Here is a 55,712-nt window from a genome sequence, read left to right on the forward strand (position 1 = left end):
GTACAAGAACGCGCTCAAGCGGCTGATCCGCAATCGCAAGCAGGCGCTGTATCGCGAGATCGGCATCGCGATGGAAGAAAAGGAGGACGTGAATCAGGTCGATTACTACACCATCCTCGATCTCGAATATATGGGAACGCGCGCGCACGGGCGCGAGTTCGTCGATTGGGTATTGAAAAATACTCAGCCATCCGAAATGTTATTCGAGCTGGCGAAGGAAGCGCGCGTGGTGCTGTTGCCGGGGAAGGGCTTCGGCACGCCGCATCCGTCGGGACGTGTGTCGCTGGCCAATCTGAACGAAAGCGACTATATGCAGATCGGCAAATCGATCCGGAAGCTGATGGATCGTTATGTCGAGCGATACAACAAAGAGGCCGGAAAGAAATCGAAGTAGAAGTAAAAACGGGCCGCTTCGAAAAGCGGCCCGTTTCGTTTCAAGCGAATCTCAAGCTTTAAGCGCGATGCTTAGAACTTATGACGGATGCCCACGCGGAATGCGAGCTGGTTGTCTTCGCCGTTACCCGACACGCCGAAGTAGCTCGTTGCCGAACCGATCTGCGCTTGCAGGTCGCCGTTCGCGCTGTTGTGGCCAGCAGCACGTTGGTACACGCCGAGCACATACACGTCGGTACGCTTGGACAGCGCGTAGTCGGCGCTCAGGTCAACCTGATGCCAGTGACCGTTGCCCGAACCGTTGAAGCCCATGTACGTGTAGCCAGCGCCTGCCGTGATAGCCGGCGTGATCGCGTACTTGCCGCCGATATCGAACGAGTTCAGCTTGGTGCTGCCCAGCGTGATCGGGGAGATCAACGTGTTCGTCCACAGACCGAAGACCGTGGCTGCGCCGAACGTGTAGTTCGCGCCGATACCGAACGTGCGCAGATCCTTCACGTTGGTGATGACGTCGTTGGCCAGATTGGTCGTGAAGGCCGGCGTCGACGAACCCGGATAGTGGATGTCCGTGTACGCTGCGCCGATGCCCAGCGGACCCGCCTTGTAGTTCAGGCCGAAGCTGTAGGCACGCGAGGAGCCAGCCGTCGTCGAACCGGCGAATGCGCCAGCCTGGTTCGAGAAGCCGTACATCGCGCCGAACGTCACGCCGTAGAAGCTCGCGCTGCTGAACTTCACGGAGTTGTTGATACGGCTCGACGTCAGTTGGTCGATATCGTTGATGTGGTAAGCGTAGTTGCCCGCGACGGTCTGGCCGCCGATCGAGTATGCGCCACCGAGGTAATCGGTCGAGAACGAGTATTGACGGCCGAAGGTCACCGAGCCGACGTCGTTCTTCGAAATACCGACATATGCCTGACGGCCGAATTCAGCGCCGCCCTGGCCCAGCGTGCCGTTGCCGCTGTTGAAGCCGTTTTCCAACGTGAAGATGGCCTTCAGACCGCCACCGAGGTCTTCTGCGCCCTTCAGGCCCCAACGGCTGCCTTGCGCAACGCCGTCGTCGTACTTGAACAGGCGATTGCCGCCGCCCGTACCGGCCGGTGCGGACGCGCTGTTGTTTGCGTAGCTGATACCGGCATCGATGATGCCGTACAGGGTCACGCTGCTTTGTGCGTGAGCGGAGGTTGCGGCGAGGGCGGCAAAGGCGGCGAGCGCGGCGGTCGCCAAAAGATTCTTCTTCAAAACAAGCTCCGTGAGTTGGTTCGCGGTGTGTGGTCGTTGTTTTCGTCAGCGTATGTCTGCGATGCGTCGCGCTCTTTTGGCGCGTGGCAGCGACGGGCCGGAATGTAACTTTTGCTTAAGACAGAACCGTGACAGAGCTTTCTACGTGCTTGCGTTGTGTCGCGAGTGCAACAGGGCTAGCGCAACGGCAGCGCTTGTGCATGTGACGTATCCTCGGGTTTTCTTTCACCGCGAGAGATGTTATGGACGAGCAGGGAATACTCGATCTGGAAGCGCGTTTGAAGGACGCGATGCTGGCATCGAATGTGGAAGCGCTAGACACCTTGCTCGCCGACGATCTCTCTTTCGTCGATGCGACGGCCAAGCTCTGGAGCAAGGCCGATGATCTGAACGGGCATCGCTACGGCGTGCAGCGGATCGATCGGCTGGACGTGGAGGAGCAGAGCGTGCGCGTGTACGGCGCGTTCGCCGTCACGGTGACGCGCGTAGCGATATCCGGTACTTTCGCGGGCGCGCCGTTCGCGGGCAGCTTGCGCTACACGCGAACGTGGGGGCGAAGTCGGCGGGGCGTGGAAAGTCGTGGCCGCGCAATGCGGCCTAGTGTCTTTCTAGACCTTTTTACGCCGATAGTAACGACCCCGTGCGAAACGCCTTCGCGCCCGCGATGCGCGCCACCTCCAGTCCCGCCGTGGCGAAGCGGGTGATGTGGCGCGCGTACATCACGCCGGACGTGGTGCACTTGAGCGTGGTCACGGTATCGGTGAGCGGATCGACGACATCGGCGATGGCTTCACCCGCTTCGATGTACGCGCCGACCTGCGCGCGGAACACCAGCACGCCGGACACGGGCGCGACGATCGGCTCCGCGCCCGCGAGCGGCGTGGCCGGATGCGCGAGCGGTGGCAAGTCGGGCACGGGCGCATCGATCACGCCGCGCCGGATCAGATAATTGACGATGCCCTGCGCGTCCTTCTCCGCCAGTTCGTACGACACATCGTGCTGGCTGCGCAATTCCACCGTCACGGAGATGCCGCCGTTCGGGATCGGATAGCGCTCGCCGTGCTTCTGACGCAAATCCGACCAGCAGAAGCTGTGAATCTCGTCGAACGGATTGCCGACGGAGTTCAGCGCGAGCAGCGATGCCTGGGCATCGAGGTAACGCGCCAGCGGCTCCACTTCTTCCCAGATATCCGGATTCGTGTACAGATGCAGCGCGGCGTCCAGATCGCAATGCAGATCGAGCACGACGTCGGCATCGAAAGAAAGCTTTTGCAGCGCGAGGCGCAGCGATTCGAGTTCGGTCGACGGTTTTTGCTCGTCGAGCACTTCTTTCATGGCGGCGCGCACGGCGAGCTTGTTGGCGTCCGCATCCTTCGACAAACGCGCTTCGATGCGCGGCGCGATCAGCGCGGCGAGATCGTGGAAATTGCGGTTGAAGTTGTGGCCGCTGTTGGTTTCGAAACGGCCCATCAGCGTGCCGTGCAGATGCTGGCTCAATCCGATCGGATTCGGCACCGGCACGACGACCACTTCGCCGCGCAGTTTCCCCGCCGCTTCGAGTTCCGCGAGATGGCGACGCAGCCGCCACGCGACCAGCATGCCGGGCAGTTCATCGGCATGTAGCGAGGATTGGATGTAGATTTTCTGGCCGCCGCCGGGACCGTAATGAAAGCTGGTGATAGTGCGCGACGTGCCGAGCGACGGCGAGATAAGTTGATGCGTTCTGGTTTGCATGATTTTCGCGCGCAGGCGAGTGCGCGTGGCTTGCTGCGGGAATCACGCCGCGAACGTCTCCTTTCGCGGCGCGGTGATAAGCATTCGATCTTAGCCGAATTTCGGCGGCGCCAGATTCAGGCCGGGCGTATCGCAAAAGAAAACGGGCTCCGCGCCTTGCCGCGCGGAGCCCGTTTCGAATGAAGCGGTAAGACTTAGCTGCCGTACACGTCGAAATCGAAGTACTTCTTCTCGATCTTCTTGTACGTGCCGTCCTTGATGATGTCGGCAATCGCCTTGTCGATCTTCGTCTTCAGATCGGTGTCTTCCTTGCGCAGACCGATGCCCGCGCCGTTGCCGAGCGTCTTCGGATCGTCGATATCCTTGCCTGCGAAGTCGTAGCCCGCGCCGCGCGGCGTCTTCAGGAAGCCGATTTCGGCCTGCACCGCGTCTTGCAGCGCCGCGTCCAGACGGCCCGAGATCAGATCGGCATAGACCTGATCCTGGTTCTGGTACGGCGTGACCGTCACGCCTTTGCTCGCCCAGTAGGTCTTGGCGTAGGTTTCCTGAATCGTGCCTTGTTCGACGCCGACGTTCTTACCTTTCAGGCTGTCAGCCGTCGGCATGATGCCGCTGCCTTTCTTCGCGACCAGACGCGTCGGCGTATTGAACAGCTTGCTCGAGAAAGCGATCTGCTCGGCGCGTTGCGGCGTCATGGACATCGAGGAGAGCACGCCGTCGAACTTCTTGGCCTTGAGCGCGGGGATCATGCCGTCGAAGTCGTTTTCGACCCACACGCACTTGGCTTTCAGGCGCGAGCAGATTTCATTGCCGAGATCGATATCGAAACCGACCAGCTTGCCGTCCGATCCTTTCGACTCGAACGGAGGATAGCTGGCGTCGACACCGAAGCGGATCGTCGAATAGTCCTTCGCCTGAGCGGCGGTGACGGCGGTGAGCGACGTAGCGGCGAGGAGGGACATCGTGAGTGCCGCGAGCAGTTTCTTCACTGTTTTAACTCCAGAAGGTGGTCAGTTCAGCCCGATCGGTCTCGAATCAGGCGTCCGGTGCGTGGATGCGCGCCGGATGGCATTCCGTGGATCGTGTCCGTTCAGAATCGGCAGAAGGTTACCAAGCCAAAAATGCGCGGCACCTAGTAAAAGCCCCGATAGCAGGGGCTTTTTAGAAGTTTTCCTCGTTTTGGCGCGCTGTCTTGCTCACCGTTTGCCTAGTGTTTACGCAGCGGATGATCCTTCAGCAACCACGACAGCACGAACGCGATCAACGCCACGCACGCCGCGACCAGATAAACCGTGTGCATCGACGATGCAAACGCGTGCAGGTAATCGTCGCGCAGCGCGGCCGGCAAATGCGCCACCGCCTGCGGCCCGAGCGATTGCGGCAGTTCGGTGCCGGGCGGGATCATCGCTTCGAGGCGATTGCGCAGGCTGTTCGAGAAGATCGCGCCGAACGCGGCCACGCCGATCGAACCGCCGATCGAGCGGAACAGCGTCGCGCTGGACGTCGCCACGCCGATCAGCCGGAATTCGACCACGTTCTGCACGGCCAGCACCAAAACCTGCATCACCATGCCGAGACCGAGGCCGAGCAACGCCATGTAGACGTTCATTAGCGCGAGCGGCGTATCGAGCGAGAGCGTGGAGAGCAGCAGCATCGCCACGGTGACGAGTGCCGTGCCCGCAATCGGAAAGAAACGATATTTGCCGATCTTGCTGATCACCCGCCCGCTGATGATGGACGAGAGCAGCACGCCTGCCATCATCGGCGTGATTTGCAGGCCGGCTTGCGAAGGCGTCGAACCTTTCACGACTTGCAGATACAGCGGCAGGAACGTGACCGCGCCGAACAGCGCGCAACCCACGACGAAGCCGATCAGCCCCGCGAGCACGAAAGTGCGCTCCTTGAACAGCGAGAGCGGCATGATCGGTTCCGCGGCAAGCCGTTCTTCATAGATGAAACCGCCGAGACACACGAGACCGAGCAGCAGCGTGCCCCACAGCATGGGCGAGGACCACGGCAGCGTGGTGCCGCCTTCGCTCGTAAACAGGATGATGGAGGTGAGCGCTGCCGCCAGAAATCCCGCGCCCATATAGTCCACGCGATGATTCACGTGCGCGGTGTGCGGCCTGAAGACGAGCTGGATCACGGCCAGCGCGACCACGCCGAGCGGCACGTTGATATAGAAAATCCAGCGCCACGACAGATGCTCGACCATGAAGCCGCCGAGCAGCGGACCAACGACGGTCGCCAGCCCATATACGCCGCCGAACAAGCCCTGGAAGCGACCGCGTTCGGCGGGCGGAATGACATCGGCGATGGCGGCCATCGTGATGACCATGAGTCCGCCGCCGCCCAGCCCTTGCAGCGCGCGCAGGGCGACCAGTTGCGTCATGTTCTGCGCAAGACCGCAGAGCACCGAACCCGCCAGAAAGATCAGAATCGATGCCTGAAGGACGACTTTCCGGCCAAATTGATCGCCAAACTTGCCGTAGAGCGGCACGACGATGGTCGAACTCAGCAGATACGACGTGACGACCCACGACAGATTTTCCAGCCCGCCGAGATCGCCAACGATAGTCGGCAGCGCCGTGGACACGATGGTCTGATCGAGCGCGCCGAGCAGCATGACCAGCATCAGCGCGGTGAAAAGCAGCCAGATGGGCGGCTTCGCGGCGGCATCGAGTGAAGCGGTTTGTTGCAGAGATGTCATGATGAGTGTGCAGACGATTGGACGTCGCCTCGAAAAATGGGACCGCGCAAACCGCATCGAACCTGCGGATTGAAATTAATTAACATAAAAGGTAATATATATGACGTGGATAGGCTCGTCAATTGAAACCATGAACAACGAAGTTTTCGACGCTGCTGGCGCGTCGCCGAAAAAGCCGGGACGCCGCCCCGGACGCCCGAGCGGCGGGCAGGGCGCGGAGGCGCGCGCACATTTGCTGGACGTGGCGCTGGCGTTATTTGCGCGGCAGGGCATCGGTGAGACGACGCTTGGCGCGATTGCGCGCGAGGCCGGCGTGACGCCGGCGATGGTCCACTACTACTTCAAGACGCGCGAGCAGTTGCTGGACATGCTTATCGACGAACGATTCGTGCCGTTGCGCACCGAATTGGCGAGCGTCTTCCAGCATGCCGATGCCGAACCGGTCGCGACGCTGCGCGCGTTCGTGGAAAAGCTCGCGGCGACGGTGGAGCGGCATCCGTGGTTCGCGTCGTTGTGGATACGCGAGGTAATCAGCGAAGACGGGCTGCTGCGTCGCGGTATGGCCGAGCGCTTCGGCGATGAACGCAAGGATCACGCGCTCAAACGCATTCAGGCGTGGCAGCGCGACGGCAAGCTCAATCCGGAGCTGGGGCCGTCGCTGGTGTTTATGTCGCTATTCGGGTTGACCGTGTTGCCACTGGCGACGGCGCGCTGGCGCGATGAACGCGAGCGCTCGGTGACGACGGAGCAGATCGCGAAACATGCGGTGGCGCTGTTGATGCATGGGATTCGGCCGTTTCAGTGAAAGCGCAGGCGAACCGGTGAAGATCCAACCCCATGGTTAAAATTCGTCCCTCGACGCCCACGCCCACCGAGGAGCCTCCATGGCAGCACCCCACCCGGTCACCGCCGCGAGCATTTCCGCCCGCCTCGACCGCCTTCCCGCCACACGCTCGGTCTGGAAGCTGATCGCGCTGCTCAGTCTCGGCTTCTTCTTCGAACTCTACGATTTGCTGTATTCCGGCTACGTCGCGCCGGGGCTCGTCAAAAGCGGCATTCTGACGCCGACGACCACCAGCTTCTTCGGTTTCACCGGCGTCGCCAGTTTTATCGCGGCGCTGTTCGCAGGCTTGTTTATCGGCACGATTGCGTGTGGTTTTCTGGCCGACCGATTCGGTCGCCGCGCGATCTTCACGTATTCGCTGCTCTGGTACACGGCGGCGAATCTCATCATGGCATTTCAGGACAGCGCCGCCGGACTCAACTTCTGGCGCTTCGTTGCGGGCGTCGGGATCGGCGTGGAATTGGTGACGATCGGCACGTATATCTCCGAACTCGCGCCGAAGCATATTCGCGGGCGCGCGTTTGCCTGCGAGCAGGCGATCGGATTCATGTCGGTGCCCGTGGTGGCGTTTCTCGCTTACTTGCTGGTGCCGCAAAAGCCGTTCGGTTTCGATGGCTGGCGCTGGGTCGTGCTGATCGGCGCCAGCAGCGCGCTGTTCGTCTGGTGGATGCGTCGCTCGCTGCCGGAAAGCCCGCGCTGGCTCGCGCAGAAAGGCCAACTCGATGTCGCCGATCGCGTCATGCGCGAGCTCGAAGCGAAAGTGGAGCGCGAATACGGCAAGCCGCTGCCTGCGCCCGTGATTGTCGAAAACGCGAAGCAAAGCGAGTCAAAAGGCCGTTTCGCCGATATGTGGAAGCCGCCGTACGGCCGTCGCGCCACGATGATGATCATCTTCAACGTGTTCCAGACGGTCGGCTTCTACGGCTTCGCGAACTGGGTGCCGACGCTGTTGATCCGGCAAGGCATCACGGTCACATCGAGTCTGATGTATTCGAGCATCATCGCGATTGCCGCGCCGATCGGGCCGATCATCGGGCTTGCGATCGCCGACAAGATCGAGCGCAAAACCGCCATCGTGCTGATGGCGGCGCTGTATATCGTGTGCGGCCTGTTGTTCAGCCAATCGAGCGATGCGGCGTTTCTCATCTTGATGGGCGCGGGGCTGACGCTTTCATCGAACATCATGTCGTACAGTTTTCATGCGTATCAGGCCGAGCTTTTTCCGACCGGCATTCGCGCCCGCGCAGTCGGTTTCGTGTACTCGTGGAGCCGCTTTTCCGCGATTTTCACGTCGTTCATCATCGCGGGCGTGCTGAAGGGATTCGGCACGACGGGCGTGTTCGTGTTTATCGCGGCGGCGATGCTGATCGTGATGGCGGCCATCGGCATCATGGGACCGAAGACGCGGGATATCGCGCTGGAACAGATTTCGCGATAAAGCAGTGACCACGCCGCATGCTGCGGCCAGTCAGCGAATTTGCGTGTCATATGCCAGAATCCGCAGAACGTTCCAAGACGCGGCCAATATTCGAATATGTCCGACACGCTCACCCCTGTCGAAGCAGATCATGCGATGCGCAACTGGACGTACCGCTCGGAAGGTCAGATTCCGATCGGGTCCGCGCTGCACAAGCGTATGTTCTGCGAGATGCTGCTGACGACGCATAACCCGTACAAACCGGCCGTGATTGACTGGCCGAAGCTCGCACCCGCAGCGCTCAAACGCGTGACCTCGCTGCCGATCTGGGATATCGCGGTGCAGACGGAAGGGCGCGCGTCGATCCGCGTGCTGACCTTCGCCGAAACCATCACCGATCCGCAACTGCGCGACGCGCTGCGCATGAACGGCGGCGAAGAGGCGCGGCATAAAGTGGTGCTGTCGAAACTGGTCGAGGCGTATGGCATCGAACTCGCGCCGGAGCCGCCGTATCCCGCACCGGACGATCCGCTTCGCGCGTGGATGCTGACGGGCTATAGCGAGTGCATCGACAGTTTCTTCGCGTTCGGGCTATTCGAAGCGGCGCGGCAGTCGGGTTATTTCCCCGAAGAACTGGTCGAGACCTTCGAGCCGGTGATTCAGGAGGAAGCGCGCCACATTCTGTTTTTTGCCAATTGGGTGGCGTGGTATCGGCGGAGTTTGCCGTGGTATCGCAAGCCGTGGTTTATGGCGAAGACGGCGAGCGTATGGTTTTCGTTGATCCGCGATCGTATTTCGCTGGCGCGCGGCTTCGATAAAGGCGGCGCGGCGCAGGACGCCAATTTTCCCGCCAACGTCGGCGATTCGCTGTCCGATGTATCGGCGCATTCGCTGATTTCGCTCTGTCTCACCGAAAACGATCGTCGCATGGGCGGCTACGACGCGCGATTGCTCCGTCCGACTACTGTGCCGAAACTTGCGCGTCTGGCGCTGCGTTTCATCAAGAAATAGGTTTTCCCTGCGCTTCATAACGGCGCGACGCTTCCTCCACGTCCTGCCGAAACTGCGCGAGTGCGGCTAACTTCACATCCGGCGGCTGCAAGGCCGCCCACAAGACTTCCACCAATTCATTCGCCGTCGTGTCGATCTGAGTCTGACTCAGGCGACGCTTCGCGAGCGTCGCGTCCCAGAGGACGTGTTCCATCGGACCGAAGACCATCGAGCGCAGCAGACGCAGCGGCACGTCGCTGCGGACGTGGCCGAGCGCCTGGCCGCGCGCGAGCACGTCCATCAGCGGGGCGGTGTAGCGGCGTTGCAGTTCCGTCAGCGTCTCCGACAGATCGTGCTGCTTCGATCGCCCTTCCGATAACACCAGCGCGCACAGTCCCGTGCCATTCACCAGCATCAGCCGTAAATGCGTTCTGACAATAAACGCAAACTGTTGCCGCACCGTGCCTTCACGCGGCAGGCCGGTCTCGAACGCATCGATGATTTCGTCGTACCAGTCGGCGATCACACGTGCGCACAACTCGCGCTTGCCGCTGAAATAGCTGAACACGGTGGCTTCGGAAATGCCCGCGCGCTGGGCGATTTCCGCGCTGGTCGCGGCGTCGTAGCCTTTTTCGGCGAACACGTCGCGCCCGGCTTGCAGAATGTCCTTCACGCGTTGCTGTGATTTGACGCCCGCAGGCGTGCGGCGGCTGGAAGTGTGCGTGGACATGGCTCGAATACGCGGCGAATGCGCGGCAAATAAATGTGAGCGTAGCTCAAAAACCTATTGACGGCTAGGCGATTTGAGCGTGAAATGGCCGCAATCACGCTTTCAAGCTGAATTGTGAGCGACACTCAAATTATTGCCTCTGGAGGAGACAGTCCATGAGCACCGTACCGGGCCTCAATTTCGCGCTGGGCGAAGATATCGACATGTTGCGCGACACGCTCGTCAACTTCGCGTCAAAGGAAATCGCGCCGCGCGCCGGTGAAATCGATCGCACCGATCAGTTTCCGATGGACCTGTGGAAGAAGCTCGGCGATCTCGGCGTGCTCGGCATGACCGTCTCAGAAGAATATGGCGGCGCGAATCTCGGCTACACCGCGCATATGGTCGCGATGGAAGAGATTTCGCGTGCATCGGCGTCGGTCGGGTTGTCGTATGGCGCGCATTCGAATCTGTGCGTGAACCAGATTCATCGCAATGGCACGGAGGCGCAGAAGCGCAAATATTTGCCGAAGCTCGTGTCCGGCGAACACGTCGGCGCGCTGGCGATGAGCGAGCCGAACGCGGGATCAGACGTCGTCAGCATGAAACTGCGCGCGGTCGAAAAGGGTGATCACTACGTGCTCAACGGCACCAAAATGTGGATCACCAACGGCCCGGATTGCGACACGCTCGTGGTCTATGCGAAGACGGATATCGAAGCGGGCGCGAAGGGCATTACCGCGTTTATCGTCGAAAAAGGGATGAAGGGATTCAGCGTCGCGCAGAAGCTCGATAAGCTCGGCATGCGCGGCTCGCATACCGGCGAACTCGTGTTCGAGAACGTCGAAGTGCCGAAGGAGAATATCCTCGGCGCGTTGAACGGCGGCACGAAGGTGCTGATGAGCGGTCTCGATTACGAACGCGCTGTGCTCGCGGGCGGGCCGACCGGCATCATGCTCGCGTGCATGGACGCGGTCGTGCCATATATCCACGATCGCAAGCAGTTTGGGCAGTCCATCGGCGAGTTTCAGTTGATCCAGGGCAAGGTCGCGGATCTTTATACGACGCTGCAAGCGTGTCGCGCGTATCTCTTCGCCGTCGGCCGTCAGCTCGATACGCTCGGTTCCGGTCACGTGCGGCAAGTGCGCAAGGACTGCGCGGGCGTGATTCTCTACACCGCCGAAAAAGCCACGTGGATGGCGGGCGAAGCGATTCAGATTCTCGGCGGCAACGGCTATATCAACGAGTATCCGGTCGGCCGCTTGTGGCGCGATGCCAAGCTCTACGAAATCGGCGCGGGCACCAGCGAAATCCGCCGCATGCTGATCGGCCGCGAACTGTTCGCCGAAACGGCCTGAGGACGCGTTTATGCCGATCATCGAATCGAAACTGAATCCGCGCGGCGAGGAATTCCGCACCAATGCGCAGGCGCTCGAAGCGCTCGTCGCCGATCTCAAAGAGAAGGTCGCGAAGATCGCGGAAGGCGGCGGGCAGGCGGCGCGCGATCGTCATGTGTCGCGCAACAAACTGCTGCCGCGCGACCGCATCGCCCAATTGCTCGATCCGGGCACGCCGTTCCTCGAGCTCTCGCAACTCGCCGCCTACGGCATGTATAACGACGATGCGCCGGGCGCGGGCATCATCACGGGCATCGGGCGCATCGCGGGGCAAGAGTGCGTGATCGTCTGCAACGATGCCACCGTCAAGGGCGGCACGTACTATCCGGTGACCGTAAAGAAGCACTTGCGCGCACAGGAAATCGCCGAAGAAAACCGCTTGCCGTGCGTGTATCTGGTCGATTCCGGCGGCGCGAATCTGCCGAATCAGGACGATGTGTTTCCCGATCGCGAGCACTTCGGCCGCATCTTCTACAACCAGGCGAACATGTCGGCGCAGGGCATTTCGCAGATTGCCGTGGTGATGGGTTCGTGCACGGCGGGCGGCGCGTATGTGCCTGCCATGAGCGATGAATCGATCATCGTGAAGAATCAGGGCACGATTTTTCTGGGCGGTCCGCCGCTGGTAAAAGCCGCGACCGGCGAAGAAGTCAGCGCCGAAGATCTCGGCGGTGGCGATGTGCATACACGTCTGTCCGGCGTAGTCGATCATCTCGCACAGAACGATGCGCATGCGCTGGGGATTGCGCGCAGTATCGTCGGCAATCTGAATCGCGTGAAGACGCCGCCGCTGGCGTTGAAAGAACCGTTGCCGCCGCGTTATGAGGCGCAAAGCGTCTACGGCGTGATTCCCGTCGATACACGCAAGCCCTTCGATGTACGCGAAGTGATCGCACGCATTGTCGATGATTCCGCGTTCGATGAATTCAAGGCGCGCTACGGCACCACGCTCGTGTGCGGCTTTGCGCATATCTGGGGACATCCGGTCGGCATCATCGCGAACAACGGCATCTTGTTCAGCGAGTCGGCGTTGAAGGGCGCGCATTTCATCGAACTGTGCTGTCAGCGTAAAATTCCGTTAGTTTTCCTGCAGAACATCACGGGCTTTATGGTCGGTCGCAAGTACGAGAACGAAGGCATCGCGCGTAACGGCGCGAAGATGGTGACGGCGGTCGCGACGGCCAAGGTGCCGAAATTCACGGTCATCATCGGCGGGTCGTTCGGTGCGGGCAATTACGGCATGTGCGGACGCGCGTATTCGCCGCGTTTCCTGTGGATGTGGCCCAACGCGCGCATCTCCGTGATGGGCGGTGAACAGGCTGCGTCCGTGCTGGCAACCGTGCGTCGCGATGGCATCGAAAAGAAGGGCGGCGCGTGGTCGAAGGAAGAGGAAGAAGCCTTCAAAGCGCCGATCCGCGATCAATACGAAGTGCAGGGCCATCCGTACTATGCGAGCGCGCGCCTGTGGGACGACGGAGTGATCGATCCCGCGCAAACGCGCGACGTACTGGGCCTCGGCTTAGCCGCGACGATGAATGCGCCAATTAAAGAAACGCGCTTCGGCGTGTTCAGGATGTGATGCGATGTTCAGCAAAATACTCATAGCGAATCGCGGGGAAATCGCGTGCCGTGTGGCGGCGACGGCGAAGCGTCTGAATATCGGCAGCGTGGCGGTGTATTCGGATGCGGATGCCAAAGCCAAGCACGTCGATGTGTGTGATGAAGCGGTGCACGTGGGCGGTTCCGCTGCATCGGAAAGTTATTTGCGCTACGAGCGCATCGTGGAAGCGGCGAAAAAGACCGGCGCGCAGGCCATTCATCCGGGCTACGGATTTCTTTCGGAAAACGAAGCATTCGCGGACGCGTGCGAAAAAGCGGGGCTCGTGTTTATCGGACCGCCCGTCGAAGCGATTCGCGCGATGGGTTCCAAAGCCGCAGCGAAAGCGTTGATGCAGTCGGCGTCCGTGCCGCTGGTGCCGGGTTATCACGGTGACGATCAGGACGCCGAGTTGTTGCAGCGCGAGGCGGATCAGATCGGTTATCCGGTGCTGCTGAAGGCGAGCGCGGGCGGCGGCGGCAAGGGCATGCGCGTGGTCGAAAAGAGCGAGGATTTTGCGGCGGCGCTGGCATCGTGCAAGCGCGAGGCGGCGTCGAGCTTCGGTAATGATCGCGTGTTGATCGAAAAGTATTTGCTGCGGCCGCGTCACGTGGAAGTGCAGGTTTTCGCGGATCAGCACGGTAACGCCGTCTATCTTTTCGATCGCGATTGTTCCGTGCAGCGTCGCCATCAAAAGGTGCTGGAAGAAGCGCCCGCGCCCGGTTTGCACGATGAAACCCGTCGCGCGATGGGCGAAGCCGCAGTCGCCGCTGCGCGCGCGGTGAATTACGTCGGCGCGGGCACGGTCGAGTTCATCCTGACGCAGGACGGCCAGTTCTACTTCATGGAGATGAACACGCGCCTGCAAGTGGAGCATCCGGTCACCGAAATGATCACGCGGCTCGATCTTGTCGAGTGGCAATTGCGCGTAGCGGCGGGCGAACCCCTGCCCTTGACGCAAGCGCAATTGAAAGTCGATGGCCACGCGATCGAAGCGCGCATCTACGCTGAAAATCCGTCGCGCGGATTCTTGCCATCGACGGGCACGCTCAAGCATTTGCGCATGCCGCACGCGGTGGAATTCACCATCGACGGCGATGTACGCGTGGACAGCGGCGTGCGTCAGGGCGATGCCATCACCCCGTTTTACGATCCGATGATCGCCAAGCTGATCGTGCATGGCCGCGATCGTCAGGACGCGCTGGCACGCATGGCGCGTGCGCTGGCGGAATGCGAAATCGTCGGACTCCATACTAATGTGGAGTTTCTGCAACGCATCGTGAAAAGCGAGCCGTTTTCTACGGGCGATCTGGATACGGGCTTGATCGAACGGCATCGCGATACGCTGTTCGCGCCGTCATCGGTATCGCGGAAAAAGGCGCTTGCTTTGGCGAGTGCCGCGCTGCTCACGCGCGAAGGCGGCGAGGCGCACGGCCATTCACCGTGGGATGCGCTCTCGCACTGGCGCATGGCGGGCGGCTATAGCCAGGACCTGAACTGGCGCGCAATCGATACAGACGAAACGCTGAAAGCCGTATTCACCAAGGATTCCGAAAGACGTCTGCAACTGAATGGCGACAGCGCGCGCTTCGGGTGGTCGCATAGCGGCGAGACATCGTTCACGGTGCAACTGGACGACGCGCTCATCAAAGGCCACGTCTTCACGGATGGCGACACCTTCCACGTCTTCTACGAAGGCGCGGCGTTCGCGTTCGAATGGCAGAACCTGATGGCGCACGCAGGCGACACCGAACACGAAGGCCGCCTTACCGCACCGATGCCCGGCAAGGTCGTCGCCGTGCTGGTGGAAGCAGGCGCAACCGTCGATAAAGGCGCGCCGCTGATGGTGATGGAAGCGATGAAGATGGAGCACACGATCGTGGCTCCATCGGCGGGAAAGATTGGGGAGATTCTGTTCGGCGTAGGCGATCAGGTCGCCGATGGCGCGCAGTTGCTGGTACTCGAAGCCGCTTAATTCTTTTTAGCCTTTTTGGGTGTACCGAGCAGCGTATCCTCGCTCTCGGTACGCACCAGAATTTCCACCCGCCGATTCGATGCACGGCCCTGCGGCGTATCGTTATTCGCGATGGGCCGCAGGTAAGCCACGCCCTTCGTCGTGATGCGCTCAGCGGGCACGCCGCGCGCAATCAGCGCCTTCGCCACCGACTCCGCCCGCGCACGCGACAACTCCATGTTGTACGACAGCGTGCCGTCGTTGTCCGTGTGGCCTTCGATCAGAATCGGCTTCATGCTGCGTTTGAGCACGTCGGCGGCGCGGTCGAGCATGGGCAGGCTGTCGCGGCGCACGTTGGCGTCGTCGGTATCGAATAAAGGCGCGTCGGGCAGGCGCATTTCCACGCCGCCTCTCACCTGAATCATGGTGATGCCGGCCTGCGCGTTCAACTGCTCTTCCTTCGATCGATTCAAACCCGACGAACATCCCGTGACCAGTGTGACGAGTGTCATCGAGGCACTCATCGCCACTACCTTCTCCATTGCTTTCGACGTCATGCTGCATTTCCCTGCTGAAGTGCTGAGCCACGATTATAGGGAGCGCGAAGCGAAGCGATGTAAAGAACATTGCCTGACCGCCGGCACACGACTTGGAATGATTCGTGCACGCTTACAATGCAGGCGGCTATACAACGCGCTTACACGTACAGCTTTCCCTTTTCTTTCGATACTCACTCTATGCCGATTCACTCGCGCAACGAAACATCCACCGATCCGAACGATCGCAAGCACCGGCTGCAACGCGTGGCGTCCGCATCGCTGTATGCGGTGTTGATGCTGGTCGCGCTCTATACCGCGCGCACGTTCATTCCTGCCGTGGTGTGGGCCGTCGTGATCGCGATTGCATTGTGGCCGGCGTTTCGCTGGCTCGAACGGCGTCCGTTCTTTCACACGCGCAATACGCTGCTCGCGTTTCTGCTGACCGCCGCGTTGGCCTTGTTGTTCGTGGTGCCGTTCGCGGTGGGCGCGGCGCAGACCATCAGCGAGGCGCACGACATGATTCGCTGGTTCCACGGCGTGCTCGAAAACGGCGTGCCGGTGCCCTCGTTCATCGATCAGTTGCCGATGGGCTCGCAGCAGATCGCGCATTGGTGGCAGGACAATCTGGCCAAGCCGCTGGAGTCGTCGCCAGCGGTGAAGAATCTGCACAGCGCGACTGTGGTCGCCATGACGCGGCATTTCGGTGGCCGCGTGGTGCATGGCTTCATCATCTTCGGCTTTATGCTGATGACGCTGTTCTTTATGTTTCAGGCCGGTTCGAAGCTCGGCGCGCAATTGCTGGCGGGATCGCAGCGTGCGTTCGGCTCGGACGGCGCGGCGCTGGTGCGGCGCATGGCGGATTCGGTGCGCAGCACGGTGGTCGGGCTGGTGGTGGTCGGATTGGGCGAGGGCGCGTTGCTCGGTATCGCGTATGCGGTGACGGGCGTGCCGCACGCCACGCTGCTCGGCATGCTCACCGCCGTTGCCGCGATGCTGCCGTTCTGCGCGCCGATCGTCTTTCTCGGCTCGGCGCTGTGGCTGGCTGCGCAAGGCTCGATGATCGCGGCAGCGTGCGTGGCCGTGTTCGGCCTGATCGTCGTGTTCGTGTCGGAGCACTTCGTGCGGCCGGTGCTGATCGGCGGCTCGACGCGTCTGCCGTTTCTGCTGGTGCTGTTCGGGATTCTCGGCGGCGCGGAGACGTTCGGGCTGATCGGCTTGTTTATCGGCCCGGCGCTGATGACGGTGCTGGTCGTGCTGTGGACCGACTGGGTGCGGACCAGCCGCAACTGAAAGCGGGTTAGCCGCGTTCCTGCACGCAGACCCACGGCGATGTGACGACCGCCCACAGTTCGGGATCGCGCGCGGCGAGGTCGGTGGCGGTTTCGGCCTGCATGCGTTCGATCAGACCGCCCGACAGCCATTGCGAGACTTGCTGCGTGTCGTCATTGGCGACGGCTTCGGCAACGCTCACGAGGTCGAGATCGCCCTTGACCCAAATCAGCTTGCCCTGAGCGAAAAATCGTTCGAGTTCCGACCAGCCTATCTGGGCGGTCTCGCCGAGCAATTTGGCGTAAAGCGGGCTGGGATTCGAAGCGGCGTCGGTCATGGCGAGATAAAAGGCAAAAAGCGTCCGACACTATAGCGTAGTGCCGGACGCTTTCTTTTTTACATGCAATCAGAGATCGAAGAACACCGTCTCGTTCGGTCCGCGCAGATGCATGTCGAATCGATAGATCGTGCCGTTCGATCCTGTTTCGCGCTTCGCGATCAGCGTATGGCGGCGCTCGGCCGGCACGCTTTGCAGCACGGCGTCCTTCGCGTTCGCGGCGGCTTCATCGTCGAAATAGATGCGGGTGTAGCTGTGCAGCAGCATGCCGCGCATCAGCAGAATCACATCGATGTGCGGCGCGGCGTCGTCGGCGGTGGCGCCGGGTTTGATCGTATCGACGATATAGCGCAGCTTCGGGTCCGTGCCCGTGCCTACGCGCGCAAAACCGCGAAAGCCCGACTCGCGCGCTTCTTGCGCCGTCTGCACGTAGCGGCCATTCGAATCCGCCTGCGCGACTTCGATCAGCGCGTCGCCGATCGGCTTGCCTTCCGCGTCGTACACGTTGCCAACGATGGCGATATGCTCGCCCGGCACTTCGCGATCCGCCGCCGATGCCGTGAACAGGCTCTTCAGATCGAAGTTGTATTGCTCCGGCACGAGGCCGTAGGCGAAGTACGGTCCGACCGTTTGCGACGGGGTTTGTTTGTATTGAGTCATGTCGATCACTCCGTCGGCGTCTGGTCGGGACCGCGCAGCACGATATCGAATTCGTAGCCGAGCGCGTAGTTTTCCTGCGTCGTATCGATCGAGAACTTGGAGACGAGACGCTGGCGCGCCTGTTCGGGAATGCCCTGATAGATCGGATCGAGGTCGAGCAGCGGATCGCCGGGGAAGTACATCTGCGTCACCAGACGCGAGCCGAAGTAATCGCCGAACAGCGAGAAGTGGATGTGATTCGGACGCCACGCGTTGGTGTGATTGCCCCACGGATACGCGCCCGGCTTGATCGTCATGAAGCGATAACGGCCTTCGTCGTCGGTCAGGCAGCGGCCCGCGCCGAGGAAGTTCGGGTCCAGCGGCGCGTCGTGCTGATCGGCCTTGTGGACGTATCGGCCAGCGGCGTTCGCCTGCCACACTTCGACCAGCGTGTTGCGCACCGGGCGGCCGCCTTCGTCGAGCACGCGTCCCGTCACGATGATGCGCTCGCCCAGCGGCTCGCCGTTCTTCGCGGCATTGCGCGTCAGATCGTTGTCGAGTACGCCGAGATCCTCCGCGCCGTAGACCGGCACGCGGCGATTCTTGAGGTTTTCCTTCAGCGGGATCAGCGGCAGGCCAGGACTGCGCAGCACCGACGAACGGTAGCCCGGCGACAGATACGGCGGATGCGATTCCCAATCACGCGGCGTGAGGATGGGCGAAGTCATATCGACTGTCTCCTGATGTTTTATGGGGTTGATTTGGGATGTTTCTGATGGCTACTTTATATAAGGCCCGAAGTTATGGAAAATGATGTTTCGTGCGACTTTGCATAACGAACGCTCATGGATACCGACTTCACCAATACGCGCGTCAAGTTTCGACATCTCCAGTGTTTTCTGGCGGTTACGCAACTCGGCAGCGTGCAGCGCGCCGCCGATAGTCTTTCCATCACGCAGCCCGCCGTTTCCAAAACAATCGGCGAGCTCGAATCCATTCTAGGCGTGCGTTTGTTCGAACGCGGACGGCGCGGCGCGGTGCCGACGCGCGAAGGCCGATTGTTCGCGCCGCATGCGAGCGCGTGCGTGGCGTCGCTGCGCGAGGGCGTCGATATGTTGCTGCGCGAGCGTGGCGAGGTGCCGGGATCGCTGTCGATCGGCGTGTTGCCGACGGTCGCGACCGTGTTGCTGCCGCCTGCGTTGGCCGCGTTCAGGCAGCAATGGCCGGCGGTATCGCTGAGCGTGTGGACGGATTCGAATGCGCAGCTGCTTGAAAAGCTGAAGAGCGGCGATGTCGATCTGGTGGTCGGGCGCTTGTCGGAACCGGAAGCGATGCACGAGCTGTCGTTCGAGCAGATTTATCGCGAGCCGCTGGCGGTTGTCGTGCGGCGCGAGCATCCGCTGACCTTCGAGACGCCGCTGACGCCCGCGTTGCTGGCGCGCTTTCCTGTCGTGGTGCCGCCGTTCGGCACGCTGATCCGGCAATCGGCGGAAAGCGTGCTGACCGCGTTCGGCGCGCATGCGCTGACGGCATTGATCGAAACGCTGTCGGTATCGCTCGGGCGCGCGCTGGCGCTGAAGAACGATGCCGTGTGGTTCGTGCCTGCGGGCGCGGTGGAACACGACATCGCGCTGGACTTGCTCACTGCGTTGCCGATGCCCTTCGCCGGCACCGATGAACCCATCGGTTTGATGCGCCGCAACGACGCCGCGCGCACGCCGGTAGAAGAAACGCTCGTCGATGCCTTCCGCGAAGCGGGCCGAGCGCGCGTCGCGAGCAAATGACCGATGCGTGATCACGGCTCGTAACTTGCTGAGGGAGTATTTACTGCGCACAATTTTCGCGAAAGAAATACTATGACGATAGGCGGCAACACCACCACCGAGATGCAACGATCGCACGCGGCGAAGGTCTGATGCGACATTGCTCACGGTTCCGAATGTCGCCTGATGGTCCACTGAAGTTCCACGGAAGCCTAAAGCCGAGCCCGCTTGCAAGATGAAGACAGTACTGCTCGTCGACGACGACCCCGACACCATCGAAGCCTGGACCCTCTGCATGCGCGACGAGGATTGCACCGTCCTGTGCGCCTTCGACGGCAACGGCGCGCTGTCGATTCTCGGCGAACAGCGCGTGGATATCGTCGTATCCGACTGGATGATGCCGGGGCTTGGCGGCGCGCTGCTCTGTCAGACCATGAAGAACGACTCGGCGCTTTCGCACATTCCTTTCCTGATGATTTCCGGGCATCCGAATCCGCCTGCGTTCGTTAGCTACGACGGGTATCTGCGTAAGCCGGTTGATATGGAAACGCTGATTTCAGCGGTCAATCGGCTGTGCGCGGCGAAGAAGCGGCCGCTTTATTGAGCTTGTCGAGCTTCGGCCATCAGCCAGTCTTTGAGTGCGACGAGGCGCGGCAGCGCCGCTGATTCCTCGCGATACACCACGTAGTAAGCCAGCGCCGACTGCATCGAATAATTGGGAAACAGGCGGATGAGACGACCGGCGGCGATATCAGCGGATGCCATCACGCTGCGCGCCAACGCGATGCCGTTGCCATCGATCGCCGCCTGAAGCACGGCGGCGGAATTGTTGATCTTCATGGGCGTCGGAAAATATCCGCATCAATACGGTCGCGCCCGCCGTAGTGGAAACGCCGGTCTACGGCACCTTCATGAGCGACGAGCAAGTGAAAGCCGCGCTGCCGACCTTCAACGCGTTCCATCCGCTTGGACGCAATGGACAACCCGCCGATATCGCCGAGGCGATCTTGGTCCTCGCCTCGGAACGGGCGTCGTGGATTACGGGAACCGTTCTGCCGGTGGATGGCGGCGTGATGGCCGGACGTCACGCCTGACGCAACACGCTGGCCGATGCCTCAGCGCAACTCGGCCAGCGCCTCGTCCATCTGCGCCTGCGCCATGCGATTCAACTCCTGCGGAATCTCGCAGTCGAGCGGCAGACACGGCGTAACGATCACGCGGATATGGCCGCCGCGATCCGGCCAGCCTTTCGCGGGCCAGACGCGTCCGGCATCGTGGACGACGGGCACGACCGGCACCTTTGCGGCGCACGCCAGCCGCACGCCGCCCGACGCGAGCCGGAGCGGTGCATCGTGGGCGACGCGCGTGCCTTCGGGGAAGATCACCACCACATCGCCTTTCTTGAGACGCGCGGCGCATTCGCGCGTGACCGCCTGATGCGCCTGCCGGATCGATCCGCGATCCAGACTCACCATATCCAGTCCGCGCAACACCCAGCCGAAGAACGGAATCTTCATCAGCTCGTGCTTGAAGACGAAGCTGATCCGGCGCGGAAACAGCGCCATAAACGACAGCGTTTCCCACGTCGATTCGTGTCGCGACAACACAATGCACGGTCCGTCCGGCAAATGCTCCAGACCTTCGATCGAACACGTCACGCCGGTGATGACGCGCATCATGAAGACCATCGCGCGGCACCAGAGCCGGGCGAGGGTGTATCGGCCATTGCGTCCGACGAATGGGAATAGCGGAAGAATCAGGATTGACCAGAGCGTGCCGCTGCCGAGCAGGTAGGTGGCGAATAGCCATTTGACGAGGGTGCGGCGCATGGAAATCGGCGAATGTGACGGTAAAAAGTAATCCGCAAGCATAGCCTATGCAGGCTTGGTCACGCTTTCGTAAGGCTTCATGCGCGGGCCTCTGAGCGATGCAACAATGAGGCCCAGCGAAATGTCGGCAAAGGAACCGGAACGATGGAACAAACACCCGTGGATTTCGAAGATGGCCTGCTCGATGTCGGTGATGGCCACAGGATTTACTGGCGCGCGCAAGGGCCGCGTCATGCGCCGGTGATGCTCGTCGTGCACGGCGGGCCGGGCGGCGCGATGGACATCAAATGGGCCGATGCACTCGAAGCGGATAAATGGCGCGTGGTGTTTTTCGATCAGCGAGGCTGCGGCAAGTCCGAGCCGTTCGGCAAGCTCGAACACAATGGGATCGATGCGCTCGTCGGCGATATGGAAAAGTTACGCGAGGCGTTGAATATCGAGCGATGGGCGATTTTCGGCGGCTCGTGGGGCACCACGCTTGGGCTGGCGTACGGCGTCGCGCATCCCGAGCGATGCACGGGCTTCCTGCTGCGCGGCGTGTTTCTCGCGCGGCGCGAGGATATCGACTGGTTTCTGTGGGATGTGCGGCGCGTGTTCCCGGAAGCGCACCGCGCGTTTCTCGATGCGATCGAAACCGCGTGCGGCAAGCGCCCGAAGACCGCGCAGGAGATTCTGGCGCTGACCGAAGCGCCGCTTGCCCGTTTCGACGATGCCGGCACGAAACTCGCGCGCGCGTGGACGAACTACGAGACGACGCTGTCGGTCGTCAACAAGCCGGAGAAGGAAAAGGACGCGCCGGACGAGGAGAAGCGCCCGAGCGCCGAAGCCAACTCGGCGGCGATATCGATGGCGCTGCTCGAGCGTCACTACATGGCCAACGAGCTTCCGCCGATGCCTCTGCTGCCGCTGGTCGCGCGTATCGCGCATTTGCCGTGCAGGATCGTGCATGGACGCTTCGACGTGGTGTGTCCCGCCGATCAGGCGATCGCGCTCGCGGCGCATTGGCCCGGCGCGGACTTGAGCGTGGTGAATGCGGCCGGGCATTGGACCTTCGAGCCGGGCAATATCGCTGCGTTGAAAATCGGCGCGAAGGCGTTGGCCGAAGCAATCGGCAAGGCCTAAAGAATCGCGGGCGCGGCTTCGACCAAACGTCGCCAGTCGAGATCGACGCCCGCGACAATCGTGCGTCCCGCGCGCTGCGTGGCGATCGTCAGCGTGACGCACAGTGACGATCCCGTCACCGACAGATACGGCGCGCTCGCAATCACTTCCTGCGGCTTGGCGTGGGCATCGACGAAATACGGGCGATTGTCCCAGCGCCCGGTCGATGCATCCGCGATCGGCGCGAAGCGTTCGCTCGGCGCTTTCGCGCCCGCGCCCGGCAGCGCGGGCATGAACTCGCGGCCACCCTGATCGAGAAAGAAGCAACTGATCGTGCACGGCAGCGCGAGCAGATCGGCGCACGCCGCTTCTGTGCTCGCGCCGGACGAAAGCCGTCGCGCGGCGGTCGAAAGATTTGCGCGATAGGGCATCAGCACGAGATCGGTGGCAAGGCGCTCGGTGCGTCGGATTTGCGCGAGCGTGTCGTAGACGTGCTCGAAAAGCGGCGTCGCGATGTCGCGCGGCGCAAGACTCGCGGCTGGCTTGCCGAACAGAAAGCCTTGCACGAAGTCCACATTCGAGCGCGCGGCGAGCATCAGATCGTCGCTGGTTTCGATGCCTTCCGCCACCACGAACATGCCCGCCTCGTGCAGCAGATCGACGAGCCGGGGCATCAGCGCATCGCGCAGATGGCCGCGCGACTGCGCTTTCACCAGACTGCGATCCAGCTTGACGATATCCGGCTTGAGCGTCAGTAATCGGTCGATATTGGAATGGCCCGCGCCGAAGTCATCGACGGCAACGAGAAAGCCCTGCGCGCGGTACGCCCGCGTCGCGCGCGCCAGATCGATCACGTCCGAGCCGCCTGACTCCAGCACTTCGATCACCAGCCGCTCGGGCGTGAGACCGGCATCGCGTGCGAGCGAGGCGAGGCGCGTGGCGTAGCCGGGATCGGTGAAAGTCGATGGATTGATATTGACGAACAGCCATTGCGCATCGGGCAAACGCGGCGCGGCGTTACGCAGATGCGTGTGATGGCTCATGCGATCCAGTTCCGCGAGCCTGCCGGAAATGATCGCGCGGCCGAACAGATCGAAGGGCGTAATGGTCGCGCCATCGGCGGATGTGCCGCGCAACAGCGCTTCATAGCCGACTTCGCGCTGATGCGGCAGGCTGTAGATCGGCTGAAGGTGTGTGGAAAGCGCAATGCCGTCGATCACCTCGTTCGCCTGCGGTAGCACGGTCAGCACGCTCGCACCGCTATCCGCGCCAGCACGCGCGATGCGTCCGCTGGCGACGGAACGAAGAGTGGGAGACACGGGTCGATGAACGGCACGGCGATAGCAACGCGAGTCGATGGCGATGTGAAGAATATCGACCGATTGTGCGCAAACTTGAGCGCCGCTTCGTTGCACCGCAGGATTTGCCCGCGGGCATCGCGCGTCCTATTGTGATTGATGATGAATCGAGCGAACCACAGCGAATCGGGCGGGCGGTGATACGATCCGCCTGCAACTAACGACGGGCACGGCGCGTCGAATCCTGCAATGACATCCGAGAGAGAAATCGATGGCGCAACAGAAAACCAATCCCAAACTCGAACAGGCGCTGACGCGCGGTGACCTTGCGATTCGTCAGGCGAATTCAGGACGCGCCACCGCAGTGCTGCGTGCGCTCGGCAAGATGATCATCGAGGCTTCGTCCACGATAGGCGTGGAGGCGCATGTCGTCATCCATGACGGCGACAAGATCTACGATCCCGCCGACGGTATCTGGCCGCAGCAGCTGCTGATATCGCTGGACGGTCCGGTCGAAGAAAACGATCCGGACGAAATTCGCACGGTCACCTTGCTGGCGGATACACCATCGACCATTTTCCGCTGCGAATGGCAGCGCGCCGATGGCAATATCGGGCGGCAGGAAGGGCGGCCACTCGCAATGGTCGCGTTTATCACCGACGTGGATATTCCGTGGCTCGATGAAGAGGAATAAATCCCGGTTTTAAACAATTCGATTCACTGGCCGGACATCTTTTGGTGTGTTGCTGGGAAACAAATAAGCGGATTGCCCGTTGAATATGGCGTCCGCTTTTTTGTTTCTTTCTTACCGGAAAGGCATCGCATTCCACGCACTTTCGGTTTGAATAGTTGTGCGAAGCGCAAACGTTGACGTGGCCCCTTTTATTTAATGAATTCCGGCATTTGCGGCATATTCCGCGCGGACGTACTCACGGCTATTCTCCGAATTGCCTCTCGCGCAATCTTGGTGTCTGCTGGTCCTCGTTTCTTTTCAATGCTTTAAACGCACGCATATCCCTGTCCCAACGTAGTTTTTTCGGTTGCAGCGGCTACACGGCGAATGGCTCCTGGATTAGAGGATTTCCTCCATTCTTTTAGCCTGAAATTTGCTGAGAAACAGCGGCAAGCGCGCACCCCGTTATTTGACTTCGTGAGAGGCTCGTTTCGCCGTGTGGGGCATAACCCGACCCGCCCATAACACACGGCAACTTCCTAATCGCCAAGAAAAATGGGGTTTACAAATGGAACGTCTTAACCTTGCCACGTTTGCCGCCGCTAACCACGCAGAAACACCGGCGCCGCGTCCTGCTCTGACAGTCGTGCCCGCACTTCAGAAATCCGAACGCATGCCGTTTACTATTCGTATCGTCCAGGACGATGTCGGATTTGAAAAGGCAGTTGCAATCAGACGCGCGGCTTATCACCGGCATCTGCCCGAATTCGCCGAAAAGATGGAAATCGAAGCCGCCGACACGCGCGACGGCACGGTCGTTCTGCTCGCGGAATCGAAACTCGATGGCGCGCCGCTCGGCACCATGCGCATTCAGACCAATGCGTACGGACCGCTGGCGGTCGAGCAGTCGGTGAATCTGCCGGAGCCGTATGCGTCGAGCCGGCTCGCGGAAGCCACGCGGCTCGGCGTCGCGGGCGGCATGGTGGGACGTGTGGTGAAGGTGGCGTTGTGCAAGGCGTTGTGGATGTTCTGCGAGCTGCACGAGATTGATTACATGGTGATCACGGCGCGTTCGCCGCTGGATCGTGAATACGAGGCGATGCTGTTTCAGGACGTGTTCGGCCTGAACGAGTATCGGCCGATGGCGCATGTCGGTAATCTGCCGCATCGCGTGCTGGCCAAGGATGTGGCGGCGGCGCGGCAGCGTTGGGAAGAAGCGCGTCATCCGTTGTTCAACTATATGGTTCACACGCATCACCCGGATATCGATTTGCAATCAGTAGATTTATCTTTTGACTGGGAAACGGTACGATGCCCTGAGGCTGCTCTGATGGCCTACGGACGGTAATACCGAGTTCGTTTCAAGGAAAGTAATAGCGAAAAGCCGGACCCAAAGCGGTCCGGCAGGCCAAAAACGACGAGGCGGGGTTTTATTTATGGCTCCGCTTGGCTTGCCGACCGCGCTTTTCCGAGGCAAGCGGCGCAAACGGGGGTTTTTCCAGGTATGGCGTCGGGTATTCCAAATTCCTTGTCGAGAATGAAACGCACGGGTTCGTGGATCGACGGCGCGTTGTACGCGGTCGCCGTGTACGCCGTGCCGTTTCTGATCGCGCTCGGCACCATCGCCACGCTCTATTTTCTGCCGCGCCAGTATGAATCGCGCGGCTCGCTGCCGTTGCCGATGCGCGTGGTATCGGATCATGCGGATACGCTCGATCCCGCGCGGGCGCTCGAAGCATTGCAAGGCGCTCAGCCTGTCAAAAGTTACAGCACGCGGCTGTCGGAAAAGCCCGTGTGGTTCAGTTTCACGTCGCCCAGTATGAGCGCGCAATCGCAGACGGTCGTCGAGTTACCGTCGCGTCATGCGCAAACGCTTGCATGTTGGGACGCCAATACCTTGCGTCCGCTCGGCCGCGCCGACCGCGATTCCACGAGCGGCGAGATGAAACCGGTCAAAGCGGGCTTCTTCATTCTCGTCGGCGTGCTTCACGAGCCGGAATCCATCGTCTGTCGCGGCACGTATTCCGGTCCGGCACAGGTCAACGCCTTCGCGTGGGACTGGCAGGGACTGCGCAATTCATCGCTCGATTTTCAGGAAAGCTCGGGTTTGATCGCGGGCGGTTTGCTCACGCTCGCAGTGTTCGTGTTCGTCACGGCGCTGATCAATCACGAATGGACGTACGTGATTTTCGCGGTATGGCTGGTCGGCAATCTGCGTTTGTGCGCGAACGCCATGGGCTGGGACATGCAATGGCTCGGCCGTCTGTTGCCATCGGAATATATGAATGCGCTGCGGCAGGTGACGTTCGCCGCGTATTACTTATTGACTGCCGCGCTGTTCCAGCAGTTGTTCCGCCGCGAATTGCGCGTGGTCGGATACCGGTGGCTGTTGCGCGTGATCCAGTACACCGGGCTCGTGCTGCTCGCCGCCGCCTTCGCGCTGCCTTATTCGATGTTCATTCCCGTGTTGTGGGTGATCGCGGGATTCGGCATTTTCGTGCTGCTATTCTTCCTCACGCGACTCGTGTGGTTGACGCGTTCGCGCACGGTCATGTGGTACGTGGCATCGCTTGCGATTGTGCTGTTCGCGACGTTCTCGGAAGTGCTGGGCGCGGCGTTTGGACTGAAGGTGCTGGTCGGCGGCGTCAATACGGTGATGGCGGCGTTGTCGTCGAGCATGATGGCCGCATTCGCCATTGCCGAGCAGATGCGCGCCGAGCGCGACTTCCGGCGTCAGGCGCAAATGGAATTGCGGAATACTTATGAAGTCACGCCGATCGGCCTGTTTACGCTCGATGCCGACGGCCACTTTATCCGCGCCAATCCCGCTTTGCGTTCCATGCTGGAATTGCAGAAGGCCGACTACAAGCTGCGCCACTGGAACGACTACTTCGAGCCGGGCGCGTGGGGCGCGTTGCAGGCGCTGGCATCGAAGGGAAGCGATGGTGAGCTGGAAATGGGCGGCTCGGTGTCGCGCGGCACCGGCGAGCGGCGCTACTTATTAAAGGCGATTCGTTCGAACGGCTGGATCGAAGGATCGCTGCAGGACACGACGGAGCGCTCCAAGGCGGTCGAGCGGCTGCGCTTTCTTTCGGAGCACGATCCGTTGACGGGTTCGCTGAACCGGCGCGGCATCGAAAAGGCCATTGCCGGTCAGAGCGATGATTCGCTGCCCTGGGCGCTCGCCTATATCGACCTCGACCGTTTCAAGCTGGTCAACGATCTTTTCGGTCACCGAAGTGGCGACGAAGTGCTGCGGCAAGTCGCGGCGCGCACGCGGGCGCATTTCGCGCGCAATTATCCGGTCGGGCGGATCGGTGGCGACGAGTTCGTCTGCGTGATGAACGATACATCGATCGAAGACGCGATCACGCAATGCCGCGAACTGATCTCCATTTTGAGCGATGCGCCGTATCAGGTCGGCAATCGCGCGTTTCAGGTCAAGGCGTCGATCGGTCTGGTCGAATGCGCGCGCGGCGTGCGTGTGCAGGATGCGTTGTCGCATGCGGATCGCGCGTGCCGTGAGGCGAAGAAGGTTGCGCATACGCATCTGGTGACGTATCGCAAGGGCGCGGCGGCGTTCGAGGAGCGCGCGGAAGAGTTGAGGCTGGTGGAAACGCTCGGGCGCAATCGCCTGCCGCCGGGCCTGTTTCTGGTGATGCAGCCGATCATGTCGCTGTCCGCGCCGACCGAATCGCTGAACTTCGAAGTGCTGTTGCGCATGAAGGCGCCCGACGGCACCACGCTGCCCGCAGGCAAGGTGATCGTGGCGGCGGAAGAGTCGGGCAATATCGCGGCGATCGACCGATGGGTGATTTCGACGCTGCTCGAATGGATCGAGGCGCATCGGCATGAATTGAAGAACACGCAGTTTATTTGCGTGAATCTCTCCGGCGGTTCGCTCAACGACGAGCAATTCATGGAGGATATCTTCGCGTTATTCGCGCGTTATCCGTCCACCGTTCATTATCTTTGCCTGGAAATTACCGAGAGCGTCGCGTTGCACGATCTCGAGAATACGCAACGCTTTATCGCGCGCGTGCACGATATGGGCGGCAAGATCGCGCTCGACGACTTCGGCGCGGGCTACACGTCGTTCAAATATCTGAAGGCGCTGTCGGCCGATGCGCTGAAAATCGACGGCGAATTCGTGCGTTCGATGTGCGCGCATCCGGCGGATATCGCCATTGTCGAAGCCATCGTGGCGCTCGCACGCAATCTCGGTATGCGCAGCGTGGCGGAGTGGGTCGAGGATATCGATACCTTGCGCGCGTTGCAGGAAATCGGCGTGGATTACGTGCAGGGCTATCTGATTGCGCGCCCGCAGGATTCATCGGCCATTATCGCGGCGCAGTCGGCCGCGAGCTTCGTGAAGGACGCGGAGGTGGTCAGTTTCGTCGAATGTCTGTCGGAGCCGACGCAGGCCGCCATCTACGACTACGAATGGCGCGCGCGTGCTGCGGGCACGCACTGAACGCGTTTATACAGCTTTGATCTCGTTCAGCACCTTGCTCGCCGCAATCGGAATGCGCGCGTCATTCCACTGCGCAAGCCATTCAATCTCCTTGCGCGTGAAATAACCCGGCTGATTGCGCAGCGCGAACTGCAATGAATCGACGATGTGATCGCGAATAATCTGCGGCGCGCTGTCGTCATTGACGATCGCGTGGAGGGCTTCGAGTGTGCTCATGATGCGGTTTTGTCGTTCGCGTAATGCGTGAATGGGAAGTCCTCGTCGAACTTAATCGATCAAAATTCCGGAAAAATATTGCGACGCGCGGTGTTGTGCGCGCGTCGGCGAGAGCGAAACTCTGCTTGCTAAAATCGGCGGACACGGCTTTACTAAATAAAAACGTTCGATTTAATCGACGGGGACACGCCCATGAGCACGTCTGATCGATCCGCGCGCGCCGCCGCGACGCATTCGGTCGGTTCCAATCAACTCGGCATGCGCCAGTTCAACGAGCGCATCGTTCTGCAGGCGATTCGCCTGCACGGCGCGTTGCCGAAGGCCGATATCGCGCGCTTCACGCGCCTTTCCATGCAGACCGCTTCGCTGATCGTCGATCACCTGATCGAAGACGGACTGCTTGCGAAAGATCCGCGGACGCGGGTGCGCGGGCGCATCGGGCAACCTTCGGTGCCGATTTCATTGCGCGCGGACGGTGCGTTTTTTATCGGCGTGAAAGTGGGGCGACGCAGTCTCGACGTGCTCTCGATGGACTTTGCCGGTGCAATCCGCGCGCGCGAAACGCTTTCCTACGCTTATCCCGATCCCGACGTGCTGTTTCCTGCGCTCGAAGCGCGGCTCGGCCGTGCGGTCGAATCGCTCGGCGAGGGCGCGCGCAATCTTGCGGGTATCGGCGTGGCTGCGCCGCTGTGGCTCGGCGGCTGGCGCGATTTCTTCGATACCCCGCCCGACGTGCTCGCCGCCTGGAACGATATCGATATCCGCGCGCGTATCGAAGCGCTGACGGAACGGCCGGTCGAATTCGCCAAGGACACGACGGCCGCGTGCGCTGCCGAACTGGTGATGGGACAAGGGCGCGGCCTGCGCAACTTTTTGTACGTGTTTATCGGCACGTTTATCGGCGGCGGTCTGGTGATCGATGGACGTTTGCACGCCGGACCGGGCGGCAACGCCGGCGCGATCGGTTCCTTGCCGATGCCGGGCAGCGCGGGCCAATTGCTGAATGTCGCGTCGGTCTATGTGCTGGAGAAAGCGTTCGCGTCGGTAGGCGCGCCCGCCGAAGCAGCCCACGACGCGCGTGCGCTCTCTCCCGATTTGCGCGGCCTGTCCGACGACTGGATGCGCGAAACGTGTCCGGCGATTGCGGGAAGTATCGCGTCGGCGTCGGCCTTGCTCGATCTCGAAGCGGTGGTGATCGACGGCGAAATCGATCGTGCGCTGTTGCGCGATGTCATCGGCCGAACGGATGAGGCGCTCGGCGTTTTCGACTGGCAAGGTATGACGCGCCCGTGTCTGATCGAAGGTCTGATCGGCCCCGACGCCCGCGCAATGGGCGGCGCGATCCTGCCGCTCTATGCGCATTTCGCGCCGAAGCACGAGCTTTTCCTGAAACCGCTCGACGCATAAACAAACGCCTCGCCGGAACATCGACGAGGCGTTTTTCGAAACGATGCGTTCGAATCAGCTGCGTTTGCGGATCATTCCCCAGAGGAACAGCAAGATGATCGCGCCGACGACCGATGCGATCCATCCCGCCGGCTGCCCCGGCTGATACCAGCCGAAGAAACGCCCGATATACCCCGCGACCAGCGATCCGAGAATGCCGAGCACGATGGTCATGATCCAGCCCATGCTGTCGTCGCCGGGCTTGATGGCGCGCGCGATAAGGCCGACGATCAGCCCGACGATCAAAGTACCGATAAATGCAAGCATGCGGTTGCTCCTTCTGAAAAATGCTGCTTTTTGGCTGCGTGTGTGTTGAATCCGGGGAGCATCCCGGTGCATTCAAAGTAGCACGCGCGAATGGGTTTGGGTATGACAGCGGCATCGGCCGGATATAGGCCGAATGGCCAGGGTATTTGCACGCGCCGTGCCCGCGCCGTGTATCGAAACGCAGCAAGGTAAAATTCGATGCTTCGTCTCACCGAATTCCGCCTTGCCATGACCGATTCCGATTTCCCATCCGCCGATAACGACGTCATCCACGAAGACCGCCTCTGGCGCGACGACGGCTGGACTGCGCGCGTGATCAAGAACGAAGACGACGACGGCTGGGCCGTCGAAATGATCCAGGAGGGCGAAGCGGAACCCGCGCTGGTCGGCCCGTGGACGATGGGCCGCGACAAGAAGAACCCCAAGCCGCTCGATGCCAACGCGTTTCGCACACTGGTGAAAACGGCCTCGGAAGTATTGCGTCGGCATGAACAACAACGCCACGCGATGCTGCACAAGAACGTGACCATCGACGTGGACGGCGAAGACGTGACGATCACACTCGATATCGTTCCCGACGACGACGATCCGCACGCCAACCTCAAAGCCTTCGATCCCTACGGCACGCAACTCGCGCATGTGCGCGTATCGCCGGCATTCAAGCTCAACAAAGCCAGCGCCGAACGCTGGGCGGAAAACGAGTACGCCAAGCCGAACTGAGCGACAGCCAAAAAAAATGCCGCCCTGTTGTCACACACGGCGGCATTTGCTTTTGCGCTTTCGCAGCGCCTTATTTCACGACGAACTCGATACGGCGATTGGCGAAACGACCGCTTGCCGTCGCGTTGTCAGCGACAGGATTTGCGTCGCCGTGGCCGGTGGCGGTCAGCGTCTGCGACGGCACGCCCGCACGCACCAGGAAGCCGCGCACCGATTGCGCGCGTTCTTTCGACATTTCCAGCTTGACCGGCTCGGTGCCGACGGAATCGGAGTAGCCCGCGATTTCGAGATTGACCATCGAGCCCTTCGCCGCGCAGCTCTTGAGCAATTGCGCGGTCTCGCCGAGCGTCGAGTAGGCGTTCTCCGGAACGGTCGCGCTGGAGCGCGCGAAGTTGACCACTTGCAGGTCGAGCACCTTGGTCAGCTTGTCGCCGGAGCAGGCGTCGTCGGTCGCGAGCAGGACTTTCATCGCGCTGCGGAACGACTGCGTAGCGCTGGCGACCGCGCTGTCGGCATCGAACGAACTTACCTGGAACATACCGCCCAGCGCCGCTTTCAGCCGATTCAGCCAGCCGAGCGAGGAGTTGGCGGCGGTGCCGCTCAACTCGATCTTCGATCCGGATGCCGTTACTTCTGCGCCGGGGACGGCCATCAGCGGCACGAAATCCTTCAGGCGCGACAGCCACGCGGCGGGCGACGTACCCGGCACCACCGAAATATTAGCGACGTATTTCTTCTCGAAGCGATGCGTAAGTGCGGCGATCAATTGTTGCTTCTCCGCCTCCGTGCCGACCGTGGCTTCGACGGTCGGAACACCGGCGGCGCTGACATTGAAGACCAGCTTCGCGTCGTTGGAATTGCCTGCCGGAGCCGCACTCGCCGATGCGGCCACTACGGGAACTGCCGCCGCCGTTTCACTGGCCGTGACAACGGCTTGCGCGGATTCATCGGAGGGCGCGGACGCGACGGGCTGTACTTCCGGAGCGACCGGCGCGGTTACCACCGGCGGATTCAGGCTGACGCTGTCGGTACGCGTGAAGCCGTGGTAGTACACCAGCGCGAGAATGGCGGCGAGCACTGCGAACAGCAGCCAGACCCATTTGTTCGAACGTTTCGGCGGCGTCTTGCGGACCGCCTGGCGCGGCGGCTGTGCAGCGGGCGCGGCCGATTCGTCAGGCGCCGGCACGGTTGCCTTGGCCTTTGGCGACACGTTCCCGACCGTTCCCGCAGCGTTCGCGTTTGCGTTTGCGTTCGCCGCATCCTGGCGCTCTTCGAACACGGAACCGACGGCGTCCAGGCGCGCGATGATGCTATTCGTGAACCCGTCCGTGTTGGTCACGCCGATCGCCGTTGCTACGGCGTTGCTCATGGAGGCTTTGATCTCGCCCACCTGGTCGCGCAGCAACAGCGGCAACTGCGCCAGTCCCCATTGCGCCAGCAGGAAATGCCGTTTGACGATGCCGAACAACACCGCCGCGACAACGCCCGCGAGCGCGGATGTCGCTTGCGTGGGCACGCCGGTTTCTGCTGCGACGGCATCGGTCAGCAGATCCATGCGGTGACCGGAGACGAGCGCGTACAGCGAATGACCGTTGGCTTCGAGATGCTTGAGGCCGCCGGTGGTCGAAATCAGCTTGTCGAGCTGATCGACGATATGAGCGTTTGTCTCGGGCAACATGACGGTATTGAACAGCGAGCGCGCGCCCGGCGCGAGCGATGCGCGGTCCATCATCATGGCGACGACGCCGGGAGCCGTGCGCGAGGCGATTTGCCGGACGATTTGCCCCGGAATGCCGAACTGTTGCGCGAGCTGTTCCCCAATGCTTTCTGAGATCGTGGAGTTGACCGCCTGGACCAGATTGATACTCATCGACTGCAATCCTTTTTTGCGTATGCGCCAATGACAGGCGCATGTGAACCGCGCATTTTATATGTCAAGGTATCCTGAAAAGAGGCTGCAATATTTATTGACGAAATCAACGCCTTTAGTTCGATTTGCGTCATTTTTTACAGTTACTTCGATAGACGCGCCAACGTCGATTCAACGTGCGCGCGGCGACGTATCTTTGAAGAAGCTGATCAGGCGCTTGCCCGCGATTGCAAGCCACGACGGCTCGCCCGGCGTCTGCCCGTGATTGCGCACGTCGAGCGCGATGACCGACAGCAGTGAATGCGACCGAACGAAGTTGCGGTACGATGCATCGAGCGGTGAAGTCCAGACGCACGCACGGCAGTCATGCTTGGAGCACGAATTGCAGGGAGGTTGATCGCGGTTCATGGAATGTCCTTGAAAAGTATCCATGAATGATGTTCGATCTATCGACGAGAATCGATCAGAGACCTCTTATTGAACTTTGAATTTCAGAATAGTAAATGGCGACGCGGCCTATTTTTGAGGAGACAGACCGTGCATTACCTGCTGATTTATGAACTGTGTTCGGACTATCTCGAACGCCGCGCGCAATTCCGCGATGCGCATCTGGCGCTGGCGTGGCACGCGGCAGAGTGTGGCGATATCGTGCTGGCGGGCGCGCTCGATGCGCCCGCCGACCGCGCCATGCTGCTATTCGATACCGACTCGGCGGAGATCGTCGAGAAATTCGCGCGCAACGATCCGTACGTGGTGAACGGACTCGTTGAGCGATGGGAAGTGCGCAAGTGGAACACGGTCGTGGGCGAAAGCGCGGCCACGCCCGTGCGCTGAACGCCGAAGATCAGGCGTCGGCGGTTTCTTCAGCGGGACGGTCACGCCGCCGTGCCGCGCGATACAGCGTGGTGAGCGTATCGTCCATTTGCTGCGTGCGCTCGAAGAGATCCGCGAGCCATTCGACGAACGCCGACACGCGCGGCGTCGCCTGACGCGACTTCAGGAACGCGACCGATACCTTCATCGGCGGCGATGTCCATTCGGGCAGCACTTCCTGCAATTGTCCCGAACGAAGGTAAGGCTGCGCCGCGATTCGCAGCGGCTGAATCAGCCCCAGTCCTTCGAGACCGCACGCGAGATAGGCGTGTTCATCGGTGACTTGCACGAAGCCGCGCATTCTCATGTTGACCGCTTCGCCGTTCACGTCGAAATCGAAGTCGGCGGGGCGGCCGGTTTTCTCGGACACGCAATTCACCGCGATGTGCTCCGCGAGTTCATCGACGGTGGCGGGAATGCCGTTCTTTTCCAGATACGCGGGACTCGCGCACGTGACCTGTTCGAGCACGCCGAGACGTCGCGCGATCAGACCGGAATCGGGCAATTCGCCGAGCTGCACGCTGCAATCCACGCCGTCACCGACCAGATCGACATTGCGCGAACTGATGCCGATCGACAATTCGATCTGCGGATAGCGCGCATGAAATTCCGGCAGCGCGGGCACGACGATACTCGTCGCGACCGTATCCGGCATTTCGACGCGCAGCCGTCCGCGCAAGCGCTCTTCGCCTGCATGAAAGCCGGATTCGAGTTCGTCGATATCGGCAAGAATCTGCGAGCAACGCTCGTAATACGCCGCGCCATCGACGGTGAGATTCAGGCGGCGCGTGGTGCGGGCGAGCAGTTGCACGCCCACCAAAGCTTCGAGTTGCTGCACGGTCGTCGAAACACTCGCGCGCGGCATGCCGAGTGATTCGGCTGCGCGCGTGAAGCTGTTCGAATCGACGACACGCGTAAAGACACGCATGGCATGGACGCGATCTAGCACGTTGGGTTTCCTTTGGACGATGATTGAGCCGCTTGTGCGAAGAGAAAAAACGCACATCGGCGATGACATCATCGTAAGGATTGGTGTGCCATACGTGAATACACAAAACTGGAGGATTCTTGCCTGATTCTTTTTGGCGCGCTTTTTCAGAGCGTGGGCATTTCTCCGCGCAGTCTTCCTGCCACGCTTGCGAAGTTGGTGCCGGAAGGCGCTTGATACAGCCGCAAACCCATCTCGGGCAGGATGGACAACAGATGATCGAAGACATCACCCTGAATGCGTTCGTATTGCGTCCACGCGGTGGTCGCGGTGAAGCAATAGACCTCGATCGGAATCCCCTGCGACTCCGGTTCCATCATGCGCACCATGATGGCCATGTCCTGGCGAATCTCCGGATGCCGCTGCAAATAGGCTAACCCGTACGCGCGAAACGTGCCGATATTGGTCAGCCTGCGCCGGTTCGCGGGTTCGTTCGCCAGTTCGCCGAGATTGCGATTGGCCTGTTCCACTTCGGTCTGTTTCTGTTGCAGATAGTCGTGCAGCAGACGAAAGCGCAGCAAGCGTTCGGTTTCATCGTCGGTGAGAAAGCGCACGCATTGCGCGTCGATACGCAAGGTGCGTTTGATGCGCCGTCCGCCCGATTCGAACATATGCCGATAGTTGCGGTAACTCTCGGAAAAGAGCTTGTACGTAGGCACCGTTGTCACGGTGTTGTCCCAGTTCTGCACCTTCACCGTGTGCAGTGCGATGTCCTTGACGAAGCCATCGGCGGACGCTTGCGGCATCTCGATCCAGTCGCCAATGCGCAGCATATCGTTAGATGTGAGCTGCGTACTCGCGACCAGTGACAACAATGTGTCCTTGAACACGAGCAGTAATACAGCGGACAGCGCACCGAGGCCGGAGAGCATCCACAACGGCGAGCGGTCGATCAGAATCGACAAGACGAGCACGCCGCACACGAGCGCCAGCGCGAGCTTGCCGATCTGGATATAGCCTTTGATCGAGCGTGTCTGCGCTTCCTTGCTCGATGCATAAACATCCTGCCACGCGGACAACGCGCTGCCCGCCGCGAAGAAGATGCAGACCCACGCGCCGCCGTGCGCTACGCGTTCTATCGGCATGGACCATTTGCCGATATGCGGTACGTCGTCGATCCCCAACGCGATCGCCGCAAACGGCACCGCGTACCACACGCGGTGATACGCACGCCGCCGGATAAACGCCTGATCCCAGTTCGTATGTCCCGCCAGCACCAGCAGCCGATGCGCGATAAACAGCACGATGCGCGCAACCACCCATTGCAGAAACAGCGCGGTGAGCACGAGTATCACGAGGCCGAGCACGAGTTGCGCCCACGGATGCGTGGGCCAATGGTCCTGCAATTGATCGGATAGAAAATCGAAGTTCATAGGTGTTTTTGATGTGTTGCCAAAGACAGCGTGAAGGCAGCGTGAGCGGTATTGTGCCTGCCAATGCACCAGATGCGCTCACGCCCGCGTTCCTATCGAAAACCCCAGTTCGATGAAAATGAATTTTTTTCGGCGAGCATTCTGGGTAAATATACTTTCATCGCGATTATCGCAATGAGGGTGTCGATACGCTCATGTCCGACGTGGATGAGTTGATTTCCGTACGCATCGCGGCAGCCATGCCGACGCTCACGCCCATTCATCAGCGCATGGGCGCGTTCGTGCTGGCGAACCTGTTTCGCGCGGCCACCATGAGAATCGACGAACTCGCCGATGCGGTCGGCGCGTCGGTGGCGACCGCGAATCGCTTCGCGCGCACGCTGGGTTTTACGGGTTATCCGGCGTTTCGCGAGGCGCTGGTGCGCGGTTTCGAGGCCACCATCGCGCCGGTCGAGCGGCTGCGTTCGGCGCTGCAAACGCCTGCCAGCGCGGCCGAAGTGTTCGACGCATCGCTGGCGCAGGCCGCGTCGAATCTTCAGCTTGCGCAGACGAGCATCGACGGAAACAAGGCTCAGGCTATGGTCGATGCCATTCTCGCCGCGCGTCGTGTGTTCGTGCTCGGTTACGGCGCGAGCGCGTTTCTCGCGGGACTGATGGAGCATGGCCTGACGCCGTATTGCGCGAACGTTCAGTCGCTTGCGTTGATGGGCGGGCCATCGCACGCGGCGCGGCGCTTGTTCACGGCATCGAAAGACGACGTGCTGGTGGCGATTGCATTCCCGCGTTATGTCGATGACACCATCACGCTCGCAAAACAAGCGCGCGATCATGGCTTACGTGTGCTGGCGCTGACGGACAGCGTGGCATCGCCGCTGGCGCATGTTGCAGATCTTGTGCTCGCCGTGCGCGCGGAACGCCGGCTTGCCGCGAATTGCGACACGGCCGTGCTGGCCGTGATCGAAGCCCTGTGCGATGCAGTCGCGCATCGCGCCAAGCGTTCCGTGGAAGCGGCCGCGGGCCTCACCGAATTCGTTTTGCCTTGGCTGGTCACATCCGCACACACAACGCGACGTTCTACTAACAAACGACATCAACACACGGAGCCGCGCGAATCATGAGCATCAAGCCGGTCATAGCGATTCACGGCGGCGCGGGCACGATCGTGCGCCAGGCCATGAGCACCGAAGCGGAAACGCGCTATCACGCCGCGTTAAATGAGATTCTAAGTGCAGGTCAAAACGTATTGGCCGATGGCGGCAGCGCGTTGGACGCCGTCACCGAAGCCGTGCGTCTGCTCGAAGATTGTCCGTTGTTCAATGCAGGCCACGGCGCAGTGTTCACCGCAGCGGGCACGCACGAACTCGACGCCTCCGTGATGGACGGCGCGACACTCGAAGCCGGTTCCGTCTGCTGCGTCACGCGCGTGAAAAACCCCGTGCTTGCCGCGCGCCGTGTGCTCGACGCCAGCGAACACGTGATGTTCACCGCAGCGGGCGCGGAAGCGTTCGCGCAATCGCAAGGACTCGAATTCGTCGATCCATCGTATTTCCATACGGATGCGCGCTACCAGCAATGGCTCAACGCGCGCGGCACGTCGGGCACCATGCTCGATCACGACGCCATGACCAAGTTCGCCTTCGACAACGATCCAATCGATCCGCGCAAGAAACTCGGCACAGTGGGCGCGGTTGCTTTGGATGCGCATGGCCATCTCGCCGCCGCAACATCGACGGGCGGCATTACGAACAAGCAAGCGGGCCGCGTCGGCGATGCACCGTTGATCGGCGCAGGCTGTTACGCGAACGATGCAACGTGTGCGGTTTCGACCACGGGTACGGGCGAAATGTTTATCCGCATGCTCGCGGCGTACGACGTGTCGGCGCAAATGGAATATCGCTGCGTGAGTCTTGAAGAAGCATCGAACGATGTGGTGATGAACAAACTTCCACGCATAGAAGGGCGCGGCGGTCTGATCGCCGTCGATGCGAAGGGCAACGTCGTGCTTCCGTTCAATACGGAAGGCATGTATCGCGGTTATGCGCGCGTGGGCGACACGCCCGTCACGGCAATCTATCGATGACGATTCAACTGCCCGAATCCCGCGTGATCGACGTGCGTGATTTGTCCGTCACGTTCCGCACGCGCGCACGCACTGTCGAAGCAGTCCGAAATATTTCTTTCACGGTCGATCGCGGTGAAACGCTGGCGATCGTCGGTGAATCGGGATCGGGTAAGTCAGTGACATCGCTGGCGTTGATGCGATTGGTCGAGCATGGCGGCGGCGCGATTGCATCGGGCAGTATCGCATTCAGGCGACGCAACGGGCAGACGATCGACCTTGCGCAAGCGTCATCGGCAACGATGCGCGGCGTGCGCGGCGCGGATATTGCCATGATCTTTCAGGAGCCGATGACATCGCTCAATCCGGTGTTCACGGTCGGCGATCAGATTGCCGAAGCCATCGCGTTGCATCAGCACAAGAGCCATGCAGAAGCACGCAAGGAAGCGCTGCATCTTCTGGATCTCGTTCGTATTCCAGAATCGAAGCGCGTGTTTGCGCGTTATCCGCATCAGCTATCAGGCGGTATGCGGCAACGTGTGATGATCGCAATGGCGCTATCGTGCAGACCAGCGCTTCTCATTGCCGATGAACCCACCACCGCGCTCGACGTCACGATACAAGCGCAGATTCTGCAACTCGTGCGCGGCTTGCAGGACGAGATGAATATGGGCGTGATCTTTATCACGCACGATATGGGCGTGGTCGCGGAAGTAGCGGATCGCGTGCTGGTGATGTATCGCGGAGAGAAGGTGGAAGAAGCGCCTTCCGGTACGCTTTTCGGAGCGCCGAATCATCCGTACACCAAAGCTTTGCTCGCAGCCGTTCCCACTTTAGGCGCGATGCGTGGCACCGATCGCCCCGCGAAATTTCCCATTCTCGAAGTGGAGCCTGCCGAAATCGCGCCCGACGATGCAAGCGCGTTACGTCCATCGGAAGCGGTAGAAAAGGAACCGCAACCCGTGGTCGATGAAACCATCGCGCCGATCCTGCGCGTGCGCGATCTCGTCACGCGATTCCCCGTAAAAAGCGGCTTGTTTGGAAGAATCACGGCATCGGTGCATGCGGTCGAACGCGTGAGTTTCGATCTGCGTCAGGCCGAAACGCTCGCGCTCGTCGGTGAATCGGGCTGCGGAAAATCGACTACTGGGCGCTCTTTGCTGCGTCTGGTGGAAAGCCAGAGCGGTTCCATTGAATTCGATGGACGCGATATCAGCAAGCTCCAGGGCCCCGAACTTCAGGCGCTCAGACGCAATATCCAGTTCATTTTTCGGGACCCTTTTGCATCGCTCAATCCGCGTTTGACCGTGGGCTTTTCGGTGATGGAACCGCTGCTCGTGCATAACGTGGCGAGTGGCAAGGAAGCGCAGGCGCGCGTCGATTGGCTGCTCGACAAAGTCGGCTTGCCGCCCGAAGCGGCGCAACGTTATCCGCATGAGTTTTCGGGCGGACAGAGACAACGTATCGCGATTGCGCGTGCGTTGGCGTTGAATCCGAAAGTGGTGATTGCAGATGAATCCGTGTCCGCGCTCGATGTCTCCGTGCGCGCGCAAATCGTCAATCTGATGCTTGATTTGCAGCGTGAACTGGGCGTCGCGTATCTATTCATCTCGCACGATATGGCCGTGGTGGAGCGCGTGAGCCATCGCGTCGCGGTGATGTATCTCGGGCAGATCGTCGAGATCGGGCCGCGTGCAGCGGTGTTCGAAGCGCCGCGTCATCCGTACACGAGAAAGCTGATGGGCGCGGTGCCCGTCGCCGATCCATCGCGGCGACATGCCAGACGCATGCTCGCCGCCGATGAAATTCCGAGCCCGATTCGCAGGCTCGGCGATGAGCCGATCGTCGCTAAGCTCGTCGCCGTGGGACCGGATCATTACGTCGCTGAGCATCATGTGGGCGGCGCTTACTAAGGTTTACTAAGAGCAACTTCGAGGAGTTAAAGATGCCGTCTTTGTACTTACGTAACGTGCTGGCAGCAGGTGCATTCGCAACCTTCGCCGCCCTTGCTCCGGTCTCGTCATTCGCGCAGACCACAGCCGTGATGGCCGTCGCCTCCACCTTCACGACGCTCGATCCCTACGATGCCAACGACACGCTCTCGCAAGCGGTCGCAAAGTCCTTTTATCAGGGTCTTTTTGGTTTCGACAAGGACATGAAGATTCAGCCGGTGCTCGCCACGAGCTACGAAGCAAGTCCCGATGCCAAGGTCTACACCATCAAGCTGCGGCAAGGCGTGAAGTTCCAGGACGGCACCGACTTCAACGCGGAAGCGGTAAAAGCCGTATTCGATCGCGTCACCGATCCGGCCAACAAGCTCAAGCGCTATAACCTCTTCAACAAGATCGAAAAGACCGAAGCGATCGATCCGTACACGGTGAAGATCACGCTGAAGATTCCGTTCTCCGCGTTCATCAACGTGCTGGCGCATCCGTCGGCGGTGATGATCTCGCCGACAGCATTGAAGAAGTACGGCAAGGACATTGCGTTTCATCCGGTCGGCACGGGACCGTTCGAATTCGTCGAATGGAAGCAGACGGACGATCTGAAGGTGAAGAAGTTCGCGGGCTATTGGAAAAAAGGCTACCCGAAGATCGACATGATCGACTGGAAGCCAGTGGTCGATAACAACACGCGCGCCGCGTTGATGCAAACCGGCGAGGCCGACTTCGCGTTCTCGATTCCTTTCGAACAAGCCGCCACGCTTAAGGCCAGCCCGAAGGTCGATCTGATCGCCGCGCCTTCGATCATTCAGCGTTATATCAGCATGAATACGCTGCAAAAGCCCTTCGATAACCCGAAGGTGCGCGAGGCGCTCAACTATGCAATCAACAAGGAAGCGCTCGTGAAGGTTGCGTTCGCGGGTTATGCAGTGCCGTCCGAAGGTGTGGTGCCGCCGGGCGTGGATTACGCGACGCCCAAACTCGGCCCCTGGAAATACGATCCCGCGAAGGCGCGCGAGTTGCTGAAAGAAGCTGGTTATCCTAACGGTTTCGAGACGGTGCTCTGGTCAGGCTACAACCATACGACCGCGCAGAAGATCATTCAGTTCGTGCAGCAGCAACTCGGACAAGTGGGCGTGAAGGCATCGGTTGAAGCGCTGGAAGCAGGGCAGCGCGTTCAGCGTATCGAAAGCGCGCCGGACCCGAAGACCGCGCCGGTGCGCATGTTGTATATCGGCTGGTCGTCATCGACGGGCGAAGCGGATTGGGCGATTTCACCGCTGCTGAGCGGCGGCGCATTCCCGCCGAAGCTATTTAATACGGCGTACTACAAGAATGATAACGTCGATGAAGACCTGCAAAAAGCGCTCGCCACAACGGATAGAAGCGAGAAAGCCAAGCTCTACGAAGACGCGCAAAAGCGCATCTGGGCCGATGCCCCGTGGATTTTCCTCGTCACGGAAAAGGTCGTGTATGCGCGCAGCAAACGCCTGTCGGGCGCATACGTGATGCCCGACGGCTCGTTCAGTTTCGACGATATCGCCATCAAATAAACGATGCTGACCTTTCTCGCCAAACGCCTGCTCGGACTGCTGCCGACGCTGTTTATCGTCGCGGTGCTGGTGTTCTTCTTCGTCCACATGCTGCCGGGCGATCCGGCGCGTCTTGCAGCAGGCGCGGAAGCGGACGAAGCAACCGTTGCGCTGGTGCGTGCCGATCTCGGTCTCGATAAGCCCTTGCCGCAGCAACTCGTGAGCTTCTTCGGCAAGGTCGTGCATTTCGATTTCGGCACGTCCACGCGCAGCAAGCGACCTGTATCGACGGAGATTGGCGAGCGTTTCATGCCGACCTTATGGCTCACGCTTGCGAGCATGGCGTGGGCGGTCGTGTTCGGCATGGCGATCGGCATTGTGTCGGCGGTGTGGCGCAATCAATGGCCGGATCGATTGGGCATGACATTGGCCGTATCGGGCATCTCGTTTCCGGCCTTCGCGCTCGGCATGCTGCTGATGGAAATTTTCTCGGTGAAACTGGGCTGGTTGCCGATCGTCGGCGATGGCACGTGGAAGGGTTATATCCTTCCGTCGCTGACCTTGGGCGCGGCCGTCGCTGCGGTGATGGCGCGCTTCACGCGGGCATCGTTCGTCGAAGTGCTGGGCGAAGACTTCGTGCGCACCGCGCGCGCGAAGGGCGTGCATGAGCCGATGGTCATCGTCAAACACTGCCTGCGCAACGCCATGATTCCCGTCGTCACGATGATGGGCCTGCAATTCGGCTTTCTGCTAGGCGGTTCGATCGTGGTGGAGAAAGTGTTCAACTGGCCGGGTCTCGGCCGCCTGCTCGTCGATGCCGTCGAGATGCGCGACTATCCGGTGATTCAGGCGGAAGTGCTGCTGTTTTCGCTGGAATTCATCGTCATCAATCTGATCGTGGATGTGTTGTACGCGATCATCAATCCGACTATCCGCTTCAAGTGAGGATGCGATGAGCGCGACCACGCACGCAGCAGTGACGACCACGCAGCAAATCCGCACGCCGTGGACCGAGTTCTGGCGCAAATTCAGACAACAACATGTGGCGATGATCGCAGCGGTATTCGTGCTGTTGCTGATCGTGATCGCGATCATCGCGCCGCTGATCGCGCCATACGATCCGGAGAATTATTTCGATTACGACGCGCTCAATGCGGGTCCGTCCGCCGCGCACTGGTTCGGTGTCGATTCGCTCGGCCGCGATATTCTCAGCCGCATACTCGTCGGCAGCCGCATCTCGTTGACGGCGGGTTTGCTGTCAGTGGTGATCGGCGCGGTGATCGGCACGTTCTTCGGCTTACTCGCGGGCTATTACGAAGGATGGTGGGATCGCATCGTCATGCGTATTTCCGACGTGTTATTCGCGTTTCCCGGTATCTTGCTGGCAATCGGCGTGGTGGCGATTCTCGGCAATGGCATGGTCAACGTCGTATGCGCCGTCGCAATCTTCAGTATTCCTGCGTTCGCGCGCCTCGTGCGCGGCAATACGCTTGTGCTCAAACATCTCACGTATATCGAGGCGGCGCGCAGCATTGGCGCGTCCGACTGGACGATCATCGCGCGACATATTCTGCCGGGCACGATTTCATCGGTGGTTGTGTACTTTACGATGCGTATCGGCACGTCAATCATCACGGCGGCGAGTCTCTCGTTCCTCGGACTCGGCGCGCAGCCGCCGACGCCCGAGTGGGGCGCGGTGCTCAACGAAGCACGCGCGGATATGGCAATGGCCCCGCACGTCGCCATCTTCCCGAGTCTGGCGATCTTCTTCACGGTGCTTGCCTTCAACCTGCTCGGCGACGGCCTGCGCGATGCGCTCGGTCCGAAGCTCGACCGGCCATGAGTTCGATCACCGATGTGCCCGGCGTCACGGTCGGTCACTGCACGCTCGATGCAGGCGCGATTCAAACCGGCGTCACGGTAATTCGTCCGCATCCGCATGACGTGTATCGCGCGAAAGTGCCGGCTGCATCGTGCGTGATAAACGGCTTCGGCAAGAGCGTCGGCTTGTTGCAAGTCGATGAACTCGGCGTGCTCGAAACGCCGATTGCGCTGACGAATACGTTCAGCGTGGGCACGATTGCGCAGGCGCAGATTCGCGCGGCTATTGAAGACAATCCGCAGATCGGGCGCGAGTGGGCGAGCGTGAATCCGCTGGTGTTCGAATGCAATGACGGCTATCTCAACGATATGCAGGCGTTCGCGGTCGAGCCGAAGCATTACGCAAACGCGCTCGCTTCGTGCAGCAAAACATTCGAACGCGGCGCGGCAGGCGCGGGGCGCGGCATGTCGTGTTTCGAACTCAAAGGCGGAATTGGTTCGGCATCCTGTGTAGATGTGTTATCAAACAACACGTACACAGTAGGCGCACTCGTGCTGGCCAACTTCGGCAAGCTGCCGCAACTCACAATCAAAGGCGATCCAGTCGGACAGCGGCTTCACGCATCGAGCGATAAAGCGCCTGAGCAAGGCTCGATCATCATGATCCTCGCCACCGACGCGCCGCTCGACGCGCGTCAACTGCGCCGCCTCGCGATGCGTTCCGCCGCCGGTCTTGCGCGCACTGGTTCGAGCTTCGGCCACGGCAGCGGCGATATCGCGCTGGCGTTTTCGACGGCGTACACCGTGCCGCACGATTCCACGTTCATCACAATCCCGCCGCTTATCAACGACATGCATCTCGATCCGCTATTCAACGCCGCCGCCGACAGCATCGAACACGCGATCCTCGATGCCTTGTACAGCGCCGAAACGGTGACCGGCCGCGACGGGCATCGACGGATATCACTCAGGGAAGCCATGAAGTCATGAAAGTGCTGATTTCCGTAGATATCGAAGGGATCGCGGGCGTGTTTCATCCCGAGCAGGCGCGCCCCGGCAATCCCGAATACGAACAGGCGCGCCGCTGGATGTCGCTCGAAGCGAACGCAGCCGTGCAGGGCGCATTCGATGGCGGCGCGTCGCAAGTCTGGGTCAATGATTCACACGGCGGCTTTCGCAATCTGCTGCCCGATCTGATCGACTCGCGCGCGCGTCTCGTGCTCGGCAAACCGCGCACGCTCGGCATGATGGCGGGACTCGAGGCATCGCCGGAATGTGTGTTCATGGTCGGTTATCACGCACGCGCGCAGAGTCGCGGCATTCTCGCGCACACGGTCAACAGCACGGCGTTCGCGCGCGTGATGCTCGACGGCGAAGAGGCGGGCGAAGCGGCGCTGTACGGCGCGCTCGCGAAAGAACGCGGCGCGCGCGTCGCGCTCTTGACGGGCGACGACGTCTTCGGCGCGGAGACCTTGCCCGCGTTTCCCGGCGCGCAATTCCTCTGCGTGAAGACCGCGCACGGCTATTCGAGCGGTATCACGGAAACCCCCGCGGCCGCCTGTGAGGCGATTCGCCGCGCGGCACAGGAGAGCATGGAAACATCACGTTCGATGACCCCGCCGCACGCAACGAGCCAGGCGCATCGCTGCGAAATCCGCGCGCAATCGACCGCGTTCGCTGATCTGTTTTGTCAGTGGCCGACGCTCGAACGCATCGACGCGGTCACGCTCGCTTTCGATGCCCCGAGCGCCGAACATATCGTGCGTACAATCAATTGCCTTTCGGCAATGTCTTTCATGTTGCGATGAACGCATCAAGTGTCGTTAAAATGGTGTTCTTGCTGCAACACGATCGCAGGCGACGTTCATGCACGACGTAAAGCTGGCACATAACGACGACACCGCGCTCGATCCCGCCGATCCGCAACTGGTCATGCGCGGTTCGCTGTTCATCGACGGTCACGAAGCGGGCTGTTGGGAAGCGCGGCGCGACGGCACGTGGGCCGCGCATCGGAAGCATGAGCAGAACTGGATCGTCGAGTCGAGCAAAGCGGCGCTGATCGAGCGGCTGGCTCATGCGGCCTAAGCGTGAAATAAGCGTGGCCTAAGCGTGGAATAAGCGTGACTTAACCCTTCAAACCAAGGTTGTCTACCGATGTATCTGTCGATCATCGCCGTGGGGATTGGCGGCGGGCTGGGCTCGCTGGCGCGTTGGGCGCTGGGCCTGCGCCTCAATACGATTTTTCCGAATCTGCCGCTCGGCACCTTTGCCGCCAATGTCATCGCCGGATACATCATCGGCGTGGCGGTCGCGTTCTTCGCGCGCTTTCCCGATATCTCCGTGGAGTGGCGTCTGTTCATCATCACAGGGCTGATGGGCGGCCTGTCAACGTTTTCCACATTCTCGGCGGAAGTGGTCGCGCATCTTCAGCAAGGGCGTTTCGGCTGGGCGCTGACGGAAATCGCGGCGCACGTGGGCGCGTCCTTGTTGATGACCGCGCTCGGAATCGCCACGGTCGCAGCAGCGAGCTGAACAATTCGTTCGCGATCCGAAGAATATCCGCGTAGTATCGCGTTCTCGTTTTCTTTTGTGCGTTCATCCACGATCAACGCTCCTCACCGCGCATCCGACGCGGCTTTTTTTTCTATTGCAATACAGAAGGTGATGAAATGCCCGAGCTTCCGCTTTTCGAAATCCGACCATACCGGGCGAGCGATCTCGATGAAGTAATCGAACTATTCGTCCGCTCGGTGCGAGAGATCGCCTCGATGGACTATACGCAGCCGCAGATCAAGGCGTGGGCGAAGGTGGACCGCGCCGAGTGGGAACAGGCGCGCATGAGCCGGCCGACGTGGGTCGCGATCAAAGACGGCCAGATTGCCGGTTTTATCGACCTGCAATCGAATGGTTTGATCGACATGTTGTTCGTGCATCCCGAGTTTCAGCGGCAGGGCGTAGCCACGGCGCTGCTCGCGCGCGTGGAAGCCGAAGCCGGCGAAGCGGATATGCCGGTGCTGCACACGTATTCCAGCCTGACCGCGCAAACGTTTTTCGAAATCAGCGGCTTTACCTTGCTGCTCGCGCGCAGTGTGGTGGTGCGCGGTGAACGCTTCGTGCAATGTGTCATGGAAAAGCGCCTTTAAGACGATCGTGCTCGTCTAGACAGGATGCGGGATAGCTCCAGGGCGCATTAGGAATATCCCGCATTTCCTCTTGTTTCGCTGTCTTTGCCCGTTTAGACTGAGGTCTGACTTGTATAGACAGGATGAAACATGATGATGCTCACGCCCGGAAAGCTCACGCTGCCGCAATTGCGCCAGATCGCACGCGGTTCGGACCCGCTGCAACTCGATCCGGCGAGCTTTGCCGCTATCGACGCAAGCGCGCAAGCGGTCGCGGCAATTGCCGCCAAGGGCGATCCGGCGTACGGCATCAACACGGGTTTCGGGCGGCTCGCCAATACGCATATTCCCGCTGATCAGCTCGAACTCTTGCAGCGCAATCTGGTGCTGTCGCACGCCGTGGGCGTCGGTGAGCCGATGTCGCGTCCGGTCGTGCGTTTGCTGATGGCGCTCAAACTGTCGAGCCTCGGGCGCGGTCATTCCGGCATCCGCCGCGAAGTGATCGACGCCCTCATCACGCTGTTCAATGCCGACGTGCTGCCGATCATTCCGGTGAAAGGCTCGGTCGGCGCATCGGGCGATCTCGCGCCGCTCGCGCATATGTCCACGGTGCTGCTGGGTCTGGGTGAGGTGACCATTCGCGGCGAACGCGCCAGCGCTATCGACGGTCTCGCCGTTGCAGGTCTCAAGCCGTTGACGCTGCAAGCCAAGGAAGGTCTGGCGCTGCTCAACGGCACGCAGGCATCCGCCGCGCTCGCGCTTTATAACCTCTTTGCAATCGAAGACTTGTTCCGCACCGGCCTGGTCGCGGGCGCGCTGTCGGTGGATGCCGCCGCCGGTTCCGTCGTGCCGTTCGACGCGCGTATTCACGAATTGCGCGGCCATCGCGGTCAGATGGATGCGGCGGCGGCGTATCGAACGTTGCTGGAAGGCTCGGGCATCAACCTGTCGCACGCCGATTGCGAGAAGGTGCAGGACCCGTACAGTCTGCGCTGCCAGCCGCAGGTAATGGGCGCGTGTCTCGATCAGATGCGCCACGCGGCCGATGTGCTGCTGATCGAATCGAACGCGGTTTCGGATAATCCGCTGATTTTCCCCGACACCGGCGAAGTGCTGTCAGGCGGAAATTTCCACGCAGAACCCGTCGCTTTCGCCGCCGATAACCTCGCGCTCGCCGCAGCGGAAATCGGCGCGCTGGCCGAGCGCCGTATCGCCTTGCTGATCGATGCCACCTTGTCCGGCCTGCCGCCGTTCCTCGTGCGCGACGGCGGCGTGAATTCCGGCTTTATGATCGCGCATGTGACGGCGGCGGCGCTCGCGTCCGAGAACAAGACGCTGGCGCATCCGGCTTCGGTGGATTCGCTGCCGACATCGGCGAATCAGGAAGATCATGTGTCGATGGCAACCTTTGCCGCACGCAAGCTCGGCGATATCGCCAGCAATACCGCGAATATTCTCGCCATCGAATTGCTGGCAGCGGCGCAGGGCGTCGATCTGCGCGCACCGCATCAGACCAGCGCGCGTCTGGCCGAGGTGATGAAAACCTTGCGCGCGCACGTGGCACACTACGACCTTGATCATTACTTCGCGCCGGATATCGCCGCCATCGCGACGCTCGTGCAGGACGGCGAGATTGCGAAGCACAGTCCGTTCGCGTTCACGTCGGAAATTCGTGGATGAGCACGCCTGCCTATCAGGAAATCAAGGACTATATTCTTCGACGCATTCACGGCGGCGAATGGCGCGAGGGCGATCAGGTGCCCTCCGAAAACGAATTGGCGCGCGAGTTCAAGGTCGCGCGCATGACGGTCAACCGCGCGTTGCGTGAGTTGACCGCCGAGCAGGTTCTCACGCGCGTGCAGGGCGCGGGCACTTTCGTCGCGCAGCCGAAATATGCATCGACACTTGTGGAGATTCGGAGCATTTCGGATGAGATCGCGGCGCGTGGGCATCGGTATAGCGCGAAGGTGCTGCATCTCGGCGCATCGATTGTCGATGAAACTCTGGGCGCGGAAATGCACCTGGCGCACGGCAGTCCGGTGTTTCACTCGCGCGTGCTGCACTTCGAAAACGACGAACCCGTGCAGATGGAAGAGCGCTACGTGAACCCGGTGCTTGCGCCCGAGTACGCGCGCCAAGACTTTACGACCATCACGCCGAATCAGTATTTGATGGTCGCCGCGCCCTTGCAGCGCGTGGAATATCGCATCGAAGCATCGATGCCGACAGCGGAAATTCGCCAGGCGCTGGCGATGGCCGAGCACGAACCGTGTTTGCTGCTGCATCGGCGGACATGGTCACGGGACGCGGTGGCGTCGGTGGTGAACCTCTGGCATCCGGGCGACCGGCATCAGTTCACCGGGCACTTCTGAGCGTCGCGCCGGCAATTCTGTCGTGAAGGTGGCGGTTTGCTGGCGAATCGGTAATGACGGGTTTGGGAGTCTTCCACCGCGTGTCGCCTTCAGTCGGATAAAAATATATAAAAATCAAATGCTTAGTGCGTGATCGCACGCCAGGGCTCCTCACGCACACGAAATGCATTATTGCAACGCCGACAAATATATTTCGTGCAAATTGGGGTTTTCCCCGAGACCTTCGCCTCCTAAACTTGTCTTCAAGCGAAACGAAATAAGAAACCGCTTAAAGACTTAAAGCGAATTTCTTCTTCCGGTTTCGATTTCAAAACAAGACTACTGGAGGTTCATCATGTTCAAGGCACTCGTTCCGGCACTCGTCATTGCTTCGGCTCTGGCCGCTCCGACTTTCGCGTTCGCACAAGACAACAGCAACGGCCCGGTGACCCGCGCCGAAGTCCGCGCCGATCTGGTTCGTCTGGAAAAGGCCGGCTACAACCCTTCGACGGATCGCGTCGATTATCCGAAGAACATTCAGGCAGCTGAAGCCCGCGTGAATGCGGATCAAGGCAATACGAGCTACGGCGGTTCGACGGCCGGTACGTCGGCATCGGGTCCGGCGCGTGCCAACCTGAATATGTCGGACCGTAATTCGGTTTACTTCGGTCATTAAGTTTTTCGACGTGCCGAAGTTGCAAGAGCAAGTCGCAGTGTAGGGTGTAGTAAGCAGTTGTAGGCAGTTGGCAGTTCAGCAGAAAGGGCAGTTGTTGCGAGAGAAGCAGGTGCAGTAGCTGTTGTAGCTGTAGCAGTACCGCAGTAGAAACGCCAGCAGCCAGAATGAGGCCGCTGGCGTTTTTTATGCCGATGCCTTCGGCGCCTGAATCATCTTCCAGCCGTTGCCCGCCGGATCGCGGAAGCCCGCATCGATGCTGCCATAGCGATCCATCGGCTCCTGCGTGAACTCGACGCCGCGCGTTTTCAGTTGCTCGTATGTCACGCGACAATCGGCGACGGCGAGCACCAGCGGCGGCATCGCGCCTTTGGCGACCATCGCGCGGAGCGTTTGCGCGGTGGCATCGTCGTGAATCGGCGCGCCGGGCGCGAACAGGCCGAGTTGAAACGACGGCTGTTCCGGATGCACGACGGTAAGCCATCGATACGGCCCGTTCTTCACATCCGTATGCACACGAAAACCGAGCTTATCGACATAAAACGCGAGCGCTTCGTCCTGGTCATCGACGTAAAGACCGACCACGCTGATACCTTGGTTCATGACACCTCCTCAGTTGATGGCGGAAGTGTAGTGCTCGCGTCGCCGCACCGCTTCTCCAAAACTGCGATGGTGAGATCCGGCCGTTGCGCGGCTTTCAGCACGCACGCCGGCACGCGATCGATCGACGTCATGTCTCCGCGCGATGCCGTACGCATTTCGCCCGGACTTTTTCCCGTGATATCGCGAAAAATGCGCCCGAACGTGCCGAGACTTTCCCAGCCCGTGGAGAACGCAATCTGCGTGATGCCGAGGTCGGTATCGCGTAACAAAGTAGTAGCCTGTTCGATACGCCGCGTCAGCAAATAGCGATGCGGCGGCAAGCCGAACGCCCGCTTGAACGACCGCGCAAAATGGCTTGCCGATACACCGCTCACTTCGGCCAGCCGCTCGACCGGCCACGCCTCATGCGAGGCCGCATCCATGCGATCTTTCGCACGCAACAAGCGACGCAAGAGCTTCGGATCTTCGAGCGCCGTCATCTTCTTTTCAACGATTCGACTTCGCGCCGCAAGCGCGAATCACAAGCCGCACGACTTCTTCGGTCTGCTCATCAAAACCCTTGCTTGTTAGCGCGCGTTTGCCTTTGAGCGCGCGAATCTGCGCGTCGAAATCCGCGTAATGCTGCGTGATGGCCCAGATCATGAACATGAACGTTTGCGGATCGACCGGCGCAAGCAGGCCGCGCTCGATCCAGTTTTGAATCACGGTGACGCGTGTGTCGAGCCACGGCTTCACGCGCTCGTTGAGAATGTCCTGCATATGATGCGCGCCGTGAATGATCTCGCTCGCCCACACTTTCGAACCAAGCGGCCGGCGGCGCGATAACTCCATTTTTGCGCGCACATATCCGCCGATCGCTTCGACCGGATCGTCGCTGCATTCGAAGGTATCTGCCGCGCGATGCCAGTCCTCGAACAAGTCTTCCAGCACCCGCCGATACAGCGCGAGCTTGGTCGGAAAGTAGTAATGCAGATTGGCTTTCGGCAGTCCGGCGCGCTCGGCGATCATCGCGGTACTCGCGCCTTCGAGGCCTTTTTCAGCAAATACGGCTTCCGCGCACAGCAGCAGTTGCGCTTCGTTGGTCTCGCGTATCTGCGCCTTGCGCCGCCGCAATGGTGGCGTCGGCGCTTCGCTTTCGGTGATATTTGCAGGCGCTTCGTCGTGTTTCATCGTCATGTCCGAATGCTTGGTGAGCCGCATCGTGCCTCATTCGCAGCGGTAATGCACGCCGCATTGCAGCGCTGATCCAGTGTGGTGCATCGCGATGCTGCAACGCAATGGCGTGCGCCTCGCTCTGTGCGCCCGCTCCCACGGACTTTTGAAAAGACATTGCGTTGCTTATTTTAATCGGCTAAAACCTGTCCAGTCGGACAAGTTTTGCAGAGAAAAAAGCATGCGCCACGACGCGTGCGCGAAAGCAGGTTCCCTCACAGTCGAAGTCCTGTCGTAAGGAGCGAGGCGAATGAACGTGGTTTCGGATGCAATCAGAGAGGCTGGTCTCGATACGTCCATCAAGGTCAACGGTCAGCGGCTGTGGGACAGCCTGATGACGATGGCGAAGATCGGCGCGACCCCGAAGGGCGGCGTCTGCCGTCTCGCATTGACCGATCTGGATAAGGAAGGGCGCGATCTTATCGTTAGTTGGGCGAAGGAAGCCGGCTGCACGGTAAGCGTCGATCAAATGGGCAACGTCTTTATGCGCCGCGCGGGCCGCAATCCGGACGCGCTGCCGGTCATGACCGGTCCGCATGCGGATTCGCAGCCGACGGGCGGACGTTTCGATGGCATTTACGGCGTGCTCGGCGGTCTCGAAGTGATTCGGACTCTGAACGATCTGTCGATCGAAACCGAGCATCCGGTCGAAGTCGTGATATGGACCAACGAGGAAGGATCGCGTTTCGCGCCTGCCATGGTCGCATCGGGCGTATTCGCGGGCGTGTTTTCGCTCGATTACGGCCTGTCGCGTAAAGATGTCGATGGCAAGACTATCGGCGAGGAATTGAAGCGAATCGGCTATGCGGGCGATGTGCCGTGTGGCGGGCGCAAGCTGCATGCGGCGTTCGAACTGCATATTGAACAAGGGCCGATTCTCGAAGCGGAAGACAAGACGATTGGCGTCGTCACGGATGCGCAAGGCCAGCGCTGGTATGAAATCACGCTGACGGGACAGGAGGCGCACGCCGGTCCTACGCCGATGCCGCGTCGCAAAGACGCCTTGCTTGGCGCGGCGCGCGTGGTGGATCTGGTGAATCGCATTGGATTGGATAACGCGCCGCTTGCCTGCGCGACGGTCGGCATGATGCAGGTGCATCCGAATTCACGCAACGTGATTCCGGGCCGCGTATTCTTCACCGTCGATTTTCGCCATCCTGATGATGCCGTGCTCGCACGCATGGATGCCGCGTTGCGAGAAGGCGTTCAGCGTATCGCTGGTGAAATTGGTTTGGATACCGAACTAGAGCAAATTTTCTACTACGAGCCGATCAAGTTCGATGCCGCGTGTGTTGCGTCCGTGCGCGCGGCGGCGCAGCGCTTCGGCTATTCGCATCGCGATATGGTTTCAGGCGCAGGACACGATGCGTGTTATCTCTCGAAAGTCGCGCCGACATCGATGGTGTTCGTGCCTTGCGTCGATGGCATCAGTCATAACGAAATCGAAGACGCATCGCAGGAATGGATCGAAGCTGGCGCGAACGTGCTGCTTTACGCCATGCTCGAACGGGCTTCTTAAGCGCTTCTGTTTTATCGATTGATCGAACCGTCCGCACGCTTTAGTGCGGACGGAGAGCACGAATACGTCCTTAAAAAAGGAACGCGTATGACCCACAAAACCATCGCCTGCGAATTCGCGGACGTCGCGCCTTTGCTCGATGCAAGCGCCGCCGCTGCCGCAGCAAGCCGCTGTCACTATTGCTACGACGCGCCCTGCATTCAGGCATGTCCCACGCAAATCGATATTCCCGGTTTTATCCGCAAGATCGGCAACGGCAATTTAAAAGGCGCAGCTGTCGATATTCTTTCGGCGAATCCGCTTGGCGGCGCGTGCGCGCGCGTATGCCCGACCGAGATTCTGTGCGAAGGTAGTTGCGTGCGCAATCATGAGGGCGACGAGGCGGTGAGTATCGGCAAATTGCAGCGGCATGCAGCCGATTGGGCGATGGCGCGCGGCGAACCGCTGTTCAGGCGTGCGCCTGAAACGGGGCGACGTATAGCGATTATCGGTGCAGGTCCGGCGGGACTCGCGTGTGCATCGAAACTCGCTTTGGCAGGCCATCAAGCCATTATTTTCGATGCGCGCGCCAAACCCGGTGGTCTCAACGAATACGGTATCGCGGCTTATAAAGTGGTCGAAGACTTTGCGCAGCGCGAGATCGAATGGCTTTATTCGATGGGCGGCATCGAAATAAAAACGGGGCTTGCGCTCGGCCGCGACTTTACGCTCGATGAATTGCGCAAGCAGTATGACGCGGTGTTCATCGCGTTCGGTTTGGGCGGCGTGCGTGAACTCGCACTGGATGGCGAGTCATTGCAAGGCGTGATGAACGCGGTCGATTTCATCGAACAAGTGCGTCAGGCGGATGATCTCGAGCGCGTGCCGGTCGGACGTCGCGTGGTCGTGATCGGCGGCGGCAATACAGCCGTCGATGCCGCCGTGCAGAGCCGCAAACTTGGCGCGACTTCGGTGACGATGGTGTATCGGCGTGGCGTGAAGAATATGGGCGCGACATGGGCCGAACAGGAGTTCGCGCAGACCAATGGCGTGACCATCGTCACGCATGCGAAGCCGGTGCGATTGATCGGCGAAAAGGGCTTGATTCAGGGCGTGGAATTCGAACGCGATAACGAACGCTTCGTGATTGAAGCCGATATGGTGCTGAAAGCGATCGGACAAACGCTCGTTCCGATTGGTGTCGATAAAGAATTGCTGACGCTCGACGGCAGCCGCATTGTCACCGATGAAAACCGTCAGACCACGCTCGCGAAAGTCTGGGCCGGGGGCGATTGCGCCACGCACGAAGGACTCGATCTCACCGTGCAAGCCGTGCAGGACGGCAAGCTCGCGGCGGCGTCCATCGATGCATCGTTCGAACTGACGGCCATCAAAGCCGCCTGATAAAAGGAGACCACGAACATGGCCGATCTTCGCTGCAATATCGCTGGCATTACCTCACCGAATCCGTTCTGGCTTGCGTCTGCGCCGCCGACCGATAAAGCCTACAACGTCAATCGCGCATTCGAAGCGGGCTGGGGCGGCGTCGTATGGAAAACGCTCGGACTCGATCCGCATGTGGTGAATGTGAGTTCGCGTTACGGCGCGGTGCAATGGAACGGACAACGTATCGCAGGACTGAATAATATCGAGCTGATTACGGATCGTCCGCTCGATGTGAATCTGCGCGAAATAGAACAGGTTAAACGCGACTGGCCCGATCGCGCAATGATCGTCTCGTTGATGGTGCCGTGCAACGAGCAAGACTGGAAATGGATTCTCGCGCAAGTGGAAGACACCGGCGCGGATGCGGTCGAACTGAATTTTGGCTGTCCGCATGGCATGAGCGAGCGTGGCATGGGTTCAGCGGTGGGCCAAGTGCCCGAGTATGTCGAGATGGTCACGCGCTGGGTCAAGGAGAGCACGAAAATGCCGTGCCTCGTGAAGCTCACGCCGAATATCAGCGATATTCGCATGAGTTCGCGCGCGGCCTTCAAGGGTGGCGCGGACGGTGTGTCGCTCATCAACACGATCAATTCGATCGTCGCGGTCGATCTCGATCAGATGGCGCCGATGCCAACCGTCGATGGCAAAGGCACGCACGGCGGTTATTGCGGCCCTGCAGTCAAGCCGATTGCGCTGAATATGGTGGCCGAAATCGCGCGCGATCCCGAAACGCCGGGCCTGCCGATATCGGGTATAGGCGGAATCTCGTCGTGGCGCGATGCAGCCGAATTCA

The 55,712-nt window shown here is 60.6% G+C and carries 54 protein-coding genes and 3 pseudogenes (1 of these 57 only partly in view); 36 read left to right on the forward strand and 21 right to left on the reverse strand.

The genetic code is table 11. The features are described 5' to 3' along the window. A pseudogene (locus tag P7F28_RS13275) lies at positions 1-394 on the forward strand (bifunctional aspartate transaminase/aspartate 4-decarboxylase); the annotation flags it as partial. 71 nt (positions 395-465) lie between these two features. Here the strand turns inward: P7F28_RS13275 and P7F28_RS13280 are convergent. Then, positions 466-1,632: a porin gene (locus P7F28_RS13280; protein WP_277184961.1), complete on the reverse strand. Its 1,167-nt coding sequence runs from the start codon at positions 1,630-1,632 to the stop codon at positions 466-468. Positions 1,633-1,874: 242 nt separating this feature from the next. Between P7F28_RS13280 and P7F28_RS13285 the strand changes: the two genes are divergently transcribed. Then, positions 1,875-2,336, forward strand: coding sequence for a nuclear transport factor 2 family protein (locus P7F28_RS13285; protein WP_277184962.1), 462 nt, complete (start codon positions 1,875-1,877; stop codon positions 2,334-2,336). Here P7F28_RS13285 and P7F28_RS13290 read toward each other — a convergent pair. The 3 genes from P7F28_RS13290 to P7F28_RS13300 all read right to left on the reverse strand — a co-directional run bounded on the left by P7F28_RS13290 (position 2,251) and on the right by P7F28_RS13300 (position 6,076). Continuing rightward, positions 2,251-3,366, reverse strand: a complete 1,116-nt coding sequence (locus P7F28_RS13290) for a succinylglutamate desuccinylase/aspartoacylase family protein (RefSeq protein ID WP_277184964.1) — start codon at positions 3,364-3,366, stop codon at positions 2,251-2,253. The genes P7F28_RS13285 and P7F28_RS13290 overlap by 86 nt on opposite strands. 194 nt (positions 3,367-3,560) lie before the next feature. After that, on the reverse strand, positions 3,561-4,355 hold the full coding sequence (locus tag P7F28_RS13295; RefSeq protein WP_277184966.1) for an ABC transporter substrate-binding protein: 795 nt from the start codon (positions 4,353-4,355) through the stop codon (positions 3,561-3,563). 218 nt (positions 4,356-4,573) lie between these two features. After that, positions 4,574-6,076, reverse strand: a complete 1,503-nt coding sequence (locus P7F28_RS13300) for an MDR family MFS transporter (protein ID WP_277184968.1) — start codon at positions 6,074-6,076, stop codon at positions 4,574-4,576. A gap of 130 nt (positions 6,077-6,206) precedes the next feature. Between P7F28_RS13300 and P7F28_RS13305 the strand changes: the two genes are divergently transcribed. The 3 genes from P7F28_RS13305 (at position 6,207) to P7F28_RS13315 (ending at position 9,348) form a co-directional block, all read left to right on the forward strand. Then, on the forward strand, positions 6,207-6,881 hold the full coding sequence (locus tag P7F28_RS13305) for a TetR/AcrR family transcriptional regulator (protein WP_277184969.1): 675 nt from the start codon (positions 6,207-6,209) through the stop codon (positions 6,879-6,881). Between the two features lie 79 nt (positions 6,882-6,960). Further along, on the forward strand, positions 6,961-8,358 hold the full coding sequence (locus P7F28_RS13310) for an MFS transporter (protein ID WP_277184970.1): 1,398 nt from the start codon (positions 6,961-6,963) through the stop codon (positions 8,356-8,358). A 96-nt stretch (positions 8,359-8,454) separates the two neighbouring features. Further along, a complete protein-coding gene (locus tag P7F28_RS13315; RefSeq protein ID WP_277184972.1) occupies positions 8,455-9,348 on the forward strand; it encodes a ferritin-like domain-containing protein in 894 nt (297 codons plus the stop codon). On the opposite strand, the gene P7F28_RS13320 is transcribed toward P7F28_RS13315, so the two are convergent. Then, positions 9,338-10,057 (reverse strand): TetR/AcrR family transcriptional regulator, encoded by a 720-nt coding sequence (locus P7F28_RS13320; RefSeq protein ID WP_277184973.1) that lies wholly within the window; start codon positions 10,055-10,057, stop codon positions 9,338-9,340. The two genes, P7F28_RS13315 and P7F28_RS13320, sit on opposite strands and share 11 nt — an antisense overlap. Positions 10,058-10,212: 155 nt before the next feature. Between P7F28_RS13320 and P7F28_RS13325 the strand changes: the two genes are divergently transcribed. From P7F28_RS13325 to P7F28_RS13335, 3 genes are read left to right on the forward strand one after another with little or no spacing between them, the layout of a single operon-like run. Then, positions 10,213-11,394 (forward strand): isovaleryl-CoA dehydrogenase, encoded by a 1,182-nt coding sequence (locus P7F28_RS13325; protein WP_277184974.1) that lies wholly within the window; start codon positions 10,213-10,215, stop codon positions 11,392-11,394. 10 nt (positions 11,395-11,404) lie between these two features. After that, positions 11,405-13,012 carry a carboxyl transferase domain-containing protein gene (locus tag P7F28_RS13330; RefSeq protein ID WP_277184976.1) on the forward strand — a complete coding sequence of 536 codons (1,608 nt, stop codon included), beginning with the start codon at positions 11,405-11,407 and terminating at the stop codon, positions 13,010-13,012. A 4-nt stretch (positions 13,013-13,016) separates the two neighbouring features. Next, entirely contained in the window at positions 13,017-15,005 is a 1,989-nt protein-coding gene (locus P7F28_RS13335; RefSeq protein WP_277184978.1) for an acetyl/propionyl/methylcrotonyl-CoA carboxylase subunit alpha, read from the forward strand. On the opposite strand, the gene P7F28_RS13340 is transcribed toward P7F28_RS13335, so the two are convergent. Then, positions 15,002-15,541, reverse strand: coding sequence for an OmpA family protein (locus tag P7F28_RS13340; protein ID WP_306805884.1), 540 nt, complete (start codon positions 15,539-15,541; stop codon positions 15,002-15,004). The genes P7F28_RS13335 and P7F28_RS13340 overlap by 4 nt on opposite strands. 180 nt (positions 15,542-15,721) lie before the next feature. Here P7F28_RS13340 and P7F28_RS13345 point away from each other — a divergent pair, with 180 nt between their 5' ends. After that, the gene (locus P7F28_RS13345; RefSeq protein ID WP_277184979.1) at positions 15,722-16,813 is read left to right on the forward strand and encodes an AI-2E family transporter; all 1,092 of its coding nucleotides are present in this window, start codon (positions 15,722-15,724) and stop codon (positions 16,811-16,813) included. Positions 16,814-16,820: 7 nt separating this feature from the next. Here P7F28_RS13345 and P7F28_RS13350 read toward each other — a convergent pair whose 3' ends face one another. The 3 genes from P7F28_RS13350 to pcaH form a co-directional block, all read right to left on the reverse strand. Continuing rightward, on the reverse strand, positions 16,821-17,129 hold the full coding sequence (locus tag P7F28_RS13350) for a DUF2288 domain-containing protein (RefSeq protein ID WP_277184980.1): 309 nt from the start codon (positions 17,127-17,129) through the stop codon (positions 16,821-16,823). A 69-nt stretch (positions 17,130-17,198) separates the two neighbouring features. Next, a complete protein-coding gene (gene pcaG / locus P7F28_RS13355) occupies positions 17,199-17,789 on the reverse strand; it encodes a protocatechuate 3,4-dioxygenase subunit alpha (protein ID WP_277184982.1) in 591 nt (196 codons plus the stop codon). 5 nt (positions 17,790-17,794) lie between these two features. Beyond that, complete coding sequence (pcaH, locus tag P7F28_RS13360; protein ID WP_277184984.1) at positions 17,795-18,496, reverse strand: protocatechuate 3,4-dioxygenase subunit beta; 702 nt, start codon at positions 18,494-18,496, stop codon at positions 17,795-17,797. Between the two features lie 117 nt (positions 18,497-18,613). On the opposite strand from pcaH, the gene pcaQ reads away from it, so the two are divergent. Together pcaQ and P7F28_RS13370 are read left to right on the forward strand one after the other, a co-directional pair. After that, positions 18,614-19,552 carry a pca operon transcription factor PcaQ gene (pcaQ, locus tag P7F28_RS13365; RefSeq protein ID WP_277184985.1) on the forward strand — a complete coding sequence of 313 codons (939 nt, stop codon included), beginning with the start codon at positions 18,614-18,616 and terminating at the stop codon, positions 19,550-19,552. A 214-nt stretch (positions 19,553-19,766) separates the two neighbouring features. Further along, positions 19,767-20,135, forward strand: a complete 369-nt coding sequence (locus tag P7F28_RS13370; RefSeq protein ID WP_277184987.1) for a response regulator — start codon at positions 19,767-19,769, stop codon at positions 20,133-20,135. On the opposite strand, the pseudogene P7F28_RS13375 reads toward P7F28_RS13370, so the two are convergent. Then, positions 20,129-20,371: pseudogene (locus P7F28_RS13375) on the reverse strand (LysR substrate-binding domain-containing protein); the annotation flags it as partial. The gene P7F28_RS13370 and the pseudogene P7F28_RS13375 overlap by 7 nt on opposite strands. Before the next feature lie 2 nt (positions 20,372-20,373). Between P7F28_RS13375 and P7F28_RS13380 the strand changes: the two are divergent. Then, positions 20,374-20,625, forward strand: a pseudogene (locus P7F28_RS13380) (SDR family oxidoreductase); the annotation flags it as partial. 21 nt (positions 20,626-20,646) lie between these two features. On the opposite strand, the gene P7F28_RS13385 reads toward P7F28_RS13380, so the two are convergent. Next, positions 20,647-21,360, reverse strand: a complete 714-nt coding sequence (locus tag P7F28_RS13385) for a 1-acyl-sn-glycerol-3-phosphate acyltransferase (RefSeq protein WP_277184988.1) — start codon at positions 21,358-21,360, stop codon at positions 20,647-20,649. A gap of 144 nt (positions 21,361-21,504) precedes the next feature. Here P7F28_RS13385 and pip point away from each other — a divergent pair, with 144 nt between their 5' ends. Further along, a complete protein-coding gene (gene pip / locus P7F28_RS13390; protein ID WP_277184990.1) occupies positions 21,505-22,482 on the forward strand; it encodes a prolyl aminopeptidase in 978 nt (325 codons plus the stop codon). Here pip and P7F28_RS13395 read toward each other — a convergent pair. Continuing rightward, a complete protein-coding gene (locus P7F28_RS13395) occupies positions 22,479-23,780 on the reverse strand; it encodes an EAL domain-containing protein (protein WP_277184992.1) in 1,302 nt (433 codons plus the stop codon). The two genes, pip and P7F28_RS13395, sit on opposite strands and share 4 nt — an antisense overlap. Positions 23,781-24,030: 250 nt before the next feature. On the opposite strand from P7F28_RS13395, the gene P7F28_RS13400 reads away from it, so the two are divergent. The 3 genes from P7F28_RS13400 (at position 24,031) to P7F28_RS13410 (ending at position 28,906) form a co-directional block, all read left to right on the forward strand. Next, positions 24,031-24,453 carry a hypothetical protein gene (locus tag P7F28_RS13400; RefSeq protein WP_277184993.1) on the forward strand — a complete coding sequence of 141 codons (423 nt, stop codon included), beginning with the start codon at positions 24,031-24,033 and terminating at the stop codon, positions 24,451-24,453. A 652-nt stretch (positions 24,454-25,105) separates the two neighbouring features. Next, on the forward strand, positions 25,106-25,780 hold the full coding sequence (locus P7F28_RS13405; protein WP_277184995.1) for a hypothetical protein: 675 nt from the start codon (positions 25,106-25,108) through the stop codon (positions 25,778-25,780). A gap of 156 nt (positions 25,781-25,936) precedes the next feature. Further along, positions 25,937-28,906 (forward strand): putative bifunctional diguanylate cyclase/phosphodiesterase, encoded by a 2,970-nt coding sequence (locus P7F28_RS13410; RefSeq protein ID WP_370467312.1) that lies wholly within the window; start codon positions 25,937-25,939, stop codon positions 28,904-28,906. Positions 28,907-28,912: 6 nt separating this feature from the next. Here the strand turns inward: P7F28_RS13410 and P7F28_RS13415 are convergent, their stop codons facing one another. Then, entirely contained in the window at positions 28,913-29,122 is a 210-nt protein-coding gene (locus tag P7F28_RS13415) for a hypothetical protein (RefSeq protein WP_277184998.1), read from the reverse strand. A 192-nt stretch (positions 29,123-29,314) separates the two neighbouring features. On the opposite strand from P7F28_RS13415, the gene P7F28_RS13420 reads away from it, so the two are divergent. Then, positions 29,315-30,529: an ROK family transcriptional regulator gene (locus P7F28_RS13420; RefSeq protein WP_277185000.1), complete on the forward strand. Its 1,215-nt coding sequence runs from the start codon at positions 29,315-29,317 to the stop codon at positions 30,527-30,529. A 54-nt stretch (positions 30,530-30,583) separates the two neighbouring features. On the opposite strand, the gene P7F28_RS13425 is transcribed toward P7F28_RS13420, so the two are convergent. Then, positions 30,584-30,835, reverse strand: a complete 252-nt coding sequence (locus P7F28_RS13425; RefSeq protein WP_277185001.1) for a GlsB/YeaQ/YmgE family stress response membrane protein — start codon at positions 30,833-30,835, stop codon at positions 30,584-30,586. Between the two features lie 228 nt (positions 30,836-31,063). Here P7F28_RS13425 and P7F28_RS13430 point away from each other — a divergent pair, with 228 nt between their 5' ends. After that, positions 31,064-31,555, forward strand: a complete 492-nt coding sequence (locus tag P7F28_RS13430; RefSeq protein ID WP_277185158.1) for a hypothetical protein — start codon at positions 31,064-31,066, stop codon at positions 31,553-31,555. 70 nt (positions 31,556-31,625) lie between these two features. Here P7F28_RS13430 and P7F28_RS13435 read toward each other — a convergent pair whose 3' ends face one another. Beyond that, entirely contained in the window at positions 31,626-33,425 is a 1,800-nt protein-coding gene (locus P7F28_RS13435; protein ID WP_277185002.1) for an OmpA family protein, read from the reverse strand. Positions 33,426-33,596: 171 nt separating this feature from the next. Next, the gene (locus P7F28_RS13440; protein ID WP_277185003.1) at positions 33,597-33,833 is read right to left on the reverse strand and encodes a hypothetical protein; all 237 of its coding nucleotides are present in this window, start codon (positions 33,831-33,833) and stop codon (positions 33,597-33,599) included. 129 nt (positions 33,834-33,962) lie between these two features. On the opposite strand from P7F28_RS13440, the gene P7F28_RS13445 reads away from it, so the two are divergent. Further along, entirely contained in the window at positions 33,963-34,259 is a 297-nt protein-coding gene (locus tag P7F28_RS13445) for a YciI-like protein (RefSeq protein WP_277185004.1), read from the forward strand. A gap of 10 nt (positions 34,260-34,269) precedes the next feature. Here P7F28_RS13445 and P7F28_RS13450 read toward each other — a convergent pair whose 3' ends face one another. Both P7F28_RS13450 and P7F28_RS13455 read right to left on the reverse strand, forming a co-directional pair. Beyond that, on the reverse strand, positions 34,270-35,247 hold the full coding sequence (locus P7F28_RS13450; RefSeq protein ID WP_277185005.1) for a LysR substrate-binding domain-containing protein: 978 nt from the start codon (positions 35,245-35,247) through the stop codon (positions 34,270-34,272). A 146-nt stretch (positions 35,248-35,393) separates the two neighbouring features. After that, positions 35,394-36,659, reverse strand: a complete 1,266-nt coding sequence (locus P7F28_RS13455; protein ID WP_277185006.1) for a mechanosensitive ion channel family protein — start codon at positions 36,657-36,659, stop codon at positions 35,394-35,396. 194 nt (positions 36,660-36,853) lie between these two features. Here P7F28_RS13455 and P7F28_RS13460 point away from each other — a divergent pair, with 194 nt between their 5' ends. The 14 genes from P7F28_RS13460 (at position 36,854) to P7F28_RS13525 (ending at position 50,163) form a co-directional block, all read left to right on the forward strand. Continuing rightward, positions 36,854-37,777: a MurR/RpiR family transcriptional regulator gene (locus tag P7F28_RS13460; protein WP_277185007.1), complete on the forward strand. Its 924-nt coding sequence runs from the start codon at positions 36,854-36,856 to the stop codon at positions 37,775-37,777. Beyond that, positions 37,774-38,739: an isoaspartyl peptidase/L-asparaginase family protein gene (locus P7F28_RS13465; protein ID WP_277185008.1), complete on the forward strand. Its 966-nt coding sequence runs from the start codon at positions 37,774-37,776 to the stop codon at positions 38,737-38,739. Before P7F28_RS13460 ends, P7F28_RS13465 begins: the two co-directional genes overlap by 4 nt. After that, complete coding sequence (locus tag P7F28_RS13470) at positions 38,736-40,631, forward strand: dipeptide ABC transporter ATP-binding protein (RefSeq protein ID WP_277185009.1); 1,896 nt, start codon at positions 38,736-38,738, stop codon at positions 40,629-40,631. The genes P7F28_RS13465 and P7F28_RS13470 overlap by 4 nt, the downstream gene beginning before the upstream one ends. Positions 40,632-40,663: 32 nt before the next feature. Further along, the gene (gene gsiB / locus P7F28_RS13475; RefSeq protein ID WP_277185010.1) at positions 40,664-42,214 is read left to right on the forward strand and encodes a glutathione ABC transporter substrate-binding protein GsiB; all 1,551 of its coding nucleotides are present in this window, start codon (positions 40,664-40,666) and stop codon (positions 42,212-42,214) included. Positions 42,215-42,217: 3 nt separating this feature from the next. After that, positions 42,218-43,138: a glutathione ABC transporter permease GsiC gene (gene gsiC / locus P7F28_RS13480; RefSeq protein WP_277185011.1), complete on the forward strand. Its 921-nt coding sequence runs from the start codon at positions 42,218-42,220 to the stop codon at positions 43,136-43,138. 7 nt (positions 43,139-43,145) lie between these two features. Further along, entirely contained in the window at positions 43,146-44,036 is an 891-nt protein-coding gene (gsiD, locus tag P7F28_RS13485) for a glutathione ABC transporter permease GsiD (protein WP_277185012.1), read from the forward strand. Then, positions 44,033-45,004, forward strand: a complete 972-nt coding sequence (locus tag P7F28_RS13490; protein ID WP_277185013.1) for a P1 family peptidase — start codon at positions 44,033-44,035, stop codon at positions 45,002-45,004. Before gsiD ends, P7F28_RS13490 begins: the two co-directional genes overlap by 4 nt. Further along, positions 45,001-45,822: a M55 family metallopeptidase gene (locus tag P7F28_RS13495; protein ID WP_277185014.1), complete on the forward strand. Its 822-nt coding sequence runs from the start codon at positions 45,001-45,003 to the stop codon at positions 45,820-45,822. The genes P7F28_RS13490 and P7F28_RS13495 overlap by 4 nt, the downstream gene beginning before the upstream one ends. Before the next feature lie 58 nt (positions 45,823-45,880). Further along, positions 45,881-46,099, forward strand: coding sequence for a hypothetical protein (locus tag P7F28_RS13500; protein WP_277185015.1), 219 nt, complete (start codon positions 45,881-45,883; stop codon positions 46,097-46,099). Between the two features lie 69 nt (positions 46,100-46,168). Further along, complete coding sequence (gene crcB / locus P7F28_RS13505; protein ID WP_277185016.1) at positions 46,169-46,546, forward strand: fluoride efflux transporter CrcB; 378 nt, start codon at positions 46,169-46,171, stop codon at positions 46,544-46,546. Between the two features lie 137 nt (positions 46,547-46,683). Further along, positions 46,684-47,157 carry a GNAT family N-acetyltransferase gene (locus P7F28_RS13510; protein WP_277185017.1) on the forward strand — a complete coding sequence of 158 codons (474 nt, stop codon included), beginning with the start codon at positions 46,684-46,686 and terminating at the stop codon, positions 47,155-47,157. A 129-nt stretch (positions 47,158-47,286) separates the two neighbouring features. Then, a complete protein-coding gene (gene hutH / locus P7F28_RS13515) occupies positions 47,287-48,816 on the forward strand; it encodes a histidine ammonia-lyase (protein ID WP_277185018.1) in 1,530 nt (509 codons plus the stop codon). After that, positions 48,813-49,508, forward strand: coding sequence for a histidine utilization repressor (gene hutC, locus P7F28_RS13520; RefSeq protein WP_277185019.1), 696 nt, complete (start codon positions 48,813-48,815; stop codon positions 49,506-49,508). The genes hutH and hutC overlap by 4 nt, the downstream gene beginning before the upstream one ends. Before the next feature lie 334 nt (positions 49,509-49,842). Further along, complete coding sequence (locus P7F28_RS13525) at positions 49,843-50,163, forward strand: DUF4148 domain-containing protein (RefSeq protein ID WP_277185020.1); 321 nt, start codon at positions 49,843-49,845, stop codon at positions 50,161-50,163. Positions 50,164-50,346: 183 nt separating this feature from the next. Here P7F28_RS13525 and P7F28_RS13530 read toward each other — a convergent pair whose 3' ends face one another. Genes P7F28_RS13530 through P7F28_RS13540 form a run of 3 tightly spaced genes read right to left on the reverse strand, consistent with a single transcriptional unit; the run spans position 50,347 to position 51,933 of the window. After that, entirely contained in the window at positions 50,347-50,763 is a 417-nt protein-coding gene (locus P7F28_RS13530) for a VOC family protein (protein ID WP_277185021.1), read from the reverse strand. Continuing rightward, positions 50,760-51,242, reverse strand: coding sequence for a helix-turn-helix domain-containing protein (locus P7F28_RS13535; protein WP_277185022.1), 483 nt, complete (start codon positions 51,240-51,242; stop codon positions 50,760-50,762). The genes P7F28_RS13530 and P7F28_RS13535 overlap by 4 nt, the downstream gene beginning before the upstream one ends. A 7-nt stretch (positions 51,243-51,249) precedes the next feature. Next, entirely contained in the window at positions 51,250-51,933 is a 684-nt protein-coding gene (locus tag P7F28_RS13540) for a TetR/AcrR family transcriptional regulator (RefSeq protein ID WP_277185159.1), read from the reverse strand. A 292-nt stretch (positions 51,934-52,225) separates the two neighbouring features. Between P7F28_RS13540 and P7F28_RS13545 the strand changes: the two genes are divergently transcribed. The 3 genes from P7F28_RS13545 to preA all read left to right on the forward strand — a co-directional run. Continuing rightward, positions 52,226-53,494 carry a Zn-dependent hydrolase gene (locus P7F28_RS13545; protein ID WP_277185023.1) on the forward strand — a complete coding sequence of 423 codons (1,269 nt, stop codon included), beginning with the start codon at positions 52,226-52,228 and terminating at the stop codon, positions 53,492-53,494. Between the two features lie 87 nt (positions 53,495-53,581). Then, positions 53,582-54,877: an NAD(P)-dependent oxidoreductase gene (locus P7F28_RS13550; RefSeq protein ID WP_277185024.1), complete on the forward strand. Its 1,296-nt coding sequence runs from the start codon at positions 53,582-53,584 to the stop codon at positions 54,875-54,877. 18 nt (positions 54,878-54,895) lie between these two features. Then, positions 54,896-55,712, forward strand: the 5' portion of a protein-coding gene (gene preA / locus P7F28_RS13555) for an NAD-dependent dihydropyrimidine dehydrogenase subunit PreA (RefSeq protein WP_277185025.1). The gene runs 482 nt beyond the window's last position; only the first 817 of its 1,299 coding nucleotides appear in the window; its start codon is at positions 54,896-54,898; its stop codon lies beyond the right edge, outside the window.

The organism is Caballeronia sp. BR00000012568055, assembly GCF_029439455.1.
In the GTDB taxonomy this organism is placed as follows: Bacteria; Pseudomonadota; Gammaproteobacteria; order Burkholderiales; family Burkholderiaceae; genus Caballeronia.

What these genes read in the sequence shown, in the direction of transcription:
- P7F28_RS13465 (WP_277185008.1), top strand. Translation starts at nt 37,774, where the DNA reads ATGAGCATCAAGCCGGTCATAGCGATTCACGGCGGCGCGGGCACGATC.
- pip (WP_277184990.1), top strand. Translation starts at nt 21,505, where the DNA reads ATGGAACAAACACCCGTGGATTTCGAAGATGGCCTGCTCGATGTCGGT.
- P7F28_RS13320 (WP_277184973.1), bottom strand. Translation starts at nt 10,057, where the DNA reads ATGTCCACGCACACTTCCAGCCGCCGCACGCCTGCGGGCGTCAAATCA.
- P7F28_RS13420 (WP_277185000.1), top strand. Translation starts at nt 29,315, where the DNA reads ATGAGCACGTCTGATCGATCCGCGCGCGCCGCCGCGACGCATTCGGTC.
- P7F28_RS13405 (WP_277184995.1), top strand. Translation starts at nt 25,106, where the DNA reads ATGCCGTTTACTATTCGTATCGTCCAGGACGATGTCGGATTTGAAAAG.
- P7F28_RS13550 (WP_277185024.1), top strand. Translation starts at nt 53,582, where the DNA reads ATGACCCACAAAACCATCGCCTGCGAATTCGCGGACGTCGCGCCTTTG.
- P7F28_RS13330 (WP_277184976.1), top strand. Translation starts at nt 11,405, where the DNA reads ATGCCGATCATCGAATCGAAACTGAATCCGCGCGGCGAGGAATTCCGC.
- P7F28_RS13530 (WP_277185021.1), bottom strand. Translation starts at nt 50,763, where the DNA reads ATGAACCAAGGTATCAGCGTGGTCGGTCTTTACGTCGATGACCAGGAC.
- P7F28_RS13430 (WP_277185158.1), top strand. Translation starts at nt 31,064, where the DNA reads ATGACCGATTCCGATTTCCCATCCGCCGATAACGACGTCATCCACGAA.
- P7F28_RS13340 (WP_306805884.1), bottom strand. Translation starts at nt 15,541, where the DNA reads ATGACGTCGAAAGCAATGGAGAAGGTAGTGGCGATGAGTGCCTCGATG.
- hutH (WP_277185018.1), top strand. Translation starts at nt 47,287, where the DNA reads ATGATGATGCTCACGCCCGGAAAGCTCACGCTGCCGCAATTGCGCCAG.
- P7F28_RS13460 (WP_277185007.1), top strand. Translation starts at nt 36,854, where the DNA reads ATGTCCGACGTGGATGAGTTGATTTCCGTACGCATCGCGGCAGCCATG.
- P7F28_RS13370 (WP_277184987.1), top strand. Translation starts at nt 19,767, where the DNA reads ATGAAGACAGTACTGCTCGTCGACGACGACCCCGACACCATCGAAGCC.
- P7F28_RS13345 (WP_277184979.1), top strand. Translation starts at nt 15,722, where the DNA reads ATGCCGATTCACTCGCGCAACGAAACATCCACCGATCCGAACGATCGC.
- P7F28_RS13290 (WP_277184964.1), bottom strand. Translation starts at nt 3,366, where the DNA reads ATGCAAACCAGAACGCATCAACTTATCTCGCCGTCGCTCGGCACGTCG.
- P7F28_RS13455 (WP_277185006.1), bottom strand. Translation starts at nt 36,659, where the DNA reads ATGAACTTCGATTTTCTATCCGATCAATTGCAGGACCATTGGCCCACG.
- P7F28_RS13470 (WP_277185009.1), top strand. Translation starts at nt 38,736, where the DNA reads ATGACGATTCAACTGCCCGAATCCCGCGTGATCGACGTGCGTGATTTG.
- P7F28_RS13400 (WP_277184993.1), top strand. Translation starts at nt 24,031, where the DNA reads ATGGCGCAACAGAAAACCAATCCCAAACTCGAACAGGCGCTGACGCGC.
- P7F28_RS13425 (WP_277185001.1), bottom strand. Translation starts at nt 30,835, where the DNA reads ATGCTTGCATTTATCGGTACTTTGATCGTCGGGCTGATCGTCGGCCTT.
- P7F28_RS13325 (WP_277184974.1), top strand. Translation starts at nt 10,213, where the DNA reads ATGAGCACCGTACCGGGCCTCAATTTCGCGCTGGGCGAAGATATCGAC.
- P7F28_RS13310 (WP_277184970.1), top strand. Translation starts at nt 6,961, where the DNA reads ATGGCAGCACCCCACCCGGTCACCGCCGCGAGCATTTCCGCCCGCCTC.
- P7F28_RS13385 (WP_277184988.1), bottom strand. Translation starts at nt 21,360, where the DNA reads ATGCGCCGCACCCTCGTCAAATGGCTATTCGCCACCTACCTGCTCGGC.
- crcB (WP_277185016.1), top strand. Translation starts at nt 46,169, where the DNA reads ATGTATCTGTCGATCATCGCCGTGGGGATTGGCGGCGGGCTGGGCTCG.
- P7F28_RS13500 (WP_277185015.1), top strand. Translation starts at nt 45,881, where the DNA reads ATGCACGACGTAAAGCTGGCACATAACGACGACACCGCGCTCGATCCC.
- pcaH (WP_277184984.1), bottom strand. Translation starts at nt 18,496, where the DNA reads ATGACTTCGCCCATCCTCACGCCGCGTGATTGGGAATCGCATCCGCCG.
- gsiC (WP_277185011.1), top strand. Translation starts at nt 42,218, where the DNA reads ATGCTGACCTTTCTCGCCAAACGCCTGCTCGGACTGCTGCCGACGCTG.
- pcaG (WP_277184982.1), bottom strand. Translation starts at nt 17,789, where the DNA reads ATGACTCAATACAAACAAACCCCGTCGCAAACGGTCGGACCGTACTTC.
- P7F28_RS13415 (WP_277184998.1), bottom strand. Translation starts at nt 29,122, where the DNA reads ATGAGCACACTCGAAGCCCTCCACGCGATCGTCAATGACGACAGCGCG.
- P7F28_RS13490 (WP_277185013.1), top strand. Translation starts at nt 44,033, where the DNA reads ATGAGTTCGATCACCGATGTGCCCGGCGTCACGGTCGGTCACTGCACG.
- pcaQ (WP_277184985.1), top strand. Translation starts at nt 18,614, where the DNA reads ATGGATACCGACTTCACCAATACGCGCGTCAAGTTTCGACATCTCCAG.
- hutC (WP_277185019.1), top strand. Translation starts at nt 48,813, where the DNA reads ATGAGCACGCCTGCCTATCAGGAAATCAAGGACTATATTCTTCGACGC.
- P7F28_RS13410 (WP_370467312.1), top strand. Translation starts at nt 25,937, where the DNA reads ATGGCGTCGGGTATTCCAAATTCCTTGTCGAGAATGAAACGCACGGGT.
- gsiD (WP_277185012.1), top strand. Translation starts at nt 43,146, where the DNA reads ATGAGCGCGACCACGCACGCAGCAGTGACGACCACGCAGCAAATCCGC.
- P7F28_RS13540 (WP_277185159.1), bottom strand. Translation starts at nt 51,933, where the DNA reads ATGAAACACGACGAAGCGCCTGCAAATATCACCGAAAGCGAAGCGCCG.
- P7F28_RS13435 (WP_277185002.1), bottom strand. Translation starts at nt 33,425, where the DNA reads ATGAGTATCAATCTGGTCCAGGCGGTCAACTCCACGATCTCAGAAAGC.
- gsiB (WP_277185010.1), top strand. Translation starts at nt 40,664, where the DNA reads ATGCCGTCTTTGTACTTACGTAACGTGCTGGCAGCAGGTGCATTCGCA.
- P7F28_RS13440 (WP_277185003.1), bottom strand. Translation starts at nt 33,833, where the DNA reads ATGAACCGCGATCAACCTCCCTGCAATTCGTGCTCCAAGCATGACTGC.
- P7F28_RS13495 (WP_277185014.1), top strand. Translation starts at nt 45,001, where the DNA reads ATGAAAGTGCTGATTTCCGTAGATATCGAAGGGATCGCGGGCGTGTTT.
- P7F28_RS13305 (WP_277184969.1), top strand. Translation starts at nt 6,207, where the DNA reads ATGAACAACGAAGTTTTCGACGCTGCTGGCGCGTCGCCGAAAAAGCCG.
- P7F28_RS13535 (WP_277185022.1), bottom strand. Translation starts at nt 51,242, where the DNA reads ATGACGGCGCTCGAAGATCCGAAGCTCTTGCGTCGCTTGTTGCGTGCG.
- P7F28_RS13545 (WP_277185023.1), top strand. Translation starts at nt 52,226, where the DNA reads ATGAACGTGGTTTCGGATGCAATCAGAGAGGCTGGTCTCGATACGTCC.
- P7F28_RS13300 (WP_277184968.1), bottom strand. Translation starts at nt 6,076, where the DNA reads ATGACATCTCTGCAACAAACCGCTTCACTCGATGCCGCCGCGAAGCCG.
- P7F28_RS13315 (WP_277184972.1), top strand. Translation starts at nt 8,455, where the DNA reads ATGTCCGACACGCTCACCCCTGTCGAAGCAGATCATGCGATGCGCAAC.
- P7F28_RS13285 (WP_277184962.1), top strand. Translation starts at nt 1,875, where the DNA reads ATGGACGAGCAGGGAATACTCGATCTGGAAGCGCGTTTGAAGGACGCG.
- P7F28_RS13335 (WP_277184978.1), top strand. Translation starts at nt 13,017, where the DNA reads ATGTTCAGCAAAATACTCATAGCGAATCGCGGGGAAATCGCGTGCCGT.
- P7F28_RS13350 (WP_277184980.1), bottom strand. Translation starts at nt 17,129, where the DNA reads ATGACCGACGCCGCTTCGAATCCCAGCCCGCTTTACGCCAAATTGCTC.
- P7F28_RS13510 (WP_277185017.1), top strand. Translation starts at nt 46,684, where the DNA reads ATGCCCGAGCTTCCGCTTTTCGAAATCCGACCATACCGGGCGAGCGAT.
- P7F28_RS13525 (WP_277185020.1), top strand. Translation starts at nt 49,843, where the DNA reads ATGTTCAAGGCACTCGTTCCGGCACTCGTCATTGCTTCGGCTCTGGCC.